This is a genomic window from Billgrantia pellis, from assembly GCF_008297955.1.
GTDB classification, from domain to species: Bacteria; Pseudomonadota; Gammaproteobacteria; order Pseudomonadales; family Halomonadaceae; genus Halomonas; species Halomonas pellis.
Map to the genome: position 1 here is coordinate 282,681 of NZ_VTPY01000006.1, position 56,461 is coordinate 339,141.

The following is a 56,461-nucleotide window of genomic DNA, read 5'->3' on the forward strand; positions in this document are numbered from 1 at the left end:
GAACAGGGGGCGAGTCAAGGACCGGAGTATCAGGAAAAGGGCGAAGGTGGCAACGATCACCAGGCCCAGGTTGATGGCCGCCGTGACGATGGCGCCGAAGTCGATGGCGCTGGTGTCGGTATCCGCGGTGAATAACCCCACCACGACATCGAACAGGTTGCGCACCTCACCGCCGATATCGCTGACGATGCCGCTGGTCAGTTCGGCCAGCTCCCTGGGCAGCGACATCTCGCCTGGACCCTCGGTGGCTTCGGTTCCCGCCAGGGTCGGATCGGCGGCCTGACGGCGTAGGTGTTCGATCAGTTGTTCGCGGGCCTGATCGTTCTCGAGCAGGTCGGCCAGCGCCTCGGGCGGAGGCACGTCAGGGCTATCGGGGTTCTGGGCGAAGGCGGGGACAGCGGCTAGCAAGGTCAGCATGAGCCAGGCAAGCAGCCGCAGGAACGATCGATGTGGTATCACGCATGACCTCCATCTCGGCGTATCGTCATGAGGGGAGCTACTCCTGCGCTTATGATACGGACTTTCGCAGCGGGGCACGAACGCGGCGAGGGGAGGGGGATAGCTTCTTTTCTCATTGCGTTGCCGGCTTGCTAGTATCGAGGATCGATCACTACGAGGGTTCGCGATGGGCGAGGGTTGGTGGCTGGTGGCGCTGGGGGGCGCGATGGGCGGCATGGCGCGTCTGGCAGTCTCCGATCTTTTTGCCCGGCGGATGGGAAGTGGCTTTCCCTGGGGCACGCTGACCGTCAACCTCAGCGGCGCTCTGCTGGCGGGTGTACTGCTTGGCTGGCTCGGCAGCGGCGCCACCACCGCCTGGCTGGGGCTCGTGGTCGGCGGGCTGGGGGGATACACCACGGTTTCCTCGCTCAGCCTGCAGACCCTGGCCTTATGGCAGAGCGGCCGCCATGAGGCCGCCCTCGTCAATCTGCTGGGCACCGTGATTGTCGGCATGGCGCTGGCAGCACTGGGCTGGTGGCTGATGGGGGGCGGGACATGAGCGGTTGGCGCGGCTATGCCGCGGTCGGAGCGGGCAGCGCCTTGGGCAGCGCGCTGCGCCACGGTGTCTCGCACGTGGCCCAGACCCTGCCCGCCGCCGGATTCCCATGGGGCACGCTGGCGGTCAATCTGCTGGGTTCGTGGCTGATCGCCGTGTTCGCCGCCAGCATCGCCTGTCGGCGCGGTGGCCCCCTACGGCGCTGGCAACCCTTCCTGATGGCCGGTTTCTGCGGCGGCTTCACGACTTTCTCCCTGTTCGGATTGGAGACTCTGCAACTGGCCGAGTCTGGCCGGACCGGGCTGGCACTTGGCTATGCCCTGGCTAACGTCCCGCTGTGGCTGTTGGCGGCCTGGCTGGGCAGCCGTCTGGGGCGACACCAGGGCGGAATACCGGCGGGCCGCCAAGGCTAGGCTTTGCTGCCGGTCCTGCCCGAGCGCGGCTTTCCTGTCTTGCCGGCTGGGTTCGTATCCGCCTTTTCATCCCCCGCCGCTTCGGGCGTGGCCCGGAACGCCTCGCGCACCAGCGCCAACAGCCCCTGGGTGGATATGTCGAAGTCCTGGCTGTGCTCATCGATGCGCTCGCTGATCTCGCCGGCGATGCGCTTGCCCAGCTGCACGCCCCACTGATCGAACGAGTTGATGTTCCAGATCACGCCCTGCACGAAGACCTTGTGCTCATAGAGCGCGATCAGCGCGCCGAGGTTCTTCGGCGTCAGCTCATCGAGCAGCAGCACGCTGGAGGGGCGATTGCCCGGGCAGCTGTAAGGGTCGAGCTGACTGCCTTTCTGGCTGCCTTCCATGAAGGCGTTGGCCTGGGCCAGCATGTTGGTGAGCAGGGCGAAGTGATGTTCCTCGACGCCGGGCTCGGGCTTGAGCGAGGCGATGAAATCGATCGGCACGTAGCGGGTGCCCTGGTGCAGCAGCTGGAAGAAAGCGTGCTGGCCATTGGAACCGGTTTGGCCCCAGACGATGGGGCCGGTCTTGTAATCGACCGGACGACCGAAGATATCCACCGACTTGCCGTTGGATTCCATGTCGAGCTGCTGCAGGAACGCCGGCAACTGATGCAGCGCCTGATCATAGGGCACGATGGCATGGGTCTCGGCGCCCTGGAAGTTGATGTACCAGATGCCGATCAGTGCCATCAGCACCGGCATGTTGCGGGCGTTGGGTGCCTGGATGAAATGCTGGTCCATCGCGTAGGCGCCCTCGAGCATCTCCATAAAGCCATCGAAGCCGATGGAGAGCGCGATGGGCAGGCCGATGGAAGACCACATCGAATAGCGACCGCCGACCCAGGCCCAGAACTCGAACACGTTCTCCTCGCGGATGCCGAACTCCATGGCCGCCTTCCGGTTGGTCGAGGCGGCGATGAAGTGGGCGCCCACGTCGGCGTCTTCGCCGGCGTTGTCGAGGAACCAGCGACGCGCGGTCTTGGCGTTGAGCAGCGTCTCCTGGGTGGAGAACGTCTTGGTCGAGACGATGAACAGCGTCGTCGCCGGATCGAGGCGCTTGAGCACCTTCTGGATATGGGCGCCGTCGACGTTGGAGACGAAGTGGAAGTTGACGTCGGCGTGGCGATACTTGAGCAGCGCCCGGCAGGCCATGTTGGGGCCGAGGTCGGAGCCGCCGATGCCGATGTTGACCACGTCCCGGATGCGCTCGCCGCTATAGCCTCGCCATTCGCCGCTGCGCACCGCCTCGGAGAAAGCGCGAATCTGTTCGCGCGTGCGCTGGATCTCGGGCATCACGTCCTGGCCGTCGACCATCAGCGGTTCCTTGCCGAGGTTGCGCAAGGCGGTGTGCAACACCGGGCGGTTCTCGGTGACATTGATGATGTCGCCGGAAAACATCTGTGCGCGGCGCTGCACCAGCGCCGAGTGATCGGCAAGCTCGAGCAGTTTGGCCAGCACCGCTTCGGAGACGTGATGCTTGGAGTAGTCGAGGAATAGCCCGCCGACGCGCAGGCTCATCTTGTCGAAGCGCTGCGGATCGGCGGCAAAGTAATCGCTGATGCGGTCATGGGCGGTTTGTTCACGCAGCCGCGTGAGAGCCTGCCAGGTGACGCTGCGGGTGAGTTGGAACATGGTGTCCTCGGGCATGGTCGAGCGGGTGCTGGCCCGCAGATACGTCTCTTTGATTATGAGTGACGCGAGGCCGCCCAGGCCTCGGCATCGGGAATGGCCATCTCGTAGGGCTGACCCAGCCATGGCGAGCTGACGATGAAGTCGGCACTGGCGGCATTGCAGGCCACGGGGACGTTCCACAGTGCGGCGAGACGCAAGAGTGCCTTGACGTCGGGGTCGTGGGGCTGGGGCGCAAAGGGGTCCCAGAAGAAGATCAGCAGGTCGAGGCGCTGTTCGGTAATGCGCGCTCCGATCTGCTGATCGCCGCCCAGGGGGCCGCTCATGACACCTTCCACCTCGAGCCCGAGGCTTGCCGAGAGACGTCCGGCGGTAGTGCCGGTGCCGACCAGTTCATGCTCGGCGAGGGTATCGCGCCAACGCGTGGCCCATTCGAGGAGCTCGGCTTTCTTGCCGTCGTGGGCGATCAGGGCGATGCGCTTGCGTGCCGGCAAGGTGCGTTTGACGCTGCGCCGGGGGCGGTTATCGGTCATCTTGGCCTACCTCGAAATCTTCATCGTAGTGGTGCCGCCGTGAGGTTCATGCGGTCGCCTCCGGTCAGGATGCCACGATCCCCCGGTTCGGCAACGCCCTTCTCCACCAGCAGCGAAAGCGTACGGCCACTGGCCGGGCCCAGGGTAGGGCGATGGTCCTGGTGCGGCGGATGGAAAGGGTGACGGATCGGCATGCGGGATTCCTCCTGCGAGGTAGAGGGTGTCGCGAATAGGCGCATTCAATGTAATATTACTACGAAATGCCGCCTGGCGCAGCCTCCCTGTCGCACGAGACTTGGGAATGGCGAGACGCCTTTCTTGCGTCAAAGAAACGAAAACGAGGCGGTTTATGGATGATGTGGCCATAATAAGATGTACGTTTATGTTGTAAAGTTACTAAAAGGGCCTTGTGTCTGTCTCCCATGTGCGTCACATTTTCGTTATCGCCAATGAGCCGTGGGCCTGGGCGCATCCGACATGACCGACCTCCGCCAACCGGCTCAGCCCAATACCCTAGCTTCCACGGAGGAGACTCATCATGACGCTCAAGATCGCCATCAACGGGTTCGGTCGCATCGGCCGTAACGTGCTCCGCGCGCTCTACGAGAATGGCTATCGCAACCGCGTACAGGTCGTGGCCATCAACGACCTGGGCGATCCCGCACTCAACGCGCACTTGCTGCGCCACGACACCGTGCACGGCCACTTTCCCTTCCGCGTGGAGCATGACGAGGAAAGCCTCAGTGTGGGTGGCGACCGCATCGCCATCCTCTCCCAACGTGATCCTGCGGCGCTGCCGTGGGCATCGCTGGGCGTCGACCTGGTCATGGAGTGCACCGGGCTCTTCACCAAGCGGGATGCCGCGGCCAGGCACCTCGAGGCCGGCGCCAGGGGCGTGCTGATCTCCGCGCCCAGCCCGGATGCCGACGCCACCGTGGTCTATGGCGTCAACGAGCATGTGCTGGGGCCTGAGCACAAGGTGGTTTCCAACGCCTCCTGTACCACCAACTGTCTGGCACCGGTGGCCAAGGCGCTCAACGACACGGTGGGCATCGAGAACGGCCTGATGACCACGGTACACGCCTACACCAACGACCAGAACCTGTCGGACGTCTACCACTCGGACCCCTACCGGGCACGCAGTGCCACCCACTCGATGATCCCGACCAAGACCGGCGCCGCCGCCGCAGTGGGCCTGGTATTGCCGGAGCTGGCCGGCAAGTTCGACGGACTGGCGGTGCGTGTGCCGGTCATCAACGTCTCGCTGGTGGATCTCGTCTTTACGGCCGGCCGCGACACCACCAGGGAAGAGATCAACGCGATTCTGGCCAAGGCCGCCGACGCCTCCCCGGTGCTGGCGGTCAACGCCCAGCCGCTGGTGTCGATCGACTTCAACCACGACCCCAACTCCTCGACCTTCGACAGCAACCATACCCGGGTCAACGGTCGCCTGGTCAAGGTAATGGCCTGGTACGATAACGAGTGGGGTTTCTCCAACCGCATGCTCGACACCGCGCTGGTCATGCAGACGGCCAGCGACGCCAAGCGGGACGCTGCCTGAGGCTTGAGGCGTTCCAAGCGCCTTTGCCTCCCACCGCTTCCTTTGTCTAGGGTAAGCGGTACATCCATGGAGCCGGAGGTAAGTCATGACACACGAGGGACCAGGAAGGAAGCGTGTCCTGGCGGTCATTGCCGCATCGCTGTCGCTGGCGCTGGCCGGATGTGGCACCAGCACGGGTGAGCGCGCCGCCAGCGGTGCCGGCGTCGGGGCTGCTACCGGGGCGGCGGCAGGCGCGGTTACGGGCGGTGATCCGGTGACCGGCGCTGTCATCGGCGCCGGTGCTGGCGCCGCCACCGGGGCCGCCACCGACGAGGACGATATCGACCTCGACGATTGATCTTGCCCAGCACGACAGTACCGAATGGACCGCACCTGCCCGCGGCAGGCGCGGTTCTTTCCGTCTAACGAGTGTCCGGGATATGCCAGGTCTCGGGGCAGTCGTTGCTGTGGAACAGTCGCTGGGCAGTGGTGGCGTTGCGCCGCTCGGCCAGCGCTTCGCGACCCTCGCTGAGGGTATCCATCATCCCCGGTTGGGGGTGACGCACGGTCAGCAGGGTCAGCGCATCCTCGCGATGGACGTCATAATCGCGCTCGAGCGATTCGATCATCGGGCCCAGCCGCTCTGGCTTGTCGTCGAGGCAGAGGGCGAAGCGCATGGCACCGCTGTCGACCAGGTTGGCATGCAGGCCGGCTTCCACCAGGCGGCCGAGAATATCGTGCTGGCGCGGTTCGTCCATGAACGAGACATCGCGCGGTCGCACTTCGAGCCAGACTTGGTTTTCACGCAGAATGCAGGAGGGCACATCGCCATCGAAGCGGCGTTCGGCGTCGATGACGGTGGGCGCGGCATCGGGTGTCTCGAAGGAGCGCACCGTTAGCGGAATCGACTTCTCCTGCAGCGGCCCCAATGTCTTGGGGTGGATCACCTTGGCGCCATGCCAGGCCAGCTCGGTCGCCTCGCCATAGGAGATTCGTTCGAGCTGCACGGCGTTGTCGAAGCGCCTGGGGTCGGCATTGAAAAGCCCCGGCACGTCTTTCCAGATCACTACCTCGCGGGCATCAAGGCAATGGGCGAAGATCGCCGCGCTGAAGTCGGAGCCTTCGCGACCAAGCGTGGTCGAGGCACCATCCGCCGTGCCGCCGATGAACCCCTGGGTCAGAATCACGCGCTCGTTGTCCGCCAGGCGCTCGCGGACGGTCTCGGCGGTGGTCGCCCAATCGAGGTTGGCGGCCTGGTGGCGGGCGTCGGTGCGTACCAGTTCGCGAGCATCGTGCCAATTGGTGGCAATATCGCAGTGGTTGAGCCATGCCGCGACGATGGTCGTGGAAATCAGCTCGCCATAGCAGACGGTCTGGTCGTAGTGCTCGGCATAGCCGGCGCTGCGATGGCTGTGATGGCGCTCGTCGAGTTCATCGAACAGGGCGTCGACCCGTTCGGTGGGTGCATCCCGCGCGTCGCCGAAAAGTGCCTTGATCGTCTCGCGATGCTCGGCCTGAAGCGCCTCGAAGCGCTTGCGGTAATCTTCTTTCCCGCCCTCGTCGCGGGCGGCAGCGAGCAGCGCTTCGAGCTTGTTGGTGGTCTTGCCCATGGCCGAGACCACCACGACCAGCGGTTGATCCGTGTGGTTCTCGATCAGCGGGGTCAGGTGGCGAATGGCATCGGCATCCTTGATCGAGGCGCCGCCGAACTTGAAGACGGTGGGCATGTGGCTCTCCCTGGCGAAGACGGTTCACCCGTCACCATGGGCCAAAACAGTGGACAGGAAAAGGGCGCCCGACAGGAACGTGCCAGTGCGGGTGCCGATACGAAAAAAGCCTCCGTAGAGGCTTTTCCCGCGTGGGTTCGCCTCAGCTGAGGCGCTGCTTGTAGGCTTCGTAGCCGAAGCGTTTCACCGTGCGCACCTCGCGGCTGACTTCGTCCACACGGCAGATCGACGGCAGGCGAATGCCATTGAAGGTGGTGGTCTTGACCATGGTGTAATGAGCCATGTCCGTGAACACCAGGCGGTCGCCGATGGATAACGGCTCGTCGAACGAGTAGCGGCCGATCACGTCGCCGGCGAGACACGTCGTGCCGCCCAGGCGATAGGTATGGGCCTTCTCGTCCGGCTCGCCGGCGCCGACGATCTGCGGCCGGTAGGGCATCTCCAGCACGTCGGGCATGTGCGCGGTGGCCGAGGTGTCGAGAATGGCATTGGGGCCGCCGTTCTCCACGATATCCAGCACCGTGCACACCAGATAGCCGGTATTCAGCGCAATCGCCTCACCCGGCTCCAGGTAGACGGTGAGGTGGGGATAACGTTCGCGAAAGTCGCGAACCAACCGCACCAGCCGTTCGACGTCGTAGTCGGGGCGGGTAATGTGGTGTCCGCCGCCGAAGTTGACCCAGCGCATGCCAGCCAGGTAGCGACCGAACTTGTCCTCGAAGGCTTCCAGGGTAATCTCGAGAGCGTCGCTGTTCTGCTCGCACAAGGTATGGAAATGCAACCCTTCCAGACCTTCGAGATTCATGCCTTCCATGTCTACCGCGCGCGTACCCAGGCGTGAACCGGGGGAGCAGGGATCATAGAGTGCCACCTGGCCCGTCGAGCGCTCGGGATTGACCCGCAACCCGCATGAGACCCGGCGCGGCGCCTGCGCGACGATGTCGCGGAAGTGTCGCCACTGTCCCGGGGAGTTGAAGCTGATGTGATGCGCGTACTGCAGCACCACGTTCATTTCCTCCTCGGTGAAGGCCGGCGAGTAAACGTGCACCTCGCCGCCGAAGGTCTCTGCGCCCAGGCGCGCTTCGTCCTGGCCGCTGGCGGTGGTGCCCACCAGGTACTGGCTCACCAGCGGAAAGGTATCCCACATGGCGAAGCCCTTCAGTGCCAGCAGTATGCGCGCGCCGCTCTCCTCCTGAACCTGCCGCAACAACTCCAGGTTGCGGCGCAGCAACGCGTCGTCGACCACGTAGGCCGGCGACGGGCAGGCATAAATGTCGAACGGGTACACCGCCTTGTCCATCTTGTCAGCCATTGCGGTTCAGGCCAGCGGGTCGTGATCGGGGTCGAGTTCGACGACCTGCCACGGCAGGCCCATGTCGCCGATGCGCTCCATGAAGGGATCGGGGTCGAGTTGCTCGACGTTGAACACGCCCGCGCCCTTCCAGATGCCTTCCAGCATCAGCATGGCACCGGTCACCGCCGGCACGCCGGTGGTGTAGGAGATCGCCTGGGACTGCACCTCGCGGTAGCAGGCCTCATGGTCGCAGATGTTGTAGATGTACACCTTGCGCCGCTTGCCGTCCTTGATCCCGTCGGCAATGATGCCGATGTTGGTCTTGCCCTTGGTGCGCGGGCCGAGCGAGGCCGGGTCGGGCAGCACCGCCTTGAGGAACTGCAGCGGTGAGATCTCGCAGCCGTTCACTTCGATCGGCTCGATGCGGGTCATGCCGACATTCTCGAGCACCTTCAGGTGGGTGATGTACTTCTCGGAGAAAGTCATCCAGAAGCGGATGCGCTCCAGACCCTTGATGTTGCGTGAGAGCGACTCGAGCTCTTCGTGATAGAGCAGATAGATATCCTTCTCGCCAATGCCGTCGAAGTCGAACTTGCGCTTCTCGGCCAGTGGCGGCGTCTCCTTCCACTCGCCCTTCTCCCAGTAGCGGCCATTCGCGGTGATCTCGCGAATGTTGATTTCCGGGTTGAAGTTGGTGGCGAACGGGTAGCCGTGATCGCCACCGTTGGCATCGAGGATGTCGATACGGTGGATCTCGTCGAACAAATTCTTTTGGGCGTAGGCGCAATAGATATTGGTCATGCCCGGGTCGAAGCCGCAGCCCAGGGTAGCCATGTTGCCCGCCTCGACGTAGCGATCATGGAACGCCCACTGCTCCTTGTACTCGAACTTGGCTTCGTCCGGGTGTTCGTAGTTGGCGGTATCGAGGTAGGGCACGCCGGTTTTCAGGCACGCCTCCATGATGGTCAGGTCCTGATAGGGCAACGCCACGTGGATCAGCACGTCCGGCTTGAACGACTCGATCAGCGCGACCAGGGCGTCGACGCTATCGGCGTCAACCTGCGCGGTCTGGATCGGACGGTTCAGCTGGGATGCGATGGCCTTGCATTTCTCTTCGTTGCGGCTGGCCAGGCAGATCTCGCTGAACACGTCGGGATGCTGTGCACATTTATGGGTGACGACGCCTCCGACGCCACCGGCGCCGATAATCAGGACTTTGCTCATGGGCCTCTCGAATCCAGATCGGGAAATGTCAATGAAAGGGTAGGGTCTTATCGGTCATTCGGCCATCTCGTCATGCCCTTGCCCGATGCCACCCGGTCTCGCTCAATGCTTGCGCGCAGATGATGGCTTCCCGTGAAGCCGGGAGCAAGAGATTTTCGCGTCCTGGATTAGACGAAAGTCGGGGGAGGCGATGCGGATGGCCGGCGAACAGAGGTAGCGCTTTCTAGGCCATCCGATGATGTTACAAAACGAGACAATTCGGTATGGCCTAAGAATTGTTAGTAAGTATATGTTTTTAAATGTTTATCTGGCGACGAGCTGTGCTTGGCTTGTTGCCCCCGTCTGCTGAGAAAACTTCCATAACTTATGATATGACGTGTTATATAAGCAAATGTTGTAAGATGCTGGTATCTTCTTCCTCTGGAGAGTGCCGATGTGACCCTTCTAAAAAATCCTGTTTTTCAACAGTTTAGGAAGAACGGTGCGTTGACTGCCGAAGAGGAAAAGCGGCTCCTCGGCCTTGAACAGAAGCCCAGGCGGGTGGATGCCAGCGACCCTCTATGGCATGAGAACGACACGGTCGACGCCTTCTGCATCCTAAAGCAGGGGTGGGCCTACTCCTTTCGAAATCTGGACAGCGGAGCCAAGCAGATACTGAAGCTCTACCTGCCTGGTGACATTATTGGCATGCGGGATTTCGGATTTTCCCACCGGCTGGCTGGGGTTGAGATGATTGATGAAGGCGTGGTTTGCCCCTTCTCTCATCAACAGTTGTTCGAGGTGATGGATTATTCGGCGACGCTGGCTTCGGGCATCGTTGCCATTGCTGTGCGACAGCAGGCGATGCTGACCGAGAGGTTGGTTTATGTGGGGCGCCACACAGCGCAGCAACGTTTGGCACATTTCCTTTACGAGCTGTACCTGCGCCTTAGCAGGATAGAGGCCGTGAAAGACAACACCTTCTCGCTGCCGCTGTCGCAGGAGCAGGTGGGGGATGCGCTGGGGCTCAGCTCCGTACACGTGAGTCGAACCTTCTCGATGCTACGCGACGAGGGATTGGTGCTACGCGATCGGCAGCGCATACAATTGCCTGACCCCATGGCTCTGGCGAGCATGGCAGAGTTCAGCGACGCCTACCTCGACGAATCGATGCCGTCTCCGTTCTTGGACCTTCACGGCATCAGCTCACGCGCGCTGAGGGATGCGCAGAAAGCGTAGATATCGGCGCAGCGGCATTTAGGCGCCGACAGAAACGAAAAAAGCACCCTCAGGGTGCTTTTTTCGTATGCTTGATTGGTGGAGGCGGCGGGGATCGAACCCGCGTCCGCCGGCACTCGCTCTTCGGCTCTACATGCTTAGGTCCGTTTTTTGGTTTAACGCGACTGGCTCCAACGGGCAGGATCCAGCAACGCGATTCCTCTAAGGTTTAACGATTGACGAGAGGACGTCGCCAACCGCGATCCCATCAGTTTTAGCTCATATCCCTTCCGCGATGAATGGGCACATCACTTCGGGGCCGGGCTAGAAGCTAACAGCTATTTAAGCTGCCAGCGCGCCCTGAGCGTAGGTGTCGTCGTTTGCGACTATTTAGTCGTGATGTTGGATTTACGAGATACATCACGCTCTCGGCATGCACCTAGGAGGTTGTCACCGGCGTCGAAGCCATGTCGCCCCCGTAGCAGACCCATCTTACCAGCATGGGTACTTCTATGACACCTGTTGGGTGGGCGGGTTCCACGGCTTCCCCGATTCTTGCCGATTTCGGGGAGCCACCCGCAGCGGTGTCGATACTGTGACACCTCAAGCCTTGGTGTGTTCCCGCATGATGCGGCCTTTCTGCCGCTGCCAGTCGCGGTCCTTCTCGGTGGCGCGCTTGTCGTGCAGTTTCTTTCCCGTCACCAGCGCCAGCTCGCACTTCACCTTGTTGCCCTTCCAATAAAGCTTGAGCGGCACGCAGGTATGTCCCTTCTCCTGTGAGCGGGAGAAGATCCTGGCGATTTCCTTGCGATGCAACAACAGCTTGCGCGTGCGCGAAGGATCGGCAATCTCGTGGGTGCTGGCGGTGTTGAGCGGTGTGATATGGCTGCCCAGCAGCCACGCCTCGCCCTCCTTCACCAGGATGTAGGTATCGGTGAGCTGGGCCTTGCCGGCGCGCAGGCTCTTCACCTCCCAGCCGGCCAGCACCAGGCCGGCCTCGAAGGACTCGTCGATATGATACTCGAAGCGAGCCTTCTTGTTCTGGGCGATGACATTGCTGCCGGGGCCCTTGCCCTTGCCTTTCTTGTTGGCCATGGAACCTCATGTCATGTTCTGCCGATGGCAACGTTCCCTTCGATATGGGGGGAAGCGTGATACCATTCAAGGCGTGAAATAACCGCTCATGATACGCCCTGGGCACTGTGAAGTCAGCGGAGAGCTCAATGCCAATGGTCAATCGGTCCGCCCTGGTGCGGCACACCCCTCGGGAGATGTTCGAACTGGTCAACGACTTCGAGCGCTACCCGGAGTTCTTGCCGGGCTGCCGCCGGGCCAGGCTGCTCGAGCGTGACGACTCGCACCTGATCGGTGAGATGACCCTGGGCCGGGCGGGGATCGAGCAGAGCTTCACCACGCGCAACGACTTGATCGAACCCGAGCGCATCGAGATGTCGCTGGTCAGCGGTCCCTTCAAGCGGTTGCGCGGGCGCTGGTTGTTCCTGCCGATGGGAGAAGATGCCTGCAAGGTCTGCCTGGAGCTGGAATTCGAGTTCGCTAACCGCCTGCTGGGGATGGCCTTCGGCAAATTGTTCCAACAGGTGGCCGGCCAGTTGGTCGACGCCTTCACCCAGCGTGCCGACGAACTCTATGGCCGCTGATGGGACGATCCGGGTGGAGGTGGCCTACGCGCTGCCCGACAGGCAGCGCATCGTGACGCTCGAGGTGCGCGAAGGCATCACGGCGAGCGAGGCCGTGGCACTGGCCGGAATGGAGCGCCTCTTCCCCGAGCTGCCGGCGAGTGCGTTCACCGAAGCCGAACTGGGCGTTTTCGGACGGCGACTGCGCGAGCCTGCTACCCACCGGTTGCGCGATGGGGATCGAGTCGAGATCTACCGCCCGCTGCAGGTCGATCCCAAGAGGGCGCGCCTGCAGCGGGCCGGGCGAAGCCCGCGCTAGAGGTTGAGCGGCTCATCCGAGGCCGGCTCGCCGCCACGCGGCAGCGTGCCACCGGCATCCGGAGCGGACTCGGGAGCCGCTTCCGGTTGACTGCCCGGCAGGACGCCAATCGGGCTGGCGCCTTCCGAAGCGGGGCCCATGCCTTCTTCCGGTGTAAGGTCCGGATCCTCGGAAAAATCGCCCTGCTGGGTGATATCGACCAGACGATCACCGGTGAAGGTCAGCGTCACGCGGCGTTGCTTCACCCCGCCATAGGCTTCGTCGAGCCGGAACACGTAATCCCACTGGTTGGCATCGAAGGGGGCCTCCAGCAGCGGGCGGCCCATCACGCCGGCGACCTGGGCTCGGCTCATGCCGGGCTGGAGCTGCTGTACCATGGCCTCGGTGATGAGGTTGCCCTGGGGCAGGTCGCGCTTGTAGACGCAGCCGCTGAGTACAGTCAGCGCAACGAGCAGGGGGACGGTTTTGATCAGCTTTTGCATTTGTGTCCGTTCTTCACTATCGTGGATTCGGTCGATCATACCCGACCCTACCTGATACTGCGAAGAGCTAACATGGCCGACCAGAACCATGAATTGCGCAAGGCGGGCCTGAAGGTCACCTTGCCCCGTGTGAAAATCCTGCAGATTCTCGAGAATGCCACGGGACAGCACCACCTGAGTGCAGAAGACGTCTACAAGACGCTGCTGGAGGCTGGTGAGGACGTCGGACTGGCCACCGTCTATCGCGTGCTGACCCAATTCGAATCTGCCGGACTGGTGATTCGCCACAACTTCGATGGCGGCCATGCCGTGTTCGAGATATCCCAGGAGGAACACCACGACCACATGGTGTGCCTCGACAGTGGCGAGATCATCGAGTTCTTCGACGAGACCATCGAGCGCCGTCAGAAGGAGATTGCCGAGGAACACGGCTTCGAACTCGTCGACCACGCTCTGGTGCTCTATGTGCGTCCGCGCGGCTCCAATACCACGCGCCAGGAAAGTCCGCCGCGCAAGTAGGTCACTTTCCGACGTCGACATCGCGCGGCCCCGATCATGGATCGGGGCCGTTCTCGTATGGGTGACTCGCTCGATGGTGGGGAAATGCCGCGTATGGCCTAGTGCGAGGCGCCCTGTTGGCTGGCATCGAGCATCTCGCGGGCATGGGCCAGGGTGCGGTCGGAAAGGCTCACGCCGCCGAGCATGCGGGCGAGTTCGCTGACCCGGCCGGCCTCGTCGAGCAGCGCCATGCGGGTCAGGGTGGTATTGCGCTTGGCCAGTTTCTCGATATGCAGATGGTGGTGCGCCTGGGCCGCCACCTGGGGTAGGTGAGTCACGGTCATGACCTGGCCGTTCTCGCCCAGCCGGCGCAACAGTTGACCGACGATCTCCGCAGTGGCGCCGGAGATACCGACATCCACCTCGTCGAACACCAGGCTGGGAATGGTCGAGTGGCGCGCAGCCACCACCTGGATCGCCAGGCTGATGCGCGATAGCTCCCCGCCCGAGGCGACCTTGGTCAGCGGGCGCGGCGGCTGACCGGGGTTGGCGCTGATCAGGAAGCGCACCGCTTCCATGCCGTCCGGCTGTGGCGTCTGACGTGGCTCCACCTCCACCTCGAAGCGCGCCTTGCCCATGGCCAGAAAAGAGAGTTGTTCCTGGACGGCCTTGCCGAAGCGACCCGCCGCCTGGCGGCGGGCCTCGCCGACCGTGCGAGCCTGTTCGCGCCAGGCGTCGCGCAGGGCTTCCACCTCGCCACGCAGCGCTTCCAGGTCCTGCTCGCCGCCTTCCAGCCCCTCCAGCTCGGCCTGTAGTTGACAATGAAGCGCCGTCAGTTCCTCCGGCATCACGTGATGCTTGCGCGCGATGCGATGGACCTCGCCCAGGCGCGACTCGACCCAGGTCAGCCGCTCCGGATCCAGCTCGGTGGCGTCGGCGAAGCGGTGCAGCTCCCGGGCGGCCTCTTCGATCTGAATGCGGGCGTCGCCGAGCATGGCGAGCACCTCGGCCAGGGTGCCGCGGTCGCTCCCTGGCAGCGGATCGAGCCGATGCATTGCCTGGTTGAGCAGCGCCAGGGCGCCGCCCTCGTCGCTATCGCAGCATTCGACAGCGAACTGCGCCTCGCGCAGCGTCTCTTCGGCGTGGGCGAGCTGCTCTTGCTCATGCTCCAGCGTGGCGAGTTCGCCCTCTCCCAGCGCCAGGGCATCGAGCTCCTCCACCTGGTAACGCAGCAGTTGGCGGCGCGCCTGTACCTCGTCGCCGGTTTCGGTCAGCCGCTTGAGGCGACGCCTCGCCGATTGCCAGCGACGGTAGGTGTCGGTGAGTTCGGTCACCGCCGTGCGCTGGCCGGCGAAGTCGTCGAGCAGGCGCAGGTGAGTCTCCTCGCGCAGCAGCGCCTGATGGGCGTGTTGACCGTGGATTTCGACCAGATGCTCGCCCAGTGCCTTGAGGTCGGCCACGGTGGCCGGCTGGCCATTGATCCATGCCTTGGAGCGGCCGTTGGCCATCACCACGCGGCGCAGCAGGCAATCGTCGACGGGCAGCTCGCGCTCCGCGAGCCAGTGATGCGCGGCGGGAAGCGTCGCGATATCGAAGCGCGCCGAGAGATCGGCACGCTCGCAGCCGTGGCGTACGCTGCCGGCATCGGCGCGCTCGCCCAGGCATAGCCCCAGGGCGCCGAGCAGAATCGACTTCCCGGCACCGGTCTCGCCGGTGATGGCGGTCATGCCACCGGCAAGTTCCAGATCGAGGCTGTCGACGATGGCGTAATCGCGAACGGCAAGCTGAGTCAGCATGAGTCCTCCCGGCAACCGGCACACAAGGCTGGATATCCATACAAGCTATTGCGTTTTTATACAGTAGTCGAGGGCGCCGCTCAACGCACGCATTGTCGCATGAGTTTTCGGGTCTCTTGAGATTGCGGGCAGGGCCCCCATATAGGCGGGCAGACTCGAGGCTTTCGTCCAATCGAAACCGTTGCGGCCGCAAGGCCGAACCACGCTTCAGGAGATGCGCATGGCTAAAGAACCCCAGACCCCGCTTGATGACGAGCTGGAGCGGCGCGAGGAAGAGGCTCGGCCGGAACCGGTGGAAGGCGAACTGGACGACGCGGTCGGCGTCGGGGATGACGAGGCCGTGGCGTCCGAGGAGCCGACGGCGGTGAGCGACAACCCCGAGGCCGACATGCTGGCCGCTCAGGTCGAGGAACTGGAGCAGAGCCTGGCCGAAGCCAAGGACCAGGCGCTGCGCGCTGCCGCCGAGGCGCAGAACGTACGCCGTCGCGCCGAACAGGAAGCCGAGAAGGCGCGCAAGTTCGCTCTGGAGCGCTTCGTCAAGGAGCTGCTGCCGGTGGTCGACAGCCTGGAGAAGGCGCTTGAAGCCATGGGTGAGGATGCCAGCGAGGCCCATCGCGAGGGAGTGGCCATGACGCTGAAGATGCAGCAGGACGTGCTGGCAAAATTCGGCGTCGAGATGCTGGATCCCTCCGGCGAACCGTTCGACCCGCAATATCACGAAGCCATGGCCATGGTGCCCAACCCTGAACTCGAGCCCAACAGCGTCATGGAAGTGGTGCAGAAGGGCTACACGCTCAACGGACGCCTGGTGCGCCCGGCCATGGTCGTGGTCAGTCAGGCGGCCGGCTGAGCCGATCGGATGAAAGCGGGGGCTTGAAAAGCGAGTTTGCGCCCCCCAGATAGACGACAACCGCGGCGGATGCCGCCGAGATGGATTCAAGGCAAACGAATTTTCGAGGATTTCCTATGGGACGCATCATCGGTATTGACCTGGGGACCACCAACTCCTGTGTGGCCGTGCTCGACGGCGACAGTGCGAAGGTGATCGAGAACGCCGAAGGCGCCCGCACCACGCCCTCCATCATCGCCTACACCGATGATGGCGAGATCCTGGTGGGGCAGGCGGCCAAGCGCCAGGCGGTCACCAATCCGCAAAACACGCTATACGCCATCAAGCGCCTGATCGGCCGTCGCTTCAAGGACGATGTCGTGCAGAAGGACATCAAGATGGTGCCTTACGGCATCGTCGAGGCCGACAACGGCGATGCCTGGGTCGAGGTGAAGGGCAAGAAGCTCGCGCCGCCGCAGGTCAGCGCCGAAGTGCTGAAAAAGATGAAGAAGACCGCCGAGGATTACCTGGGCGAGACCGTCACCGAAGCGGTCATTACCGTGCCGGCTTACTTCAATGATTCCCAGCGTCAGGCCACCAAGGACGCCGGGCGCATCGCCGGCCTCGAGGTCAAGCGCATCATCAACGAGCCGACTGCGGCGGCGCTGGCCTATGGCATGGACAAATCCCGCGGCGACAAGACCATCGCCGTGTACGACCTGGGCGGCGGTACCTTCGATATCTCGATCATCGAAGTGGCCGATGTCGACGGCGAAACCCAGTTCGAGGTGTTGGCCACCAACGGCGACACCTTCCTGGGCGGCGAAGACTTCGACATGAAGCTAATCAACTATCTGGTCGACCAGTTCAAGGCCGACAGCGGCATCGACCTCTCCGGCGACAACCTGGCCATGCAGCGCCTCAAGGAAGCCGCCGAGAAGGCCAAGATCGAGCTGTCCAGCGCCCAGCAGACCGACGTCAACCTGCCCTACATCACCGCCGACAACACCGGCCCGAAGCACCTCAACGTGAAGGTGACCCGGGCCAAGCTGGAGTCGCTGGTGGAGGAGCTGGTCGAGCGCTCTATGGGGCCGTGCAAGACTGCGCTGGCCGACGCCGGCCTGTCCGCCTCCGAGATCGACGACGTGATCCTGGTCGGCGGCCAGACCCGCATGCCGCTGGTGCAGAAGAAGGTCGCCGACTTCTTCGGCAAGGAGGCGCGCAAGGACGTCAACCCCGACGAGGCCGTGGCCGTGGGCGCGGCGATCCAGGGCGGTGTGCTGGGCGGTGACGTCAAGGACGTGCTGCTGCTCGACGTCACGCCGCTGACCCTGGGCATCGAGACCCTGGGTGGCGTCATGACGCCGCTGATCGAGAAGAACACGACCATCCCGACCAAGAAGACCCAGACCTTCTCGACCGCGGATGACAACCAGACGGCCGTGACCATTCATGTGCTGCAAGGCGAGCGCAAGCAGGCAACGCAGAACAAGTCGCTGGGCCGCTTCGACCTGGCCGACATCCCGCCGGCGCCGCGTGGCGTTCCGCAGATCGAGGTGGCCTTCGATCTGGACGCCAACGGTATCCTCAACGTGTCCGCCAAGGACAAGGCCACCGGCAAGGAGCAATCGATCGTCATCAAGGCCTCCAGCGGTCTCTCCGAGGAGGAGATCGAACAGATGGTACGCGATGCCGAGGCCCACGCCGACGAGGACAAGAAGTTCGAGGAGCTAGTTGCCCTGCGCAACCAGGCCGACGGCATGATCCACGCGTCGCGCAAGACTCTCGAGGAAGCCAGTGACAAGGCGACCGACGAGGAGAAGCAGGCCATCGAGACTGCCATCTCCGAACTGGAGGAGGCACTCAAGGGTGACGACAAGGACGCCATCCAGGCCAAGCTGGACGCGCTGACCGAAGCCTCCGGCAACCTGGCCCAGAAGCTCTATGCCGAGCAGGCCGAAGCGGCCCAGCAGGCAGGTGGCGAGCAGGCCGAGGCCGGTGGCAAGCCGGACGAGGACGTGGTCGACGCGGAATACGAAGAAGTCAACGACGACCAGAAGAAGCAGTAATCGCCAAGGCGATGCCACGGACGACGGTAGCGCGGGGGGACGACTCCCGCGTTGCCGTTTCCGCGGATCGGGCAGAACTGCCTAGACCAGGAGGCGCATGGACCCATGTCCAAACGCGATTTTTACGAGGTGCTCGGCGTCGAGCGGGATGCCGACACGAAGGACATCAAGAAGGCCTACCGCCGGCTGGCGCAGAAGTATCACCCGGACCGCAACCCGGGCGATGACACCGCGGCCGCGAAATTCCGCGAGGTTTCGGAGGCCTACGAGGTGCTCGCTGACGGCGAGAAGCGCGCCGCCTACGACCAGTTCGGCCACGCCGGTGTCGACGGTCAGGCCGGCGGCTTCGGCGGTGGCGGTTTCGGCGGCGCGGGGGCAGGCGGCTTCAGCGACATCTTCGGCGATGTATTCGGCGATATCTTCGGCGGTGGTGGCGGCCGGCGCAGCCCCCATGCGCCGCAGCGCGGCAGCGACCTGCGCTACAACCTGGAACTCGACCTCGAGAGTGCCGTTGCCGGCACCACCGTCGATATCCGCGTGCCGCGGCACATCGAATGTGACCGCTGCGACGGACAGGGCGCCGAGCCGGGTTCCACCAAGGAGACCTGCCCCACGTGTAACGGGCATGGCCAGGTGCGCATGCAGCAGGGCTTCTTCGCCGTGCAGCAGACCTGCCCGACCTGTCACGGCAACGGTGTGCACATCAAGGTGCCGTGCCACAAGTGCCACGGCGAGGGCCGGGTGCGCGAAACCCGTACCCTGTCGGTGAAGATTCCCGCCGGGGTGGATACCGGCGATCGCATTCGCCTCAACGGCGAGGGCGAGTCCGGCATCAACGGCGGCCCGCCGGGCGATCTCTACGTGCAGGTGGCGATCAAGCCGCACCACATCTTCCAGCGCGACGGCAAGCACCTTCAGTGCGAGGTGCCGATCAATTTCGTCGACGCCGCGCTGGGCGGCGAGCTCGAGGTGCCGACGCTGGACGGTCGGGTCAAGCTCAAGATCCCGCCCGAGACCCAGACCGGCAAGCTATTCCGCCTGCGCGGCAAGGGCGTCAAGCCGGTACGCGGCGGTCCGCCGGGCGACCTGCTGTGCAAGGTGGTGGTGGAAACCCCGGTCAACCTCAACGAGGAGCAGAAGGAGCTGCTGCGCCTGCTCCAGGAGAGTCTCGACGGCAGCAACAGCCGCAGCCACTCGCCGAAGAAGACCAGCTTCTTCGACGGCGTGAAGAAGTTCTTCGAGGACATGAAGCCGTAAGGCAAGGCTTCATCATCCTCCACCCCGATGCCCTAGCGAGCAGCGCCCCGAAGTTGGATGCCCCATCCAGCCTTCGGGGTGTGTCTATGCTGGCCCTCTTATCGTGATGCCCCGGATCGAACATGCCGTTCGGCACAGCGGGCGTTGCAGGACTGGCGCCAGCCCCGCCACGCGTCTTAGTCTGTTAACTCCGCTACGAATGGAGATCGTGTTATGCCGATGTCGCGTGCCGAGATCGCCACCGAGTCCGGGGCGAGGGTGATGAATCGCCTGTGCAAGCACTGGGCGCACAAGCTGGAGGTGGAGCAGGGCGAGGAGGAGAGCCGCGTGGTGTTCGAGGACGGTTCCTGTGTGATGCGCGTCGAGCCGGGCAAGCTGCTGGTGGCCATCGAGGCCCTGGATGAGGAAACCCTCGATCGCCTGGAGGGCGTCGTCGATTCTCACCTGCAGCGCATGGCAGGCGACGAGGAACTGGCCATCGTCTGGGAAAATTGAGCGCGCCGATACCGCTCAGCCGCGCCCACCTCGGCATGCTGCTGTGGGCGCTGCTGGTGGGGCTGTCGTTTCCCGCCGTGGAGCTGATGGGCAAGCTGCCGCCGCTGTCGCTCACCGCCCTGCGCTTCGCCATCGCCTGCGCCGGGCTGTGGTGGCTGGCGCGGCGCTCGGCGGATTTCCTGCCCCCCTGGCGGGTGCTGCCGCTCTATGCGCTGATGGGGCTGTGCCTGGCGGGGTTTTTTGGCGCCATGTTCTGGGCCGCCCATCATGCCACTGCGCTCTCCATGGCCACGCTCTACGTCACCGTACCGCTGTTGGCCTACCTGCTGGGGCTGGGGTTCCGCGTCGAGCGGCTGAGTTGGCAGCTGCCGGCGATCCTGGCCTTGGGTGCCTGCGGCGCGCTGGGACTCGCCTTCGCCGAGTCGCTCAGCCACGGTGAGGGCCTGCAGCTGGGCATCGGTGAGGCGGTATTCTTCCTCGGCTGCGTGTCCTCGGCGCTTTACCCGGTGCTCAGCAAGTGGGGGCTGGCTCGCGGCTGGCTACCCGAGTCGGCGGCGGTGCGCACCTTCTGGAGCCTGGGGCTGGGCGGGCTCGCCATCGGCCTGCTGGGGTTTGCCATCGAGCCCGTTGCCCAGCTTGTTTCCATGCGCTGGCAGGATCTGGCCCTGGTGATCTACCTCGGGCTCTTCTCCAGTGCGCTCACCTTCTGGCTGATGCAGCGCGCCACCTCGGTACTCACGCCGGGGGCCGTTACCGCCTACGGCTACATGGTGCCCTTCGTCTCCATGCTGCTGCTGTTCGCCACCGCACCCGAGCAGATCGGCTGGCACTGGCTGCCGGGCAGTGCGCTGGTGCTCGTCGCCATCGGGCTGCTGCTGCGCCAGAATGGCAGGGGCGAGCCCGATTAGGCATCCTCGTCCTCGTCCCAAGGCCCGGGCGCGTTACCGAGCGTGGCAGCCAGGCGCGGAAAATAGGCGCGGATCTCGGCATAGAGTGCGTGCGCATCCTCCGCGTGACGACGCGAGAAGTGGAACGGCACCAGCCGGCCGACGTCGGCGGCGGCGGCGATCTCGCCGCAGGCGCGGGCCGTCAGATGTCCGGTGCGCCGGGCCTGCTCGATCTGATCCTCGCGAAACGACGCCTCGCACAACAGCACTTCGGCGCCCTGGGCAAGCGCCAGCAAGCGTTCGCGGTTCGCAGGGGTGTCGCCGAAGTCGGTGGCGTAGACCAGGCGTTGGCCGGGTTGGGAGAACAGCAGCCGCTCCGCCAGTTCGGCGGCGGGGCGCCGGCTGCCGCCGGGCAGTGCGACCTCGGCCTCGTCGTCGCCGGCCAGTACGCGCTGCTTGAGTTCGCCGAGCCACGGCCCGGGAGGCCAGCCGTTTGCTTCCAGGCGCTCCTTGCGCACCTTGACCTGTATGTCGGGCTCAAAGGCAAAGGCCAGTACGGGGGTGCCATGATCCAGCGTGACGGCGCGCACGCAAAAGCCGAGCTCCTGATGCAGTACACCGTCATCGACGTCCCGGGGAGAGAGCGCCTTCATCGGTTGGCCTGCCATCAGGCGATAGGGCGCCAGACGCTCGCCGTGCAGCTCGAAGACCTCGAAGCGGGGGGCCTTCTCCCCGACGCGATCCCACAGGATGCCACGCATCAGCCCGTCCAGATGGCCGGCCAGGCCGGGTGGGCCGTAGATCCGGCACGGCGTGTAGTCGCCGATACGCGAGCGCAGTAGCCACAGGAAGCCGCCGATATGGTCGAAGTGGGCATGACTGATGAACACGTCGCTGACCTGATGAGCCAACCGTGCCGATAGGCGCCCGGGGTCGCCCAGATCGAACAGCAGGCTGCGCTTGAGATGGCGCAGGCGAAGGTGCAGCAGCGGGTCGCCGAAGATGCCGTTGACCAGCGTCGCGCGCAGACCGCCGAGGCGTAGCGTGGGTTGGGGTCCCTCTTGCGTACCATGGAGCGCCAGGCTGAGTGCGGGGTCGTCGTCGGGTGCGATGGGGGGCGCTGCACGAAAGGGGCGCGCGGTGCCAAGCTGGCCGTCAGGGCGGCGCACGGCGTCGCGTACCACCAGGGCGCGGGGGGGCGATATCGACAAGGGGGCCCGCAGTCGCAGCCGCTCGCCTTCCAGGGCGAACACTTCGCCCATGGCCAGCGTACGGCCGTCGGCGTCAAGCAATCCCACCTGCCGCCCCTGCCAGGCGGTCATGGCATTTCGCGGTGGCGGCGTGCCGACGATGGGCAGCATCGTCAGGTCGAGCTCCCGCTCCGTCGCCGTGACGAGATAGCAATCCCATGCCGCGGTTCGCCGTTGGGTGCGCTGCTGCCTGCCCGGATGTCGGGCAGCGGCGGCGGCCGGCAGGTTCAGTCGCTCCAGTTGCAGCAGTGCGCGTTCGTCGGGGTAAGGGTCTTGCTCGCCCTCTGGCGCCAGGCGCACTACGGCGTCGGCGCGACCGGCGCCAGCCAGTGCCAGCAGCAGTTCGGCGCCACCGACGCCGCGCTCCACGCCCGGCGCGTCGATGAGTAGCGGCCCGGCCTCGATCCGTTTGGCCAGGCGGCGTACCGCTTCGACCAGCGGCAGACGAAAGCGTGAGCCGTCCAGCGAGGCCAGCGCCTCGATGGCCTCGAGGCGCCAGTCGCCGCTTTCACCAAGCTGCGGGTCCCAGCGCCCCAGGCAAACGGCGCCGGGCGGGCCGAAGCCGGGCAGGCCGGGGTCTGCAGCCAGGCAATGACACACCTCGCCGCGCTCGGCCAGGCGAGCGGCCACGCTCCGCGCAAGGGTGGTCTTGCCGCTGCCGGGCGGGCCGGTCAGCAGTACGCGAGAATGGCGCCCCAGCAGTTCGAGCAGTGGTGGGTCACGGGACAGCTCCGGTGACATGGACATGGCGTTCCTTGCTTGGCATATCGCTATGCCCAGTGTGGGCGAAAGCGCCCGTCTTGCCCAAGCGCGCGGCCGGGCAGGCCGTTGCTCTGGTATACTGCCTCTCGATCCCAGTCCCAGACGTTGAGGAGTCCGCATGACCCGTATCGCCATCGTCGGTGTCGCCGGCCGCATGGGCCGCACCTTGGTCAACGCCGTGCAGCAGGATGCCGGGGTCACCCTGGCCGGCGGCATCGTCGAGCCGGGCAGTTCGCTGGCCGGGGCCGATATCGGCGAGCTGGCGGGACTCGGTAAGCTGGGCGTCGCTGCGGTGGATTCGCTCGACGCCATCGTCGACGACTTCGACGTGCTGATCGATTTCACCGCGCCCCAGGTGACGCTGGCCAACCTGGCCTTCTGCGCCACCCACGGCAAGCGCATGGTGATCGGCACCACCGGGCTCTCCGACGATGAGCTGGCCGAGCTCGACGGCTACCGCGACAGGCTGCCCTTCGTCTTCGCCCCCAACATGAGCGTAGGGGTGAACCTGACCCTGACGCTGCTGCAGACCGCGGCCAGGGCGCTGGGCGACGAGGGCTACGATATCGAGGTGATCGAGGCCCACCACCGCCACAAGGTCGACTCCCCCTCCGGCACCGCGCTGAAGATGGGCGAAGTGGTGGCCGAGGCGCTGGGCCGCACGCTCAAGGAGCACGGCGTGTTCGAGCGCGCCGGCCAGTGCGGCCCGCGGGACCCCAAGGAAATCGGCTTCGCCACGGTGCGTGCCGGCGATATCGTCGGCGAGCATACGGTGATGTTCGCCACCGAGGGCGAGCGCATCGAGATCACCCACAAGGCCTCCAGTCGCATGACCTTCGCCAAGGGCGCGGTGCGGGCGGCGCGCTGGGTCGCTGACCAGAGCAATGGGCGCTATGGCATGCAGGATGTGCTGGGTCTGTAAGCGCAGGGCAAGCCGCGTTACGCGTCGTGAGGGGCGCCGGGGACAGGTTGAAGAGGAGGTCATTTGCCATGGATGGCAAATGTAGCGCCCAGGGACGGGTTTACAGCGCCTCCTCGCAAACCTGTCGACGGGGTAGCCCCGAGGACATCGCTAACTGCTCTGGACTGTCCGATGGGGGTAGCCGCTGAGCGCCATTTCCTGTAACATCTCCAAAATTTTGGCCGGGCGCCTGAATACAGCAGTTCGACACTGCGCGCTTGTTGCGTGGCCAGCCCCCGAGCAAAGACAACAAGCGGGATGAAACCGGTTCCTTAAATCGGCTTCGTCCCGCTTTTTTACGAGCCGAATCTGTCGCAATGACGATAGCCGCCGAGCCTGCGCCCCTCAGGCTCGCATCAGCATGGGAGGACCTTGTCTTGAACAGCCCCGCATTGAACAGACCCGCGATATTGGCCTTGGAAGATGGCAGTATCTTTCACGGCACGGCCATCGGCGCCGATGGACGAACCAGCGGTGAGGTGGTGTTCAATACGGCCATGACCGGCTATCAGGAGATCCTGACCGATCTCTCCTATACCCGACAGATCGTGACCCTGACCTACCCGCACATCGGCAATACTGGCGTGAACGCCGAGGACGTCGAGTCCGACGGCATCGCCGCCGCCGGGCTGGTGATCCGCGATTTGCCGCTCGTCGCCAGCAATTTCCGCTCCGAGCAGTCGCTCTCCGACTACCTCAAGAGCCAGAACGTGCTTGGCATCGCCGATATCGACACCCGCCGCCTGACTCGCATCCTGCGTGACAAGGGTGCCCAGAACGGGGCGATCCTGGCCGGCAGCGAGGCCGAAGGCGACGATGCCGTCGAGCGCGCGCTTGCCGCGGCGCGAGAGTTCCCGGGGCTCAAGGGCATGGACCTGGCCAAGGAGGTCTCGTGCAAGCAGGCCTACGAGTGGAGCGAGGCCGAGTGGGAGCTGGGCCAGGGCAACGTCGATGCCACGGGCAGCGAGCGTCCCTTCCACGTGGTGGTCTACGACTACGGCGTGAAGTACAACATTCTGCGCATGCTCGCCTCGCGCGGCTGCCGTCTCACCGTGGTGCCGGCCCAGACCCCCGCCGCCGAGGTCTTGGCGCGCAACCCGGACGGCATCCTGCTGGCCAATGGTCCCGGCGACCCCGAGCCTTGCGACTACGCTATCGCGGCGATCCGCGAAATTCTCGAGACGAATATCCCGGTGTTCGGCATTTGCCTCGGGCATCAGCTGTTGGCCCTGGCCGCCGGGGCCAAGACCGTGAAGATGAACCACGGCCATCATGGCGCCAACCACCCGGTGCAGGACCTCGACACCGGCCATGTGATGATCACCAGCCAGAACCACGGCTTTGCCGTCGACGAGGCGAGCCTGCCGGGCAACGTGCGCGCCATTCACCGCTCGCTGTTCGACGACACGCTGCAGGGCATCGAGCTGACCGACCGTCCGGCCTTCAGCTTCCAGGGGCATCCCGAAGCGAGCCCGGGGCCGCGCGACGTGTCGCCGCTGTTCGATCGCTTCGTGACGATGATGCGCCAGGGCCGCTGATCATCGACTTATCGCCTGATTTCAACGAATCCAGCCGCGGGAACCGACATGCCCAAGCGTACCGACATTAAAAGCATTCTGATCATTGGCGCCGGCCCCATCGTCATCGGCCAGGCGTGCGAATTCGACTACTCCGGCGCCCAGGCCTGCAAGGCGCTGCGCGAGGAGGGCTTTCGGGTCATCCTGGTCAACTCCAACCCGGCCACCATCATGACCGACCCGGCCATGGCCGATGCCACCTACATCGAGCCGATCACCTGGCAGGCGGTGGAGAAGATCATCGAGGCCGAGCGCCCCGACGCCATCCTGCCGACCATGGGCGGCCAGACCGCGCTCAATTGCGCGCTCGACCTCGACAAGCATGGCGTGCTCGAGACGTACGGCGTGGAGATGATCGGCGCCAACGCCGATGCCATCAACAAGGCCGAGGACCGCGACCTGTTCGACCAGGCCATGAAGCGCATCGGCCTGGAGTGCCCCAAGGCCGAGGTGGCGCACTCCATGGAGGAGGCCTGGCGCATCCAGGCGTCGCTGGGCTTCCCGGTGATCATTCGTCCCTCCTACACCATGGGTGGCTCCGGTGGCGGCGTGGCCTACAACAAGGAGGAGTTCGAGGAGATCTGTACTCGCGGCTTCGAACTCTCCAACAACCACGAACTCCTGATCGACGAGTCGTTGCTGGGCTGGAAGGAGTACGAGATGGAGGTCGTTCGCGACAAGAACGACAACTGCATCATTGTCTGTGCGATCGAGAACTTCGACCCCATGGGCGTGCACACCGGCGACTCCATTACCGTGGCTCCCGCGCAGACGCTGACCGACAAGGAGTACCAGATCATGCGCGACGCCTCGCTGGCGGTGCTGCGCGAGATCGGCGTCGAGACCGGCGGCTCCAACGTGCAGTTCGGCGTCGACCCCGACACGGGGCGCATGGTCGTGATCGAGATGAACCCGCGGGTGTCGCGCAGCTCGGCGCTGGCGTCAAAGGCCACCGGCTTCCCGATCGCCAAGATCGCCGCCAAGCTGGCGGTGGGCTATACCCTGGACGAACTCGCCAACGACATCACCGGCGGGCGTACCCCGGCGTCGTTCGAGCCGTCGATCGACTATGTGGTCACCAAGATTCCGCGCTTCACCTTCGAGAAGTTCCCCCAGGCCAATGACCGCCTGACCACCCAGATGAAGTCGGTGGGCGAGGTGATGGCCATCGGGCGCACCTTCCAGGAGTCGCTGCAGAAGGCGCTGCGCGGGCTGGAGACCGGCAACGACGGCCTCGACCCCAAGGTGGCGGAGTTCAGCGACGACGCCATGGCCCACATCAAGGGCGAGCTGCAGGCCGCCGGTGCCGAGCGCATCTTCTTCATTGCCGACGCCATGCGCGCCGGCATGAGCGTGGAGGAGGTCTTCGCCCTGACCAAGATCGACCCCTGGTTCCTGGTCCAGCTCGAGGACTTGGTGCGCACCGAGCAGGACGTGGCCAAGCGCTCGCTCTCCGAACTCTCGCCGCGCGACCTGTTCGGCCTCAAGCGCAAGGGTTTCAGTGATGCGCGCCTGGCCAAGCTCCTCGGCGTCTCCGAAAAGGAATTCCGTCGCACGCGGCAGAAGGCCGGTATCCGCCCGGTCTACAAGCGCGTCGACACCTGCGCCGCCGAGTTCGCCTCCGACACCGCTTACATGTACTCCACCTACGAGGAAGAGTGCGAGGCCGAGGTCTCCGATCGTCGGAAAATCATGGTACTGGGCGGTGGGCCCAACCGCATCGGCCAGGGCATCGAGTTCGACTATTGCTGCGTCCACGCCGCCTTCGCCATGCGCGACGACGGCTTTGAAACCATCATGGTCAACTGCAACCCGGAAACCGTCTCCACCGATTACGACACCTCCGATCGCCTCTACTTCGAGCCGGTGACCTTGGAGGACGTGCTGGAGATCGCCGACAAGGAGCAGCCGGTCGGCGTGATCGTGCAATTCGGCGGCCAGACGCCGCTGAAGCTGGCCCGCGAGCTGGAGGCCGCCGGCGTGCCGATCATCGGCACCACGCCGGACGCTATCGACCGCGCCGAGGACCGCGAGCGCTTCCAGCAGATGATCGACAAGCTGGGCCTCAAGCAGCCGCCCAACGCCACCGCGCGCAGCTTCGACGAAGCCTTCGTCAAGGCCGAGGCGATCGGCTACCCGCTGGTGGTGCGCCCGAGTTACGTGCTCGGCGGTCGCGCCATGGAGATCGTCTATTCCGCCGACGAACTGGAGAACTACATGACCCACGCGGTCAAGGTCTCCAACGATTCGCCGGTGCTGCTCGATCACTTCCTCAACGCCGCCATCGAGATCGACATCGACGCGGTTTCCGACGGCCACGAAGTGGTGATCGGCGGCATCATGCAGCATATCGAGCAGGCCGGCGTGCACTCCGGCGACTCCGCCTGTGCGTTGCCGCCCTACTCGCTGCCTGCCGAGGTGCAGGACGCGATGCGCGAGCAGGTCAAGCGCATGGCTATCGAGCTCGGCGTGGTAGGTCTGATGAACGTGCAATTGGCCTGGCAGGACGGCGAGATCTACGTCATCGAGGTCAATCCGCGCGCCTCGCGCACCGCCCCCTTCGTCTCCAAGTGCATCGGCACCTCGCTGGCCCAGGTCGCCGCCCGCTGCATGGCGGGCAAGACCCTGGCCGAGCAGGGCTTCACCCGCGAGATCGTGCCGCATTTTTACAGCGTCAAGGAAGCGGTGTTCCCGTTCAACAAGTTCCCGGGGGTCGATCCCATCCTGTCGCCGGAGATGAAATCCACCGGCGAGGTGATGGGCAGCGGCGATACCTTCGCCGAGGCCTTCTACAAGGCGCAGTTGGGGGCCGGCGAGGCGATTCCCAGGCTCGAGGGCGAGCGCAAGGCGTTCCTCTCGGTGCGCGATCCGGACAAGGCGGGAGTTATCGAGGTGGCGCGTTCTCTGCTAGGATTGGGATTCACGCTGTGTGCGACCCGCGGTACCGCTGCCGCGCTCGATGCCGCTGGCCTCGAGGTGGAGGTCGTCAACAAGGTTTACGAAGGCCGTCCGCATATCGTCGATCTGCTCAAGAACGACGACATCGCCTATATCGTCAACACCACCGAGGGTCGCCAAGCGATCAACGACTCCTCGGTGATTCGTCGTACCGCGCTGGCCCGCAAGGTACCCTATGCCACCACCCTGGCAGGGGCGAGTGCCGTTTGCATGGCGCTGGAGTATGGCAATGCGATCACGGTGCGGCGGTTACAGGAACTGCATGCAGGAGCGACACAATGAACAAGGTCCCGATGACCGTCGCAGGCGAAGCGCGCCTGCGTGAGGAGCTGGAGCAGCTCAAGGGTGTCGAGCGTCCTCGGGTGATCAATGCCATCGCCGAGGCGCGCGAGCACGGCGATCTGAAGGAAAATGCCGAATACCATGCGGCGCGCGAGCAACAGGGCTTCATCGAGGGGCGAATCAAGGAGATCGAGAGCAAGCTCTCCAGCGCCCAGGTGATCGACGTGCAGAAGCTGCCGCAGACCGGCAAGGTGATCTTCGGTGTCACCGTCGAGCTGATCAACCTCGGCAACGACGAGGAAGTCCGCTACCAGATCGTCGGCGAGGACGAGGCCGACATCAAGGCGGGCAAGATTTCCGTTACCTCACCTATCGCGCGGGCCCTGATCGGCAAGGAGGAGGGTGACGTGGTGGTAGTCAACACGCCGGGCGGCGAGGTCGAGTACGAGATCGCGAGCGTTCAGCATCTCTGACCCAACCTTGAAGCTGGAAGGAAAACACCCCGCGACCATGGTCGCGGGGTGTTGGTTAGCTGCTCGCGCAAAGCGCATCAGTGCCGGCCGTGATGGTTTTCGAAGCGCTTGACGTTGGAGAGCTTTGGATTGGCTTGGGGGTTCCTGCGGTAGAGCAATGCCATCTTGCCGATGGTCTGCACGCGTTCGGCGCCGCTCGCTTTCACCAGCTCATCGAGCATCGCGGCGCGGTCGTCGCGCTCCGGCAGGGCCAGTTTCACCTTGATAAGCTCATGATCCGACAGCGCCCGCTCGAGCTCGGCCAGCACACCCTCGGAAACGCCGTTCTCAGAGACCGTGACCACGGGGTTCAGGTGGTGGCCGATGCTGCGGAATGCTTTCTTTTGTGCCTGTGACAAGCTCATGGTATCGTGCGTCTTCCCGGTTGCGCGTAACCTGCCATGGTACGGTGAAATGCGCGCCAGCGAAAGCATGGCAGGCTCCATGTCGGCCTGCTTCGCTTCGCGTCTCATCGATCCAGGCCGACTGGCCTGCTCGCGGTCCGGAAATATCAATCAAGGTGATCGTGTGGCTCGATCCACTTCCTCGTCCCGCGGTGGCGGGCCCGAAACCCCGCGCCAGCAGCGCGATGGCAAGCGCGCCGCCAGCAAGACCTCGGCCTCCTGGCTCAAGGAGCACTTCGACGACCGTTTCGTGCAGCAGAGCTGGCAGGACGGTTATCGCAGCCGTGCCAGCTACAAGCTGCTCGCGCTCGACGAAAAGGATCGACTGTTCAGACCGGGCATGGCGGTGATCGACCTGGGGGCGGCACCCGGCGGCTGGAGTCAGGTAGCGGCGGACAAGGTGGGCGATCGAGGCATGGTGATCGCTTCCGATGTTCTCGAGATGGATGCGCTGGCCGGGGTCGAATTCATCCAGGGCGACTTCACCGAAGAGGCCGTACTCGAGGCGATCCTTGCCGTGTTGGGCGATCGCCCCGTCGATCTCGTAATGTCCGATATGGCACCCAACATGAGCGGCATGAGCGCCATTGACCAGCCGCAGGCCATGTACCTGGTGGAGCTGGCCCTGGATCTGGCGCGCCAGACGCTCGCGCCGGGCGGGCGCTTTCTGGCCAAGGTGTTCCAGGGCGAAGGCTTCGACGCCTACCTCAAGGAACTGCGTGCCAGTTTCGATCGGGTGGTGACCCGCAAGCCGGAGGCCTCCCGCGCCCGTTCGAGAGAAGTCTATCTGCTGGCGGAGGGATTTCGTGGCTGAGCCGTTCCGGCCCGGGTCGGTCGCGCTGCGATATTGACAGGCTGCTGGCTATTGCGATAGCGGCAGACGAATGATGCGATGGCCGGACAGCAACGCCCAACTGTGTCACAGTGTGGGGTAGAATGGCTGTCTGGCCGGGTGGAACATGCCCTGCCGCCCGTGGTCATAGAGCCAGGCGTTACGGCCAAGAGATGCTTGCAATGAGGGTAGTCCCTTGAACGATATGGCGAAGAACTTGATTCTGTGGTTGGTCATCGCGGCAGTGCTGCTGACGGTGTTCAACAACTTCAGCGTCGATAGCACACCGCAGACGATGAACTACTCGCAGTTCGTCCAGCAGGTGCAGAATCAGCAGGTCCGTAGCGTGACCATCGACGGCTACACCATCAGCGGTGAGCGCGTCGACGGCTCCCAGTTCCAGACCATCCGGCCGGCGGCGGAAGATCCCAAGCTGATGGACGATCTGCTCTCCAACAACGTCACCGTGGTGGGCAAGGAACCGCAACAGCAAAGTCTGTGGACCCGCTTGCTGATTGCCAGCTTCCCGATCCTGCTGATACTCGCCATCTTCATGTTCTTCATGCGACAGATGCAGGGAGGCGGTGCCGGCAAGGGCGGGCCGATGAGTTTTGGCAAGTCCAAGGCCAAACTGCTCTCCCAGGACCAGATCAAGACGACCTTCGCCGATGTCGCCGGCTGTGACGAGGCCAAGGAAGAGGTCGAGGAATTGGTCGATTTCCTGCGCGATCCCTCCAAGTTTCAGCGCCTGGGCGGCACCATTCCCCGCGGTGTACTGATGGTGGGGCCCCCGGGCACGGGCAAGACGTTGCTGGCGAAATCCATCGCCGGCGAGGCCAAGGTGCCGTTCTTCTCGATCTCGGGCTCTGACTTCGTCGAGATGTTCGTCGGGGTGGGCGCCTCCCGTGTGCGCGACATGTTCGAGCAGGCCAAAAAGCAGGCGCCCTGCATCATCTTCATCGACGAGATCGATGCCGTGGGTCGTTCACGCGGCGCCGGCATGGGCGGCGGCAACGACGAGCGCGAGCAGACTCTCAACCAACTGCTGGTGGAGATGGACGGCTTCGAGGCCAATGAAGGCATTATCGTCATTGCCGCCACCAACCGCCCCGACGTGCTCGACCCGGCACTGCTGCGTCCGGGCCGCTTCGACCGCCAGGTGGTGGTGCCGCTGCCCGACATTCGCGGTCGCGAGCATATCCTCAACGTACACTTGCGCAAGGTGCCGCTGGCCGACGACGTCAAGCCGTCGTTGATCGCCCGCGGTACCCCGGGCTTTTCGGGCGCCGACTTGGCCAACCTGGTCAACGAGGCGGCGCTGTTCGCCGCACGGCGCAACAAGCGCCTGGTGGGCATGGAGGAGTTGGAACTGGCCAAGGACAAGATCATGATGGGCGCCGAGCGACGCTCCATGGTCATGACCGACAAGGAGAAGCTCAATACCGCCTATCACGAGTCGGGCCACGCCATCATCGGCCTGGTGATGCCGGAGCATGACCCGGTCTACAAAGTGACGATCATTCCCCGCGGACGCGCGTTGGGCGTGACCATGTTCCTGCCCGAGCAGGATCGCTACAGCCTGTCGCGCCAGCAGATCATCAGCCAGATTTGCTCGCTGTTCGGCGGACGCATCGCCGAGGAGATGACCTTGGGGCCGAACGGCGTTACCACCGGGGCTTCCAACGACATCAAGCGCGCCACCGAGCTGGCCCACAACATGGTCGCCAAATGGGGGCTGTCCGAGGAGATGGGGCCGATCATGTACGACGAGGACGAGTCGCACCAGTTCCTCGGCGGCCCGGGCCAGGGCGGCGGCAAGCTCAAGTCGGGCGAGACCACCACCCGGCTCGACAAGGAAGTGCGCAAGATCATCGACCAGTGCTACGCCGAGGCGAAGCGGATTCTCGAGGAGAACCGCGACAAGCTCGATGCCATGGCCGAGGCGCTGATGCAGTACGAGACCATCGACGCCGACCAGCTCCGCGACATCATGGAAGGCCGCAAGCCGCGTCCGCCCAAGGATTGGGAAGATGGGGACTCTGGCAGCGGCTCGCCGATCACCGGGGAGGCCGATCGGCAGCGCGACGAGACGCCGGCAGCCGAGCCGACCGATAGCGGCAACAGCGGCGATGGGGGGAATCAAGGAGACGGGGAGGAAGAGGAAGAGCCTCGCCGCCGCCCTTCCGACCCGTTGGGCGGTCCCGCCGGGTCGTGACCTGACCTCTGCACCCAGGCGCCCCTTCGGGGGCGCCTTTGCCGTGGGTGTGTGCTCTTTTCTTCAGGCCTGTGTCACGGGATCCATGACATGACCGAAACCGCTTCGTCGACCTGGCTCCCATGTGGTCGGCATCGTCTCGATCTTTCCTATCCCCGTATCATGGGGATTCTCAACGTCACGCCCGACTCCTTCTCCGACGGCGGTCGCCATATACTTCTCGACGATGCCATGCGCCACGCCGAGCGCATGCTGGCCGAAGGCGCGGCGATCATCGACGTGGGCGGCGAATCGACCCGACCCGGGGCGCAGCCGGTCTCCTCCCAGCAAGAGCTCGACCGGGTGGCGCCGGTGGTCGAACGCCTCGTCCATGAATTCGATGCGTTGGTTTCGGTGGATACCAGCAATCCGGCGATCATGCGCGAGACCGCAGCGCTGGGCGCCGGTATGATCAATGATGTACGCGCCCTGCAGCGCGAGGGGGCCATCGAGGCGGCGCTGAGCGTCGGCCTGCCGGTGTGCCTGATGCACATTCAGGGCGAACCGCAGGACATGCAGCAGGCGCCACGCTATGCGGATCCCATCGAGGAGGCGGTGATCGATTTTCTCGAGGCGCGCGTGGCGGAGTGTGAGGCTGCCGGGCTGCGCCGCGAACGCCTGCTGCTCGACCCCGGTTTCGGCTTCGGCAAGACCGTCGAGCACAACCTGCGCCTGCTCAATCGCATGGATCGCCTGGCCCGGCTTAAGCTGCCGCTGCTCGTGGGCATGTCGCGCAAGAGCATGATCGGCAAGGTGTTGGGGCGGCCGGTGGAGGAGCGTCTTCCGGGTGGCCTGGCATTGGCATCGCTGGCGGTCGAGCGTGGCGCCCGAATCCTTCGCGTCCACGACGTCGGCCCTGTCCTGGATGCGGTGAACATGACCTGGGCCGTGCTAAGGGAAGGCTGCGAGCATGACTAGAAAATACTTCGGTACGGATGGCATTCGCGGAACGGTCGGGGATTACCCCATTACGCCCGATTTCATGCTCAAGCTGGGGTGGGCCGTGGGCCGGGTGTTGGCTCGCGAGACCGGCCGTGCGAGGGTGTTGATCGGCAAGGATACGCGCATCTCGGGCTACATGTTCGAGTCGGCGCTGGAAGCGGGGCTCTCCGCCGCCGGCGTCGATGTGGCGCTGCTCGGTCCCATGCCGACACCGGGAATTGCCTATCTGACGCGCACCTTCCGGGCCGACGCCGGCATCGTCATTTCGGCTTCGCACAACCCTTTCGCCGACAATGGCATCAAGTTCTTCTCCACGGCGGGTACCAAACTCGCCGATGCGATAGAGGAACGCATCGAGGCCGTGCTAGACGAGCCGCTGACTACGGTGGCGGCGGGCAAGCTGGGCAAGGCGATGCGCATCGATGACGCTGCCGGTCGCTATATCGAATTCTGCAAGTCGACCATTCCCAATCGCGTCAGCTTGCACGGGCTGCGCATGGTGCTCGACTGCGCCCACGGGGCCACCTATCACATCGCTCCCAGCGTGTTTCGCGAGCTGGGTGCCGAGATCAGCCTGGTCGGTGCCAGCCCCGACGGCCTCAACATCAACCGCGAGGTGGGCTCCACCTCTCCGGCCAGCCTGCGCGCCGCGGTGATACAGCAGGGGGCCGATCTCGGCATCGCCTTCGATGGCGACGGCGACCGCGTGCTGATGGTCGATGCCGATGGCCGTGAGATCGACGGCGACGATATTCTCTACCTGATCGCCCGCGATCGGCATGAACGCGGCCAGTTGCAGGGGGGCGTCGTGGGTACGCTGATGACCAACTTCGGGCTGGCCATGGCGCTGGAGCGCATGGACATTCCCTTCGAGCGGGTCAAGGTCGGCGATCGTTACGTGGTCGAACGCTTGCTGGAAAACGGCTGGCAGCTCGGCGGCGAGTCATCGGGTCATATCGTCTGTGCCGACGTGCAGAGCACCGGCGACGGTATCGTCTCGGCGCTCCAGGTACTGGCGATCATGGTCAACGAGGGCAAGCCGCTGCATGCGCTGCTCGCCGGGTTGGAGAAGGTGCCCCAGGCGCTGGTCAACGTGCGCCTGACACCGGGCAGTGACGCTAAAGCGCTGATCGATGCACCCGCGGTGAAGGAGGCCGTGGCCGGGGTAGAGGCGCAGCTGGGAGACGACGGTCGCGTGTTGCTGCGCCCGTCGGGCACCGAGCCGCTGATACGGGTCATGGTCGAAGGGCGGGCGCATCTCGACGTCGAGGCGCTGGCTCGGCAGTTGGCCAACGAGGTGGAGGGGGTGTTGGCCTGACGGCCGCGAAGGTTGTCTTGACCTGGCGCCTCCTATACCATTTCGCTCCACTTTGAAAGAGGACGTCGCATGCGAACGCCGCTGATCGCCGGGAACTGGAAGATGAACGGCTCGGCCTCGCTGGTCGAGGATTTCGGTCGTGCTTTCGCCGAAAAGTCGTTTCCGGCGTCGCTGGACGTGGTCATCCTGCCGCCTTTTCCCTACCTGGATGCGGCGCGACGTGCCTTCGACGGCACGCGGTTGCGCCTTGGTGCGCAAACGCTGAATCCGCTGCACTCCGGCGCGCGCACCGGAGAGGTGAGCGGGCGCATGCTCAAGGAGTTCGGCGTCGAGTTCGCATTGGTGGGGCACTCCGAGCGCCGTCAGCTTTACCGCGAGGACGATGCGGCCGTATACGATCGGCTGCTGGCAGCGCTGAATACCGACATCACGCCGATCCTGTGCGTCGGCGAGACGTTGGAAGAGCGCGATGCCGGCAAGACCATGGACGTGGTCCTGCGACAGGTGGGTTACGTGATGGCACGCCTGGAGCCGGAGCAGCGCACACGGATTGCCATCGCCTACGAGCCGGTGTGGGCCATCGGCACGGGGCGTACGGCGACTCCCGACCAGGCTCAGGAGGTCATGGCCGGGATTCGCGAGTACCAGGCCAGCTTCGACCGCGACCTGGCGGCGGGCATGCGCCTGCTCTATGGCGGCAGCATGAATGCCGACAACGCGGCCGAGCTGCTGGCTCAGCCCGATATCGACGGCGGCCTGGTGGGCGGCGCTTCGCTCAAGGTCGACGATTTCCTAGCCATTTGTCAGTCAGCAGGTTGATTCCATGCAAGTTGCCATTCTCATGATCCATGTGGCGATCGCCATTGCTCTGGTCGTTCTGATCCTGCTGCAGCAGGGCAAGGGCGCCGAGGCCGGTGCCGCCTTCGGCGGCGGCGCCTCGCAAACCGTGTTCGGCTCGCGCGGCAGCGGCAGCTTTCTGTCGCGTACCACTGCGGTGCTGGCGGCGGCCTTTTTCGCCACGTCGCTGACCCTGGCCTATTTCGCCAGCCAGGCCGGGGAGGCTCCCGAAGCGGGAATTCCTGACGCGCGCCTGATCGAGCAGCAGAGCGGGCTGCCCACGCTTGACGACGAGGCCCGCGACGTGGATAATACCGCGCCAGTGCTGGAGGAAAGCGGCGGCTAGTCGCGCCCCGGCAATCAAGCAGGCCGAAGTGGTGGAATTGGTAGACACGCTATCTTGAGGGGGTAGTGACCTTACGGTCGTGCGGGTTCAAGTCCCGCCTTCGGCACCATCTGAAACGCTGCGCTCTTGCCGAGAGCGTGAGTCGTCAGAAGCAGGATTGGCACCAGGAAATTGTAAACGTGGCCATGCCTTTAGGTCTTGACCGGAGGGAGGCTGGCGTCTACAATCGCCGACCTGGAATGTTGCGGGGTGGAGCAGTCTGGTAGCTCGTCGGGCTCATAACCCGAAGGTCATCGGTTCAAATCCGGTCCCCGCTACCATCTCCGGCCGAGCGTCCCGAAGGGGCGACAGTGGGCCGAAGAGGTAACACAGGTTTCTTGTGAAAGGCCCCTTCCTGCGAAGGGGCTTTTTGTTAGCAGCATACTGCCGGCCTTGCCGGTAGCGCTTATCCGGGCAACGCCAATCAGCCACCTAGCTTTCCTGTTCACTCCCGGCCAGGTGCCTGATGCAACGGCTGTAGGAGCTTTTTCTGTGGCACTCAAGGACGCTGCGCTGTATGCGCTGATCGAGCCGGTGGTCGCCGCCATGGGGTTCGAACTCTGGGGCATCGACTACCGCCCCCAGGGCAAGCACTCCCGGCTGGTGATCTACATTGATCATGCCGACGGTGTGAGCGTGGATCATTGCGCTGACGTCAGTCGCCAGGTCAGCGCCGTGCTCGACGTGGAAGATCCCATTCCGGGCGAATATCGCCTGGAGGTGTCGTCGCCGGGCATGGACCGTCCGCTCTTCACCCTCGACCAGTTCGCTCGCTTTGCGGGGCATGAGGTGGCGTTGAAGCTGCGCGTTCCCTTTGATGGTCGGCGCAAGTTCCAGGGGCTGCTGGCGGGTATCGAAGAAGACGAGGTGCTGCTGCGGCTCGATGACGAAGAGTACTGCTTTCCTATCGAGAGCATCGATCAGGCACGGGTGGTTCCCCGGTTCGAGGACTGAGGTCACCCTGGACGGTGCATAAGAACAGGTTTTCTGGCGAGGCAAAGGCATGAGTAAAGAAATTCTGACGGTCGTCGATGCGATCTCCAACGAGAAAGGCGTGCCCCGTGACGTGATCTTCGAGGCCGTCGAAGCCGCTTTGGCCAGCGCGTCTCGCAAGCGCTTTGAAGGCCGCGAGGTCAGCGTGAGGGTGCACATCGACCGCAGCACCGGTGACTACGAAACCTTCCGCCGCTGGGAAGTGGTGGAGGACGATGAGTTCGAGAATCCTGACGCCGAGATCAAGCAGTCGTTCGCTGAACGTCGCGATCCGCCGCTCACGCTCGGTGACGTGGTCGAGGAACAGATCGAGAACGCCGCCTTTGGCCGCATCGCCGCCCAGACCGCCAAGCAGGTCATCGTGCAGAAGGTACGCGAAGCCGAGCGCGCCGAGGTGGTCCGGCAATACGCCGAACGCGAGGGGGAGTTGGTCGCCGGCATCGTCAAGAAGACCACCCGAGACGGCCTGATCATCGATCTGGGGGAGAATGCCGAGGCGTTCCTGCCGCGCAGCGAGATGATCCCGGGCGAGCGCTACCGCATGAACGACCGGGTGCGCGCACTGCTGGTCAAGGTCGACGCCGAGGCGCGCGGTGCCCAGCTCATCTTGTCGCGTACCTGCCCGGAACTGATCATCGAGCTGTTCAAGATCGAAGTGCCGGAAATTGCCGAACAGCTCATCGAAATCAAGGGTGCGGCGCGCGACCCCGGCTCCCGGGCCAAGATCGCGGTCAAGACCAACGACAGACGCATCGATCCGGTCGGCGCCTGTGTCGGCATGCGCGGTTCCCGCGTGCAGGCGGTGTCGAGTGAGCTGCAGAACGAGCGGGTCGACATCATTCTGTGGGACGACAACCCCGCCCAGTTGGTGATCAATGCCATGGCGCCGGCGGATGTCGCCTCGATCCTGGTCGACGAGGACGCCCATGCCATGGACGTCGCCGTGGCCGAGGACAACCTGGCCCAGGCCATCGGCCGCAGCGGTCAGAACGTTCGCCTGGCTTCCGAACTCACCGGTTGGCGAATCAACGTCATGACGGAGGGCGAAGCCGAAGACAAGCGCGAACAGGAGATCGATAGTTTGGTCGAGCACTTCATCCAGCATCTGGAAATCGAGGACGACCTCGCCCGGCTGCTGGTGGAGGAGGGCTTCACCACGCTGGAAGAGATCGCCTACGTGCCCCTCGAGGAGATGCTCGAAATCGAGGAGCTGGACGAGGATCTGGTGGAAGAGCTGCGTGCCCGTGCCAAGGACGAGCTGCTGACCTTGGCCATCGCCTCCGAGGAGGAGCTGGACGGTGCGCAACCCGCCGATGACCTGCTGGAGATGGACGGCATGGAGCGGCACTTGGCCTTCATCCTGGCGAGCCGGGGCATCGCAACCATGGAGGACCTCGCCGAGCAGTCCGTCGACGATCTGATGGACATCGAGGGCATGGACGAGGAGCGCGCTGCAGCACTGATCATGACTGCCCGTGCGCCCTGGTTCGAGAACGAACAGTAAACGGGTCACGGGGCTGAGGAGGGTCGAGATGTCGGAAATGACCGTTAAAGATTTCGCAGCGAAGGTGGGGCGCGACGTGCCCCGCCTGCTGGAACAGATGAAGGAAGCCGGACTTGAGCACAAGTCCGAGAGCGATGCCGTGTCCGAGGAGGACAAGCGCAAGCTGCTCGATTACCTGACCAAGAGCCACGGCGGTTCAGGTGCCGGGGCGCGCAATCGCATCACTCTGACGCGCAAGACTCGCAGCCGGATCAAGACCGGTGAGCGTGGTAAGACCATCGAGGTGCAGGTGCGCAAGAAGCGCACCTACGTCAAGCGCGCCGAGGAGGAGGAAGCCACTCAGCCCGAGCCGGCGGAAGAGACCGGTCCGCGTCAGCTGGTCGGCGACATGGCCCAGGCCGAGGCAGCGCGCGAGGCGGCACAGGCCCAGGCTCGCATCGACGAGCAGGCCGCTCAGGAGGCCGCTCGCGAAGAGGCTGCCCAGGCTGAAGCGCCGAAGGCCGTCGAGCCCGAGCTTCCGGTGCCTGAGCTGCAGGCCGAGCCCGAAGAGACAACCGGTGAACCCGAGCCGCCGGCCCCGCCGAAAGAGGGGCGGACCGATCGTCGCACCGCGCCGCCGAAGAAGGCGTCGGCCAAGAAGGGACGCCACGACCGCGATGAGGACGATCGCGGCGATCGCGAGGAGCGTCGTCGTGGGGGGGGCAAGAAGGCCAAGCGCGCCGAGCGTCGCGGCGGCCGTCGCGGCACGACCCAGGGTGGCGGCAAGCACGGTTTCCAGAAACCCACCCAGCCGATCGTGCGTGAGGTCTCGATCCCCGAGTCGATCAGCGTTGCCGACCTGGCCGACAAGATGTCGATCAAGGCGAACGAAGTCATCAAGACCATGTTCACCATGGGCGCGGCGGTAACCATCAACCAGACCATCGACCAGGACACCGCGGCCATCGTGGTCGAGGAGATGGGCCACAAGCCCAAGCTGGTCAAGGACGATGCGCTGGAGACCGAAGTGCTCGAGGGCATCTCCTACGAGGGTGAGGAGATCACTCGCTCGCCGGTGGTCACGGTCATGGGTCACGTCGACCACGGCAAGACCTCGCTGCTCGATTACATTCGCCAGGCCAAGGTCGCCACCGGCGAGGCCGGCGGCATCACCCAGCACATCGGCGCCTACCACGTGGAAGGCGAGCATGGCGGCGTGACCTTCCTCGATACCCCGGGCCACGCGGCATTCACCGCCATGCGTGCCCGCGGTGCCAAGGCCACCGACGTCGTCATCCTGGTGGTGGCGGCCGATGACGGCGTCATGCCGCAGACCATCGAGGCGGTCGAGCACTCCAAGGCGGCCGGCGTGCCGATGGTCGTGGCGGTCAACAAGATCGACAAGCCTTCGGCGGACCCTGACCGGGTCAAGAACGAGCTGTCGCAGCATGGCGTCATCTCCGAGGAGTGGGGCGGCGACACCCAGTTCGTGCACGTCTCGGCCAAGACCGGAGAAGGCATCGATGCGCTGCTCGAGGCCGTTCTGCTGGTTTCCGAGGTGCTCGAACTCAAGGCCGTACCGGAAGCGCCGGGCAAGGGTGTGGTGGTCGAGTCGCGTCTGGACAAGGGGCGTGGCCCGGTAGCCACCGTGCTGGTTCAGAACGGCACCTTGAAGAAAGGCGATATCGTGCTCGCCGGCCTGCACTACGGCCGCGTGCGCGCGCTGGTCAACGAGTTGGGCCAGCAGGTCGACGAGGCCGGCCCGGCCATGCCGGTGGAGATCCAGGGCCTCGACGGGACGCCCGAGGCGGGTGATGACTTCATGGTCGTGGCCGACGAGAAGAAGGCCCGCGAGGTCGCCAACTTCCGTCAGGGCAAGTACCGCGAGGTGCGCCTGGCGCGCCAGCAGAAGGCCAAACTGGAGAACATGTTCAGCCAGATGGGCCAGGACGAGGTGGCCAAGGTCAACATCGTGCTCAAGGCCGACGTGCAGGGCTCGCTGGAAGCCATTCGCGGCGCCTTGGAAGAACTCTCCACCGACGAGGTGCAGGTGGCGGTGGTCTCCTCGGGCGTGGGCGGCATCACCGGCACCGACGCCAACCTGGCGCTGGCCTCCGAGGCTATCGTGGTCGGCTTCAACGTGCGCGCCGACGCCGCTGCCCGCGAGATCATCGAGCGTGAAGGGCTGGATCTGCGCTATTACAGCGTCATCTATCAGCTCATCGACGAGGTCAAGCAGGCCATGAGCGGCATGCTGGCGCCGGAGTGGAAGGAAGAGATCGTCGGCGTGGCCGAGGTTCGCGACGTCTTCCGCGCACCCAAGATCGGCGCCGTGGCCGGCTGCATGGTGGTCGAGGGCACCGTCTTCCGCAACAAGAAGATCCGCGTGCTGCGCGACAACGTGGTCATCTACGAGGGCGAACTCGAGTCGCTGCGCCGCTTCAAGGACGACGTGCAGGAAGTGCGCAACGGCATGGAGTGCGGCATCGGCGTCAAGAACTACAACGATGTCCAGGTCGGCGACAAGATCGAGGTCTTCGATCAGGTTCGGGTCGAGCGGACGCTGTAATCGCAGCGGGAGTGGAGCATGCGCGAATTCAAGCGTACCGATCGGGTCGGCGACCAGTTGCAGAAGGAGCTGGCCGTGTTGATCCAGCGCGAGGTCAAGGATCCGCGCCTGGGCATGGTCACCGTCAGCGGGGTCACGGTCAGCCGTGACCTTGGCTACGCCGACGTCTACGTGACCCTGCTGGGCGAGGATGATCCCGAGCGCATTGCAGAGAATCTCAAGGTGCTCCGTCAGGCCTCCGGCTTCCTGCGCAGCCAGATCGCGCGACGTATCAAGCTGCGTCACGTACCGGAACTGCGCTTCCACTACGACGAGAGCGTAGTGCGTGGGCAGCGGCTCTCCTCGCTGATCGACGAGGCGGTCGAGAGCGACCGTGCTCGTCACGAGGACGAGGAGGACGATGGCAGCGAAGGAGAGCGCAGCTGATGGCACGCCGACGCCGCGGCCTGCCGGTCAACGGGGTGCTGCTGCTCGACAAGCCCAAGGGAGAGTCGAGCAACCGTGCTCTGCAACGCGCCCGGCGCTTGCTGCAGGCGCAGAAGGCGGGGCATACCGGGACGCTGGATCCCATGGCGACCGGGTTATTGCCGGTCTGCCTGGGCGAGGCAACCAAGTTCTCGGCGCACCTGCTCGAGGCCGACAAGGTCTACCGCACCCGGGTGCAGCTCGGCACGGTGACCGATACCGGCGACGCTGAGGGCGAGGTGGTGGAACGCTACTCGGTCCGGCCGCTGACGGCCGCTGACATCGAAGATGTGCTGGAGCGCTTTCGTGGCGAGATCGAGCAGGTACCCCCGATGCATTCTGCGCTCAAGCATCGGGGGCGCAAGCTCTATGAACTGGCCCGCGAGGGCAGGACAATTGAGCGTGCAGCGCGTCGTGTGACGGTGTATGATGCCCGGCTGCTTGCCTTCGAGGGCGAAGCGTTCGAACTCGAGGTTCGGGTGAGCAAGGGGACCTATATTCGTACCCTGGCCGAGGACATCGGGCTCGCGCTGGGCTGCGGGGCACATATCACCGCCCTGCGACGGCTTGCCACCGGCCCCTTCGACAGCGAGGGGATGCTGGCGCTGGAGACCCTCGAGTCTCTGCCGGGTCAGAGCGAGCGCGAGGCGGCGTTGCTGCCCATCGATGTGTTGGTGGCGCATCTGCCGCGTCTCAACCTGAGCGAAGCGGCAAGACAGCGACTCGCGTACGGCCAGACGGCTGGCATCGAGTCGACCGCCATCGCCTCTGGGGCGACGGCGAGACTCTACTGCGGCGAGGCCTTCCTCGGTCTCGGTGTGGTGAAGGGACCACAGGAAGTGGCTCCCAAGCGGCTGCTCAACACGGCGGCCGACTGAGGCGCGGGTAGACCGGCCTCGCAAGGAGAGACGCCCGAGACTGCAAATATGCGTGGTCTCACACATTCACGTTTCAGGCATATTGCTTACTGGAGAGACAGATGGCACTGACCGCTGAACAGAAGGCCGAGATCGTCAAGGAATTCGGCCGTGGCGACAACGACACCGGTTCCCCCGAAGTTCAGGTGGCCCTGCTGAGCGCCAACATCGACGGCCTGCAGGATCACTTCAAGACCAACAAGCAGGATCATCACTCGCGTCGTGGCCTGATCCGCATGGTCAATCAACGCCGCAAGCTGCTGGATTATCTGAAGCGCAAGGACCTGGCGCGTTATCAGGCTTTGATCCAACGCCTCGGCCTGCGTCGCTGATCGACGCGCTGAGTGGGTAATGGACGGGCAGCCTTCGGGCTGCCCGTTTTGCGTATCCGAGTGGCGAAAACGGTGGTATAGGTGGCTCTCACGCGCGTCAACCCCTAAAATGGTCGCCGAGTCAAAAACGACCCATACATGAGTAGAGACAAGTTGAAGGAAGTCGCCGTGAATCCGGTCAAGAAAACGTTTCAGTACGGTCGCAGCACCGTCACCCTGGAGACCGGGCGCATCGCCCGCCAGGCCACCGGTGCCGTTCTGGTCACCATGGACGAAACCGTCGTCCTGTGTACCGTCGTCGCCCGCAAGGACACCAAGCCGGGGCAGGATTTCTTCCCGCTCTCCGTTCATTACCAAGAAAGAACCTACGCGGTCGGCAAGATACCCGGCGGCTTCTTCAAGCGCGAGGGGCGTCCCACCGAGAAGGAAACCCTTACCTCGCGGCTGATCGACCGCCCGATCCGCCCGCTGTTTCCCAAGGGCTTCATGAACGAGGTGCAGGTCATCTGTACGGTGCTCTCCACCGACCGCAACCATGACCCCGACATCGCCGCGATGCTCGGTACTTCCGCGGCGCTGGCCATTTCCGGCGTGCCGTTCAATGGCCCCATCGGTGCCGCCCGCGTCGGTTTTAACGAGGAGAAGGGCTACTTCCTCAACCCCACCGTGGAAGAGCTCACCGGCTCCGAGCTGGACATGGTGGTCGCCGGTACCGAGAAGGCCGTGCTGATGGTCGAGTCCGAGGCCGACGAGCTGCTCGAGGATGAAATGCTCGGTGCCGTGCTCTTCGGCCACCAGGAGATGCAGACGGCCATCCGTGCGATCAACGAGCTGGTCGCCGAAGGCGGCAAGCCGAAGTGGGATTGGCAGCCCGTTGCCGAGAACACCGCGCTCAAGCAGGCCGTCGCCACGGCCTTCGAGGCCAAGGTCGGCGAAGCCTATCGCATCACCGACAAGATGGCCCGCCAGGATGCCCTCGCTGCGCTCAAGGAGCAGGCGGTGGAGCAGCTTGCCGGCGAGGCAGAGGGCCAGTTCGACGCCGATGACGTCAAGAGCGCCTTCGCCAGCCTCGAGAAGCGCGTGGTGCGCTCGCGTGTGATCAAGGGCGAGCCGCGCATCGACGGTCGCGACCAGAAGACCGTGCGGCCGCTGGCTATCGAGGTCGGTAGCCTGCCCAAGACCCACGGTTCGGCGATCTTCACCCGCGGCGAGACCCAGGCGATCGTCATTGCCACCTTGGGAACCTTGCGTGACGCCCAACTGATCGAGTCGCTGGAGGGCGAGCGCAAGGACCGTTTCCTGCTGCACTACAATTTCCCGCCCTACAGCGTGGGCGAGGCCGGCTTCATGGGCGGCCCCAAGCGCCGCGAGATCGGCCATGGGCGCCTGGCACGTCGCGGTGTGCAGGCGATGCTGCCTGACGAGGCGGATTTCCCCTACACCATTCGCGTGGTCTCCGAGATCACCGAATCCAACGGCTCCAGCTCCATGGCATCGGTGTGCGGTGCGTCGCTGGCCCTGATGGACGCCGGTGTGCCGATGAAGGCGCCGGTGGCAGGCATCGCCATGGGACTGGTGAAGGACGACGACGGCTTCGCCGTGCTCACCGATATCCTCGGCGACGAGGATCACCTGGGCGACATGGACTTCAAGGTGGCCGGTTCGGCTGCCGGGGTCACCGCTCTGCAGATGGACATCAAGATCGAGGGCATCAACGAGGAGATCATGGAGGTCGCCCTGCAGCAGGCCCACGACGCTCGTCTGCACATCCTCGAGCAGATGAATGTGGTGATCAGCCAGAGCCGTGCCGAGGTCTCCGAGAATGCCCCTTCGATGGCCACCATCAAGATCGACCCCGAGAAGATCCGCGACGTCATCGGCAAGGGGGGGGCTACCATCCGCAAGATCTGCGAGGATACCGGCGCTTCCATCGATCTCGACGACGACGGCACCGTGCGTATCTATGCCGAGGACAAGGCGGCGGCCAAGAAAGCCATCGACACCGTGCTCGCCATCACCGCCGAGGCAGAGATCGGCAAGCTCTATCGTGGCAAGGTGGTGCGAATCGCCGACTTCGGCGCCTTCGTCAATATCATGCCGGGCACCGACGGCCTGGTGCACATCTCGCAGATCGTGCCCGAGCGGGTCAACGACGTGCGTGATTTCCTCAATGAGGGAGACGAGGTCGTGGTCAAGGTGCTCGACATCGACAACCGCAATCGCGTGAAGCTCACCATCAAGGAGATCATGCCGGAAGAGAAGGCTGCCTTCGAAGCCGAGCAGGCCGAGACCGCGCTGTAAGCGTACTTGACGACGCCGTAACGCGAACCGCCCCCATGGCCTGGCCATGGGGGCGGTTTTTTTTGAATGCTGCCACGCTAGCGCAGCGGCTTTACCTCTCAATAGCGAGGGCGACACCCTGCCCACCGCCAATACACAGCGTGGCCAGGCCCTTCTTGGCGTCGCGGGCGGTCATCTCGTGCAGCAGGGTCACCAGCACGCGGCAGCCAGAGGCGCCGATGGGATGGCCCAGCGCAATCGCGCCGCCGTTGACGTTGATCTTGCTGGTATCCCAGCCGAGCTCCTGGTTGACCGAGAGCGCCTGGGCGGCGAAGGCCTCGTTGGCCTCGATCAGGTCGAGATCGTCCAGTTGCCAGCCGGCCTTCTCCAGGCAGCGGCGGGTGGCCGGGGCGGGGCCGATACCCATGATTGCCGGATCGACGCCGGCATTGGAGTAGGCGGCAATGCGCGCCAGCGGTTCGAGGCCAAGCTCCTTGGCCTTGTCGGCGGAGCAGATCATCACCACGGCGGCGCCATCGTTGATCGAGGAGGCGTTGCCGGCGGTGACGGTACCATCCTTCTTGAAGGCGGGTTTCATCGCGCCGAGTTTGTCGGCGGTCACTTCGCGCGGGTTCTCGTCGGTATCGAAGATCACCGGATCCCCCTTGCGTTGGGGTATCTCCACGGGAACGATCTGACCCTTGAAGCGTCCTTCCTTGATAGCGGCAGCGGCCTTCTGCTGGGAGGCCGCGGCGAATTCGTCCATGGCCTCGCGAGTAATGCCGTATTTCTCGGCCAGGTTCTCCGCAGTGATACCCATGTGGAAATTGTTGAAAGCGTCCCATAGGCCGTCGTGAACCATGGTGTCGATGGCCTTCCAGTCGCCCATGCGCTGGCCGGTGCGCGAATTCGGCAGTACGTGGGGCGAGGCGGACATGTTCTCCTGGCCGCCGGCGAGGATCAGTTCGGCATCGCCGCAGCGAATCGCCTGGGTCGCCAAGTGGAGGGCCTTGAGGCCGGAGCCGCAGACTTTGTTGATGGTCATGGCGGGCACGGCGGCGGGCAGGCCGGCTTTGATGGAGGCTTGGCGAGCCGGGTTCTGGCCCACGCCAGCGGTGAGCACCTGGCCGAGCAGCACCTCGTCGATCTGGTCGGCAGCCACCCCGGTTGAAGCTAGAATATCCTTGATCACCAGAGCACCGAGATCACTGGCGGGAATGCCGGCAAGTGACCCCCCAAAGGCGCCGATGGCGGTGCGGCGGGCGGCAACGATCACCACGTCTTTCATTGGAATTCTCCTGAGTCGTTCGCTGACGTTAACGGAACCAGCATAGGCGACAATTGTGCACTGCGGCAATGCCTCTGGCGATAGCAGAGAATGGCGCCGCAAGCCGCTTCGACCGATCAGGCGAACTGGATGGGAATGGCGTTGCTGGTATGGCTGACGGCATTGCCCTCCTGCAGATAAACCAGGCTCGGCTGGTGCTTTTCCAGTTCGGCCTCGCTGTAGTGAGCATAGCTGCAAATGATCACGCGGTCGCCGGGGCCGGCCAGATGGGCGGCGGCGCCGTTGATGGAAATGACGCGCGAGCCCTCCTCGGCGCGAATGGCATAGGTGGTGAAGCGCTGGCCGTTCTCGACGTTGTAGATCTGGATTTGCTCGTTCTCACGAATGCCGGACATGTCGAGCAGCTCGCCGTCGATGGCGCAGGACCCCTCGTAGTTGAGCACGGCGTGGGTGACGCGGGCCATGTGCAGCTTGGCCTTGAGCATGACGGTATACATGCGGACTCGTTCCTCCGGAGTACGGTTGCCGCTCAGCGCGGCAGGGTCAGGGTAAGGTTGTCGATCAACCGGGTGGTGCCCAGGCGGGCGGCGGTCAGGAGGACCGCTTCCCGGGTGGAGGCCGTGACCGGGCCCAGGTCGGCGGCGCGCAGCTCAAGGTAATCGGGCACGAAACCGGCCTGGCGCAGCCGGGCCAGGCCGGCGTCGAGGGTCGCTTCCACGGGCTCGCCGGCCTGCAGGGCCTCGCGCAACGCGGCAAGGGTACGCTGCAGCTCCGGTGCCGTTGCGCGCTCGTTGTCGTCGAGGTAGCCGTTGCGTGAAGAGAGGGCCAGGCCGTCAGCGGCGCGCACGATGGGCACGCCGACGATCTCGATGGGGAAGTGGAGATCCGCCACCAGCTTGCGTATCACCGCCAGCTGTTGGTAATCCTTTTCGCCGAAGCAGGCCACATCCGGCTGGACCAAATGGAACAGGATACTGACCACCGTGGAAACGCCGTCGAAGTGACCGGGTCGCGAACCGCCGCATAGACCTTCGCTGACTTCCGGCACGCAGACCCGAGTCTGCTGCTCGAGGCCGCGCGGATAGAGTTCGCGCGTCGCCGGGGCGAAGAGCAGGTCGCAACCCGCCGCTTCGAGCTTGGCCTGATCCTCGGCCAGGGTGCGCGGGTAGGCGTCCAGGTCCTCGCCCGCGCCGAACTGCAAAGGATTGACGAAGACGGTCGCCACCACGACATCGGCGTGGCGGCGGGCGGCTTCCACCAGAGAAAGATGCCCTTCGTGCAGGTTGCCCATGGTCGGTACCAGGCCGATGCGCCGGCCTCGTCGACGGCACTCGCCTAGGGTATCGCGCAACACGGAAATCTCTCGCAGAGTACGCATCAGCGGCTCCAGAAGTCTACGACGGAACTAGAAGCTGTGCTCCTCGGCCGGGAATCGGCGCGCCTTGACGTCCTCGTGATAGCGACGAAAGGCGCCGGGAATGTCGTCGGCCTCGGCCATGAAGTTCTTGACGAAGCGCGGTGTACGGCCGTGGGTGACGCCGAGCACATCGTGCATGACGAGGATCTGTCCATCGGTGTCGGGGCCAGCGCCGATGCCGATCACCGGCACGTCGAGCGCCTCGGTGATTGCCTTGCCCAAGCTGGCCGGTACGCACTCCAGCAGGATCACGGACGCGCCTGCTTCCACCAGGGTACGGGCATCGGCGAAAATCTGCTCCGCGCGCTCGGCGTCACGGCCCTGCACTTTGTAACCGCCGAGCTGATAGACGGTCTGGGGCGTCAGGCCCAGGTGGGCGCAGACCGGCACGCCGCGACGTGTCAGTTCGCGAATGCCGTCAGCCATCCACGCCTCGCCCTCTACCTTGACCAGTTCGGCGCCGGCCCGCATCAGCTCGCCGGCATCTTGTAGCATGCGTTCGGTGCTGGCGTTGCTCATGAAGGGCAGGTCGACCATCAGCAGGCTCGAACCCTTGGCGCGCGCCACGCAGCGGGCATGGTAACGGATGTCGTCGAGGGTCACCGGCAGTGTGCTGGCATGCCCCTGCAGAACCATGCCCAGCGAGTCGCCGACCAGCAGCACTTCGATACCGGCTTCGGTGGCAGTGCGAGCGAAAGAGGCGTCGTAGGCAGTCAGGCAACTGAACGTTTCCCCTGCGCGCTTGAAAGACTGAAGCGTGCTCAGCGTGACGGTTTTCATGGCGTGCTCTCGTTGTGTCTGGGCGGCAGGCCTGGCCCGTTGTCGCCTGCGCTGCATGATTGTTACCAGAATGCGGCAATGGTGTCGACCGGTAACATATTGCCCATCAATATGAGGTATCGGGTAACACCTCGATCATGCCGGTCGCTGCCATGCCGGCCGCCAGGTCCGCCACGGACCTGCCATCGGGTAGCCGCCATCTGGGGGCCAGCTCCGCCAACGGCAGCAGGACGAAGGCGCGTTTTGCCATCTCGGGGTGCGGTACGCGCAGCCGCGGCCGCTCGACCGTCTCATCTCCGTACAGTAGCAGGTCGAGATCGAGCGTGCGGGGACCCCAGTGGCGCTGGCGGATGCGACGATGGCGCTGCTCCAGCGCTTGCAGCTGGTCGAGCAGGGCCAACGGCGAGAGCCACGTGCGCAGATGCGCCACGGCGTTGATGAAGTCCGGCTGATCTTGCGGGCCCACCGGGCGGCTGATATAGAGGCGCGAGGTGCCGATGCGAGTGGTCAGGGGCAGGCCGGCAAGCGCCTCGAGGGCCCGACGAACCTGGTCGAGCGGATCGTCGAGGTTGCTGCCGAGCCCGATGAAAGCGTCGACGGGCCGGGTCATGCGGGGCCGGAGGAACTTCTTCGCCGGCGCTTGCGTGGGCGCCGGCGGCGTGAGTTGCCACCGGGGCCAGCATCGCCGCCCGCCTTCTCCAGCAGGCGCCGCTGATCATGTTCATCGCCTTCCTGGTAGGCGGTCCACCACTCACCGAGCCCCGGCTCGATCTCGCCGGCCGCTTCGCGCAGCAGCAGGAAATCGTAGGCGGCGCGGAAGCGCGGATGTTCACGCGTCTGCAGGGCGCGCTTGCCGCGGCGCTGGGGCAGGCGCAGCTGAAGATCCCAAATGTCGCGCATCGGTAGGCTGAATCGCTTGGGAATCGAGATATGCTTGAGCTGACGCGACAGTGCCTGCTGCGAGGCGAGCTGCAACGCCGGTATCGGCGGCATGCCCTCGGCTTCCAGCTCGGCTTGGCGACGCTGCACCGGTCCCCATAGCAGAGCGGCGAAAAGGAAGGCCGGTGTCACCGGGCGCTCCTCGTGGATGCGCTGATCGGTACTGGCGAGCGCCTGCTCGACCAAAGCCTCGACCCAAGGCTGCTCGGCCATCGCTTCTTCGGCCTCGGGGAAGAGCATGGCGAACAGGCCATACTGGCGAAGCATGCGGAAGGTCTCGACGCCATGGCCGGCCATGAACAGCTTGAGAATTTCGTCGAACAGGCGGGCCGGAGGAATCTGCAGCAACAGCGGAGCGAGCTCGACGATCGGTGCCTCCGACTCCGGGGAGATATGGAAGTCCAGTTTCACCGCGAAGCGCACTGCGCGCAGCATGCGCACCGGATCCTCGCGGTAACGAGTCGCCGGATCGCCGATCAGGCGCAGGGTGCGTGACTCGATATCCCGCACACCGTCGGCGAAGTCGTGGATCGAAAAGTCGGCGATGCTGTAGTACAGGGCATTGACGGTGAAGTCGCGGCGGATGGCGTCCTCGTGAATATCTCCCCAGACGTTGTCGCGCAGCAGCAGGCCATGCTCGGACTGCTGTGCGATATGGTCGCCGTGATCGTTGTTGTGCTTGCCGCGGAAGGTGGTGACCTCGATCACCTCGCGCCCGAAGCGAACGTGAACGATACGAAAGCGGCGGCCGATGATGCGCGAGTTGCGAAACAGTTCGCGTATCTGCTCCGGCGTGGCCTCGGTGGCGACGTCGAAATCCTTGGGTCGCTGGCCGAGCAGGGAGTCGCGGATGCAGCCGCCGACCAGGTAGGCCTCGAAACCCGCATTGTGCAGACGATAGAGCACTTTGAGTGCCGGCTCGCTGAATTGCTGGCGCGAGACGGGATGCTGGTCACGGGGGATCACGCGCGGACCGGTCTGGCCCCCGGAGGTTTCCTGTGGGCCGAACAGCGTCTTGAGATGGGCACCAGGGCTTTGCAGAAAGCGGGTAAATCCTTTGAACATGCGGCGATATCGACTCGCAGTGTGCGAAAGTGTCAAGTGTAGCCGACCGCCGACACCTTGCAAAGCAGCGAGCGGATTCGGTGCACGGACATCGCAGGAAAGGCATCGCAAAAGAGGAGGCCGTTAGGCCTCCTCTGACAAGCGAAAACGTTGCTGCGTCCTTGCGGCTGTTTCTTCTTCGTGATGGCGCATCGCCTTGAATACGCACCACAGTCACCAAGCGTCACAGGCAACAATGTTGTTGTGTTTGTCGACGTTCCTGGTTGCGACCGCCTCGTATTCAAAACAATAATCCAACCACGACGGCATGAGGATATGCCTGCCTTCGGCTTGTTGATGTTGTTGCCGAAGGTGCGCTCTTGCGACCGTTATTCTTGTTCTGGGCCGGGGTTGGCGCGTCGCGTCCTGATGGATCCGGTGCTTCGCTCGGTCTTGTTGTTGTTGCATCGAGTCGAAGGGCAGCTCTCTCTGGGCCTCTTGTTGTTATTGGCCCGAGCCACATCCGCTTCACAACCCGCTTGTTGTTGTTGGTGCGGGTCCTGTCTCGCCGAACCGCCTTGCTGTTGTTGTTGGCGTGGGTGACAGCCGGATTGTTTTTCTTGCACTGTGTATTGCATGGCATGTGCCAATGTCGATTTTTTATCTAAAAAAACAGTTGCTTAAAAATTGGCGCTCAGGACGCGTCGGCTCAAGGGATATCAGGTGTTACCCCCATTGCGCCATGTCGGGGCGGTTTCTGGGTGGGAAGGTAACACTTGGTGCATGGAAGGGCGTTCGGGAAGGAAAAAAGCGCCGACAGTGGGTGACCGTGGGCGCTTGAACCTTAGTTGTAGGCCAAAAAGGCGAGAGAAGTCAGACGCTGCTGCGACGTGCCTGCTTCTTGCGCGGGATACCCAGGCGCTGGCGGCGTTCCCACAGGCACTTGCGGCTGATGCCGAGCTTCTGCGCAAGCTCGGTCTCGCTCATGTGATCCTGATGCTCGAGTACGAAGTGCTGAAAATAGTCCTCCAGCGAAAGATCTTCGCCCTCACCGCCGGGACCGGCCTCAAAGTGCTCCTCGACGGCTGGCGGGGCTTCGGGCAGCGGGTGGGGTGGGCTCGGCTGGTTTGGCCTGAGCCCCAGGTCGTCGGGATGAATCAAATGGCCTTCGGCGAGGATGACGCCGCGTTCCAGGGCGTTTTCCAACTCCCGCACATTGCCTGGCCAGGGATAGTCGCGGATCTCGCGGCGCGCGGCGCGCGACAGGCGCAGTCCATCGCGCTGGTGGCGCTGACAGGCCTTATCGAGCAACACGTCGGCAATCATCAGTATGTCGTCCTCCCGCTCGCGCAGCGGGGGCAAGTCGATCTGCATCACGTTGAGCCGGTAGTAGAGATCGAGGCGGAACTCACCTGTCTTCGACAGCGCGCGCAGGTCACGGTGCGTTGCGGCGATCAAGCGTACGTTGACATGGCGGGTCTCCACTGAGCCGATACGGCGAATCTCGCCCTCCTGCAGTACCCGCAGCAGGCGAGCCTGGGCATCCAGCGGCAGCTCGCCGATCTCGTCGAGAAACAGGGTTCCTCCGTCGGCGGCTTCCACCAGGCCGGTCCGGGCGGCGCTGGCACCGGTGAAGGCGCCTTTTTCGTGACCGAAGAGCTCCGACTCGATCAGCGTTTCGGGAATGGCCGCGCAGTTGACACAGATTAGCGGTGCCCCGGCGCGCTGGCTCTGTTGATGGATGGCGCGGGCCACCAGCTCCTTACCGGTGCCCGACTCGCCCTGTATCAGCACGGTGACATCGGCCGGCGCCGTCTTGCGGATACGGGTGTAGACCGTCTGCATAGCGGCGCAGTCGCCGATCATCGGCTGGCGCGAACCGCCGGCATCGGTGACGTCGGGCGGCGTCGAGCGATGCGAGGCCTGCTGATGCAACACGCGGGACACGGTCTCGAGCAGTTCGTCATGGTCGAAGGGCTTGGCCACGTAGTCCACGGCGCCCAACTTGAGGGACTCCACCGCCGAGCGCATGCTGGCATAGCTGGTCATGATCAGCACCGGGACCGGGGCGGCATGCTCGATCAGGTCGGTTCCCGGCTCGCCGGGCAGCCGCAGGTCGCTGATGATCAGGTCGAAGCCGCGCGGCTCCAGGGCCAGCGCCTCGTCTACCGAACCGGCCTCGCTGACCTGGAAGGCGTGACGCTCCAGTAGCCGCCGCAGGGCGGTGCGAATGATGGCTTCGTCTTCAACGATCAGAATCCGGCTCATCGGTGTCTTCACCATCCTCTCGTTGGGTGGGCAGCCACAGGCAGATGCGGGTGCCACGCTCCTCCCCCGGGGGCGGAGACTCGATCTCGATCCTGCCATGATGCTCGGCAACGATGCTGTAGACCAGCGGTAGACCGAGGCCGGTGCCTTCGCCGGGCGGCTTGGTCGTGGTGAAGGGCTCGAAGAGATGATCGCGCACTCGCGCATCGAGTCCATGCCCTTCATCGGTGACGGTGATCTTCAGCATCCCGCCTTCCGGCGTGGCGTCAACCACGATCTGACCGCCGGGCTCGCTGGCGTCGCGGGCGTTGTTCAGCAGATTGATCATGACCTGCTGCAGGCGCTGGGCATCGCCGAGCACTGTCAGCTCGACAGGGCAGCGGTTGTGGTAACGAACATCCTCGCCCGAGCGTGCCAGCCGGATCAAGTGGAGGGCCTCGTCAGTGATCGCGGCCATCGAGACCGGTGCCAGGGCGTTGCCCCTGACGTGGCGGCCGCCATGGGCGAAGCCGATCAGCGAATTGACGATGCGCGAGATTCGATCGGTCAACTGCTGGATCTGCTGCGCGGTCTTCAGCACTTCGGGATCGTCGGTGTCATAGCGCAGGTTTTGGGCGAGCGATGAGATGCCGGTGACAGGATTGCCGATCTCGTGGGCCACGCCGGCGGCCAGCTGACCGATGGAGGCGAGCCGTGCTGCATGGACCAATTCGTCCTCGAGCCACTTCATCTCGCTGTGGTCCTCGATCAGGATCACGCTGCCGCCGCGTACGTCGTCGTCAGCCTGCAGCTCGGCACGATGCAGCGACAGGAAACGGAGGGTGCCCTTGAGTTCGACTTCCTGCTTGTAGAGATGGTCTTGGGGGGCGGTCAGGGCTCGGCCGAGCAGTTCGCCCCAGGGCGCCGGCAGCCCATCGCGGCGTGCGCCCACCACGCTGGCACCGTCGATGCCGGAGAGCGCTGCCAGGGCGTCGTTCCACATCAGCAGTTCATCGTCGACGCCGAAGGCGCACAGCCCCACCGGCAGCCGGGTGAGGATACGGCGATGATAGCGGCGCAAGCCATCGAGCTCTCGGGCCAGGCCGGTGAGCCGCGAGCGATAGGCTTCGAGTCGGCTTTCGACGAAATGGATGTCATCGGTGGGCTCCAGGCCGCCGCGGCGATAGGGCAGATAGCGGTCGACGATGTCTTGAGCCACCGAGGGACCCATGAGCCCGGAGAGGTTGGCCTGGATACGATCCCGCAGGCGACGCAGCGCATAAGGACGGCCGTCGAGCGGGGACATGCCAAGGTCGGTGAGCGCTCGCTCGACCTCGCGCTGGGCGACATCCTCGCCCAGCGCCTGGGCGAGCGGCTGCTTGAATTCTTCGCCGGTGGTGGCATATAGCGGCAGCCGCTTGGGTCGGATCACCGCATCCACCGAGCAGGCCTCGGCGGCGGCGCGTTCGCCGTCCGAGGTGCGGGTGGCCAGCGAGACGACGATGAAGGTCAGGGCGTTGGCGGCCAACGAAACCAGCGTCACCGCATACCAGCTCGGCTCGCCGTCCAGCACTTCCAGACCCGGTGGAATCAGGACCAAGGATGGCAGGCCGGTGAGCAGCGGCAGCCACAGGCCGACGAGCCAGATCGAGACCCCCACGGTCAGGCCCGAGACCATGCCTTTGCGATTGGCGCCCGGCCAGTAGAGCAGCGCCAGCAGTCCCGGTAGGCATTGGGCCATGCCGACGAAGGCGGTCAGCCCCAGTGTCGTCAGGTCATGGTTGACCCCGACGGTGCGATAGAACAGCCAGCCGCCGAGAATCACCGTGGCCATCAGCGCGCGGCGCAGCCAGCGCAGCCAGCGGTAGAGGTTGGGTTGAGCCTCGGGGGGGTGGGCGACCAGAAGCACGTGATTGAGGATCATGCCCGAGAGCGACATGGCGATGATCACCAAGGTCCCGTTGGTGGCCGCTAAGCCGGCGAGAAAGGCCAGGGCCCGGACCCAGAACGACTCGGACAGGCCAAAAGCGAGGTAGGCCGCACCGATCGCCTCGCTACTGCCCAGGCGCTGGCCAGCCCAAAGGATCAGGGGGACCGGCAGGGCCATCAGCAGCAGGAACAGCGGCAGCGACCAGCTCGCCTGTAGCAGGGTGTGGCGCGACAGCGTCTCGGCGAAGGCGATGTGGAAGATATGCGGCATCAGCAGGGCGGCGGCGAAGAACAGCAGCAGTAGCGTGCGCCAGTGGGCGGGGTCCGGCTGCAAGACGCCGACCTGATGCAGTTGCCCGGGGCCGTCGAGCCAGGCCTGCAGGTCGGCGGGGCCGTCGAACACCATGAACAGGGCGATGCCACCCAACGCCAGCATGGCAACGAGCTTGATCACCGAGGTAAACGCGATGACCGCCAGGAGCGTGTCGTGGCGGGCATGCTCGCGGCCATGGCGAGTGCCGAAGATCATGGCGAACAGGGCGATCAGGGCGCTGAAAACCAGCGCCAGCAGGGCCGGCGAGGCGGCACCGGTCATCAGGAAGATGGCATCGCCCAGCGTCTGGACCTGAAGCGCCAGTAGCGGCAGCACCGCCAGCAGGCTGATCACGGTGATCAAGGTGCCGACCCAACGCGAGCGAAAGCGAAAGGCGAACAGGTCGGCCAGCGAGGCGAGCTGATGGGTTCGCGTCATGCGCTGGATGGGGACCAGCAGTACCGGGGCGAGCAGGAAGGCACCCGCTACGCCCAGATAGTAGGCGAGGTAGCCATAGCCGGCGTCGGCGGCGAGTTCCAGGCTGCCGTAGATGGCCCAGGCGCTGGCATAGACGCCCAGCGCCAGAGTGTAGATCGCCGGATGGCGTGTGACTCGACGGCTGAGCCAGCCCCGCTCCACCGCCCATGCGCAGAGGAACATGAGCAGCAGATAGCCCAAACCCAGGCTGAACACGCTGGCCAGACTAGCGTTCATCGAGCTTCCTCTTCTGCTCCAGCCACAGCGTCAGAGCGATCAATATGCCCCAGATGACGAAGGGCCGATACCAGGACACGCCGGGGCTCGACCAGCCGGTCATCAGCAACGGCGACAGCAAGTAGCCGCCGAAAACCAGGAAGAGCATGATGCGGTAGACGTACATGGCGCCTCCTCGTCACTCGGGGCGGTTGGCGGCAGGATGAATCCGGCTCGGATCCCAGCGGGGAATGGCCCAGGCCAACTGCTCGTGTACCGGAGCGCTGGCCAGTGCCTGGGGCGGTGCCTGGTCGAGCGCGACCAGGGCACGATGCAGCAGCGGTCTGACCTCGGCATCCTCGAGCGGCAGCGCCGGTGCCAGGTTCTGCTTGGACAGTTTCTGGCCCTCGCGATTGACGATCAAAGGCAGGTGCAGGTAGCGCGGCTCGGGCAGCCCCAGCGCATGCTGAAGCTGGCGCTGCCAGGGCGTATTGTCGAGCAGGTCATACCCGCGCACGATGTCGCTGATGCCCTGTTCGGCGTCATCGACCACCACGGCGAGCTGATAAGCCCACAGACCCTCCTTGCGCTTGAGCACCACATCCCCGAGTTCGGCAGGATCGAAGTGCTGCTC

52 protein-coding genes, 2 tRNA genes and 1 other RNA gene (2 of these 55 only partly in view) are annotated in these 56,461 nt (G+C 64.5%); 32 read left to right on the forward strand and 23 right to left on the reverse strand.

The window, feature by feature from the left end; all coding sequences use genetic code 11:
• Window positions 1-417, reverse strand: partial view of a mechanosensitive channel protein gene (gene ybiO / locus F0A17_RS16805; protein WP_149329574.1) — the 5' end (the start) only. Its footprint begins 1,863 nt before the window's first position; the window shows 417 of its 2,280 coding nt (coding positions 1-417); its start codon is at window positions 415-417; its stop codon lies off the left edge, out of view.
• A 208-nt stretch (window positions 418-625) separates the two neighbouring features.
• Between ybiO and F0A17_RS16810 the strand changes: the two genes are divergently transcribed.
• Together F0A17_RS16810 and F0A17_RS16815 are read left to right on the forward strand one after the other, a co-directional pair.
• The gene (locus F0A17_RS16810; RefSeq protein ID WP_149329502.1) at window positions 626-997 is read left to right on the forward strand and encodes a fluoride efflux transporter FluC; all 372 of its coding nucleotides are present in this window, start codon (window positions 626-628) and stop codon (window positions 995-997) included.
• Window positions 994-1,407 carry a fluoride efflux transporter FluC gene (locus F0A17_RS16815; RefSeq protein WP_149329503.1) on the forward strand — a complete coding sequence of 138 codons (414 nt, stop codon included), beginning with the start codon at window positions 994-996 and terminating at the stop codon, window positions 1,405-1,407. Before F0A17_RS16810 ends, F0A17_RS16815 begins: the two co-directional genes overlap by 4 nt.
• Here F0A17_RS16815 and pgi read toward each other — a convergent pair.
• From pgi to F0A17_RS20600, 3 genes are read right to left on the reverse strand one after another with little or no spacing between them, the layout of a single operon-like run.
• Window positions 1,404-3,083 carry a glucose-6-phosphate isomerase gene (gene pgi, locus F0A17_RS16820; protein ID WP_228716942.1) on the reverse strand — a complete coding sequence of 560 codons (1,680 nt, stop codon included), beginning with the start codon at window positions 3,081-3,083 and terminating at the stop codon, window positions 1,404-1,406. The genes F0A17_RS16815 and pgi overlap by 4 nt on opposite strands.
• A 53-nt stretch (window positions 3,084-3,136) precedes the next feature.
• Complete coding sequence (locus F0A17_RS16825; protein ID WP_149329504.1) at window positions 3,137-3,613, reverse strand: methylglyoxal synthase; 477 nt, start codon at window positions 3,611-3,613, stop codon at window positions 3,137-3,139.
• A gap of 20 nt (window positions 3,614-3,633) precedes the next feature.
• Window positions 3,634-3,807, reverse strand: a complete 174-nt coding sequence (locus tag F0A17_RS20600) for a hypothetical protein (protein WP_187774719.1) — start codon at window positions 3,805-3,807, stop codon at window positions 3,634-3,636.
• A 344-nt stretch (window positions 3,808-4,151) separates the two neighbouring features.
• Between F0A17_RS20600 and gap the strand changes: the two genes are divergently transcribed.
• A complete protein-coding gene (gap, locus tag F0A17_RS16830) occupies window positions 4,152-5,174 on the forward strand; it encodes a type I glyceraldehyde-3-phosphate dehydrogenase (RefSeq protein ID WP_149329505.1) in 1,023 nt (340 codons plus the stop codon).
• Window positions 5,175-5,259: 85 nt separating this feature from the next.
• Window positions 5,260-5,511, forward strand: a complete 252-nt coding sequence (locus F0A17_RS16835) for a YMGG-like glycine zipper-containing protein (protein WP_149329506.1) — start codon at window positions 5,260-5,262, stop codon at window positions 5,509-5,511.
• Between the two features lie 64 nt (window positions 5,512-5,575).
• Here the strand turns inward: F0A17_RS16835 and F0A17_RS16840 are convergent, their stop codons facing one another.
• The 3 genes from F0A17_RS16840 to F0A17_RS16850 all read right to left on the reverse strand — a co-directional run bounded on the left by F0A17_RS16840 (window position 5,576) and on the right by F0A17_RS16850 (window position 9,398).
• A complete protein-coding gene (locus F0A17_RS16840; RefSeq protein WP_149329507.1) occupies window positions 5,576-6,880 on the reverse strand; it encodes an aspartate kinase in 1,305 nt (434 codons plus the stop codon).
• A 142-nt stretch (window positions 6,881-7,022) separates the two neighbouring features.
• Window positions 7,023-8,192, reverse strand: a complete 1,170-nt coding sequence (gene nspC, locus F0A17_RS16845) for a carboxynorspermidine decarboxylase (RefSeq protein ID WP_228716943.1) — start codon at window positions 8,190-8,192, stop codon at window positions 7,023-7,025.
• Between the two features lie 6 nt (window positions 8,193-8,198).
• Window positions 8,199-9,398 (reverse strand): saccharopine dehydrogenase family protein, encoded by a 1,200-nt coding sequence (locus tag F0A17_RS16850; RefSeq protein WP_149329508.1) that lies wholly within the window; start codon window positions 9,396-9,398, stop codon window positions 8,199-8,201.
• A gap of 435 nt (window positions 9,399-9,833) precedes the next feature.
• On the opposite strand from F0A17_RS16850, the gene F0A17_RS16855 reads away from it, so the two are divergent.
• Window positions 9,834-10,616 (forward strand): Crp/Fnr family transcriptional regulator, encoded by a 783-nt coding sequence (locus F0A17_RS16855; RefSeq protein ID WP_149329509.1) that lies wholly within the window; start codon window positions 9,834-9,836, stop codon window positions 10,614-10,616.
• A gap of 76 nt (window positions 10,617-10,692) precedes the next feature.
• Here F0A17_RS16855 and ssrA read toward each other — a convergent pair.
• Both ssrA and smpB read right to left on the reverse strand, forming a co-directional pair.
• Window positions 10,693-11,073: a transfer-messenger RNA gene (gene ssrA, locus F0A17_RS16860) on the reverse strand.
• Window positions 11,074-11,198: 125 nt separating this feature from the next.
• Window positions 11,199-11,690 carry an SsrA-binding protein SmpB gene (gene smpB, locus F0A17_RS16865; RefSeq protein ID WP_149329510.1) on the reverse strand — a complete coding sequence of 164 codons (492 nt, stop codon included), beginning with the start codon at window positions 11,688-11,690 and terminating at the stop codon, window positions 11,199-11,201.
• Between the two features lie 128 nt (window positions 11,691-11,818).
• On the opposite strand from smpB, the gene F0A17_RS16870 reads away from it, so the two are divergent.
• Window positions 11,819-12,253: a type II toxin-antitoxin system RatA family toxin gene (locus tag F0A17_RS16870; RefSeq protein WP_149329511.1), complete on the forward strand. Its 435-nt coding sequence runs from the start codon at window positions 11,819-11,821 to the stop codon at window positions 12,251-12,253.
• Window positions 12,243-12,551 carry an RnfH family protein gene (locus F0A17_RS16875; RefSeq protein ID WP_149329512.1) on the forward strand — a complete coding sequence of 103 codons (309 nt, stop codon included), beginning with the start codon at window positions 12,243-12,245 and terminating at the stop codon, window positions 12,549-12,551. Before F0A17_RS16870 ends, F0A17_RS16875 begins: the two co-directional genes overlap by 11 nt.
• Here the strand turns inward: F0A17_RS16875 and F0A17_RS16880 are convergent.
• Window positions 12,548-13,033, reverse strand: coding sequence for an outer membrane protein assembly factor BamE (locus F0A17_RS16880; RefSeq protein ID WP_149329513.1), 486 nt, complete (start codon window positions 13,031-13,033; stop codon window positions 12,548-12,550). The two genes, F0A17_RS16875 and F0A17_RS16880, sit on opposite strands and share 4 nt — an antisense overlap.
• Window positions 13,034-13,105: 72 nt before the next feature.
• On the opposite strand from F0A17_RS16880, the gene fur reads away from it, so the two are divergent.
• Window positions 13,106-13,552 carry a ferric iron uptake transcriptional regulator gene (gene fur / locus F0A17_RS16885; RefSeq protein ID WP_149329514.1) on the forward strand — a complete coding sequence of 149 codons (447 nt, stop codon included), beginning with the start codon at window positions 13,106-13,108 and terminating at the stop codon, window positions 13,550-13,552.
• A 98-nt stretch (window positions 13,553-13,650) separates the two neighbouring features.
• Here fur and recN read toward each other — a convergent pair whose 3' ends face one another.
• Complete coding sequence (recN, locus tag F0A17_RS16890) at window positions 13,651-15,327, reverse strand: DNA repair protein RecN (protein ID WP_149329515.1); 1,677 nt, start codon at window positions 15,325-15,327, stop codon at window positions 13,651-13,653.
• A gap of 220 nt (window positions 15,328-15,547) precedes the next feature.
• Between recN and grpE the strand changes: the two genes are divergently transcribed.
• The 5 genes from grpE (at window position 15,548) to F0A17_RS16915 (ending at window position 20,885) form a co-directional block, all read left to right on the forward strand.
• Window positions 15,548-16,177, forward strand: coding sequence for a nucleotide exchange factor GrpE (grpE, locus tag F0A17_RS16895; RefSeq protein WP_149329516.1), 630 nt, complete (start codon window positions 15,548-15,550; stop codon window positions 16,175-16,177).
• A gap of 116 nt (window positions 16,178-16,293) precedes the next feature.
• The gene (dnaK, locus tag F0A17_RS16900; RefSeq protein ID WP_149329517.1) at window positions 16,294-18,225 is read left to right on the forward strand and encodes a molecular chaperone DnaK; all 1,932 of its coding nucleotides are present in this window, start codon (window positions 16,294-16,296) and stop codon (window positions 18,223-18,225) included.
• Window positions 18,226-18,330: 105 nt separating this feature from the next.
• Complete coding sequence (dnaJ, locus tag F0A17_RS16905) at window positions 18,331-19,482, forward strand: molecular chaperone DnaJ (RefSeq protein WP_149329518.1); 1,152 nt, start codon at window positions 18,331-18,333, stop codon at window positions 19,480-19,482.
• A 213-nt stretch (window positions 19,483-19,695) separates the two neighbouring features.
• Window positions 19,696-19,977 carry a DUF2218 domain-containing protein gene (locus tag F0A17_RS16910; protein WP_149329519.1) on the forward strand — a complete coding sequence of 94 codons (282 nt, stop codon included), beginning with the start codon at window positions 19,696-19,698 and terminating at the stop codon, window positions 19,975-19,977.
• Entirely contained in the window at window positions 19,974-20,885 is a 912-nt protein-coding gene (locus F0A17_RS16915) for a DMT family transporter (protein ID WP_228716944.1), read from the forward strand. Before F0A17_RS16910 ends, F0A17_RS16915 begins: the two co-directional genes overlap by 4 nt.
• Here F0A17_RS16915 and F0A17_RS16920 read toward each other — a convergent pair.
• The gene (locus F0A17_RS16920) at window positions 20,882-22,861 is read right to left on the reverse strand and encodes an MBL fold metallo-hydrolase (RefSeq protein WP_187774720.1); all 1,980 of its coding nucleotides are present in this window, start codon (window positions 22,859-22,861) and stop codon (window positions 20,882-20,884) included. The two genes, F0A17_RS16915 and F0A17_RS16920, sit on opposite strands and share 4 nt — an antisense overlap.
• A 133-nt stretch (window positions 22,862-22,994) precedes the next feature.
• Between F0A17_RS16920 and dapB the strand changes: the two genes are divergently transcribed.
• The 4 genes from dapB to greA all read left to right on the forward strand — a co-directional run bounded on the left by dapB (window position 22,995) and on the right by greA (window position 29,127).
• Window positions 22,995-23,798, forward strand: a complete 804-nt coding sequence (gene dapB / locus F0A17_RS16925) for a 4-hydroxy-tetrahydrodipicolinate reductase (protein WP_149329521.1) — start codon at window positions 22,995-22,997, stop codon at window positions 23,796-23,798.
• Window positions 23,799-24,229: 431 nt separating this feature from the next.
• Window positions 24,230-25,375, forward strand: a complete 1,146-nt coding sequence (carA, locus tag F0A17_RS16930) for a glutamine-hydrolyzing carbamoyl-phosphate synthase small subunit (protein WP_187774725.1) — start codon at window positions 24,230-24,232, stop codon at window positions 25,373-25,375.
• Window positions 25,376-25,423: 48 nt separating this feature from the next.
• Entirely contained in the window at window positions 25,424-28,654 is a 3,231-nt protein-coding gene (carB, locus tag F0A17_RS16935; RefSeq protein ID WP_149329523.1) for a carbamoyl-phosphate synthase large subunit, read from the forward strand.
• The gene (gene greA, locus F0A17_RS16940; protein ID WP_149329524.1) at window positions 28,651-29,127 is read left to right on the forward strand and encodes a transcription elongation factor GreA; all 477 of its coding nucleotides are present in this window, start codon (window positions 28,651-28,653) and stop codon (window positions 29,125-29,127) included. Before carB ends, greA begins: the two co-directional genes overlap by 4 nt.
• 77 nt (window positions 29,128-29,204) lie before the next feature.
• Here greA and yhbY read toward each other — a convergent pair whose 3' ends face one another.
• Window positions 29,205-29,531, reverse strand: coding sequence for a ribosome assembly RNA-binding protein YhbY (yhbY, locus tag F0A17_RS16945; protein ID WP_149329577.1), 327 nt, complete (start codon window positions 29,529-29,531; stop codon window positions 29,205-29,207).
• Window positions 29,532-29,694: 163 nt separating this feature from the next.
• Between yhbY and rlmE the strand changes: the two genes are divergently transcribed.
• The 15 genes from rlmE (at window position 29,695) to pnp (ending at window position 45,198) form a co-directional block, all read left to right on the forward strand.
• The gene (rlmE, locus tag F0A17_RS16950) at window positions 29,695-30,384 is read left to right on the forward strand and encodes a 23S rRNA (uridine(2552)-2'-O)-methyltransferase RlmE (protein WP_228716945.1); all 690 of its coding nucleotides are present in this window, start codon (window positions 29,695-29,697) and stop codon (window positions 30,382-30,384) included.
• A gap of 214 nt (window positions 30,385-30,598) precedes the next feature.
• Entirely contained in the window at window positions 30,599-32,617 is a 2,019-nt protein-coding gene (gene ftsH, locus F0A17_RS16955; RefSeq protein ID WP_149329525.1) for an ATP-dependent zinc metalloprotease FtsH, read from the forward strand.
• A 90-nt stretch (window positions 32,618-32,707) separates the two neighbouring features.
• Entirely contained in the window at window positions 32,708-33,574 is an 867-nt protein-coding gene (gene folP / locus F0A17_RS16960) for a dihydropteroate synthase (RefSeq protein ID WP_187774721.1), read from the forward strand.
• Entirely contained in the window at window positions 33,567-34,916 is a 1,350-nt protein-coding gene (glmM, locus tag F0A17_RS16965) for a phosphoglucosamine mutase (protein ID WP_149329526.1), read from the forward strand. The genes folP and glmM overlap by 8 nt, the downstream gene beginning before the upstream one ends.
• Window positions 34,917-34,985: 69 nt before the next feature.
• Window positions 34,986-35,735, forward strand: a complete 750-nt coding sequence (gene tpiA / locus F0A17_RS16970) for a triose-phosphate isomerase (RefSeq protein WP_149329527.1) — start codon at window positions 34,986-34,988, stop codon at window positions 35,733-35,735.
• A gap of 4 nt (window positions 35,736-35,739) precedes the next feature.
• Complete coding sequence (gene secG, locus F0A17_RS16975; protein WP_149329528.1) at window positions 35,740-36,099, forward strand: preprotein translocase subunit SecG; 360 nt, start codon at window positions 35,740-35,742, stop codon at window positions 36,097-36,099.
• Between the two features lie 22 nt (window positions 36,100-36,121).
• A tRNA-Leu gene (locus F0A17_RS16980) sits at window positions 36,122-36,208 on the forward strand.
• A 134-nt stretch (window positions 36,209-36,342) separates the two neighbouring features.
• Window positions 36,343-36,419 (forward strand) — tRNA-Met (locus F0A17_RS16985).
• Window positions 36,420-36,630: 211 nt separating this feature from the next.
• The gene (gene rimP / locus F0A17_RS16990) at window positions 36,631-37,092 is read left to right on the forward strand and encodes a ribosome maturation factor RimP (RefSeq protein ID WP_149329529.1); all 462 of its coding nucleotides are present in this window, start codon (window positions 36,631-36,633) and stop codon (window positions 37,090-37,092) included.
• A 49-nt stretch (window positions 37,093-37,141) separates the two neighbouring features.
• Window positions 37,142-38,635 (forward strand): transcription termination factor NusA, encoded by a 1,494-nt coding sequence (gene nusA / locus F0A17_RS16995; protein WP_149329530.1) that lies wholly within the window; start codon window positions 37,142-37,144, stop codon window positions 38,633-38,635.
• A gap of 28 nt (window positions 38,636-38,663) precedes the next feature.
• Entirely contained in the window at window positions 38,664-41,183 is a 2,520-nt protein-coding gene (gene infB, locus F0A17_RS17000) for a translation initiation factor IF-2 (protein ID WP_149329531.1), read from the forward strand.
• A gap of 18 nt (window positions 41,184-41,201) precedes the next feature.
• The gene (gene rbfA / locus F0A17_RS17005; protein ID WP_149329532.1) at window positions 41,202-41,609 is read left to right on the forward strand and encodes a 30S ribosome-binding factor RbfA; all 408 of its coding nucleotides are present in this window, start codon (window positions 41,202-41,204) and stop codon (window positions 41,607-41,609) included.
• On the forward strand, window positions 41,609-42,526 hold the full coding sequence (gene truB / locus F0A17_RS17010; protein ID WP_149329533.1) for a tRNA pseudouridine(55) synthase TruB: 918 nt from the start codon (window positions 41,609-41,611) through the stop codon (window positions 42,524-42,526). The genes rbfA and truB overlap by 1 nt, the downstream gene beginning before the upstream one ends.
• Before the next feature lie 101 nt (window positions 42,527-42,627).
• On the forward strand, window positions 42,628-42,897 hold the full coding sequence (rpsO, locus tag F0A17_RS17015; protein ID WP_086510454.1) for a 30S ribosomal protein S15: 270 nt from the start codon (window positions 42,628-42,630) through the stop codon (window positions 42,895-42,897).
• Between the two features lie 168 nt (window positions 42,898-43,065).
• Entirely contained in the window at window positions 43,066-45,198 is a 2,133-nt protein-coding gene (gene pnp / locus F0A17_RS17020) for a polyribonucleotide nucleotidyltransferase (protein ID WP_187774726.1), read from the forward strand.
• 91 nt (window positions 45,199-45,289) lie between these two features.
• Here the strand turns inward: pnp and F0A17_RS17025 are convergent, their stop codons facing one another.
• The 10 genes from F0A17_RS17025 to gluQRS form a co-directional block, all read right to left on the reverse strand.
• A complete protein-coding gene (locus tag F0A17_RS17025) occupies window positions 45,290-46,465 on the reverse strand; it encodes an acetyl-CoA C-acetyltransferase (RefSeq protein WP_149329535.1) in 1,176 nt (391 codons plus the stop codon).
• A gap of 116 nt (window positions 46,466-46,581) precedes the next feature.
• Window positions 46,582-46,962, reverse strand: a complete 381-nt coding sequence (gene panD / locus F0A17_RS17030; protein ID WP_149329536.1) for an aspartate 1-decarboxylase — start codon at window positions 46,960-46,962, stop codon at window positions 46,582-46,584.
• A 32-nt stretch (window positions 46,963-46,994) separates the two neighbouring features.
• Window positions 46,995-47,843, reverse strand: coding sequence for a pantoate--beta-alanine ligase (gene panC / locus F0A17_RS17035; RefSeq protein WP_149329537.1), 849 nt, complete (start codon window positions 47,841-47,843; stop codon window positions 46,995-46,997).
• Between the two features lie 27 nt (window positions 47,844-47,870).
• Entirely contained in the window at window positions 47,871-48,662 is a 792-nt protein-coding gene (gene panB / locus F0A17_RS17040) for a 3-methyl-2-oxobutanoate hydroxymethyltransferase (protein ID WP_149329538.1), read from the reverse strand.
• 106 nt (window positions 48,663-48,768) lie between these two features.
• Window positions 48,769-49,272, reverse strand: a complete 504-nt coding sequence (gene folK / locus F0A17_RS17045) for a 2-amino-4-hydroxy-6-hydroxymethyldihydropteridine diphosphokinase (protein ID WP_149329539.1) — start codon at window positions 49,270-49,272, stop codon at window positions 48,769-48,771.
• Entirely contained in the window at window positions 49,269-50,666 is a 1,398-nt protein-coding gene (gene pcnB, locus F0A17_RS17050; protein ID WP_149329540.1) for a polynucleotide adenylyltransferase PcnB, read from the reverse strand. Before pcnB ends, folK begins: the two co-directional genes overlap by 4 nt.
• 852 nt (window positions 50,667-51,518) lie before the next feature.
• On the reverse strand, window positions 51,519-52,913 hold the full coding sequence (locus tag F0A17_RS17055) for a sigma-54-dependent transcriptional regulator (RefSeq protein ID WP_149329541.1): 1,395 nt from the start codon (window positions 52,911-52,913) through the stop codon (window positions 51,519-51,521).
• Window positions 52,891-55,848 carry an ATP-binding protein gene (locus tag F0A17_RS17060; protein ID WP_149329542.1) on the reverse strand — a complete coding sequence of 986 codons (2,958 nt, stop codon included), beginning with the start codon at window positions 55,846-55,848 and terminating at the stop codon, window positions 52,891-52,893. The genes F0A17_RS17055 and F0A17_RS17060 overlap by 23 nt, the downstream gene beginning before the upstream one ends.
• On the reverse strand, window positions 55,838-56,014 hold the full coding sequence (locus tag F0A17_RS20605) for a hypothetical protein (RefSeq protein WP_187774722.1): 177 nt from the start codon (window positions 56,012-56,014) through the stop codon (window positions 55,838-55,840). Before F0A17_RS20605 ends, F0A17_RS17060 begins: the two co-directional genes overlap by 11 nt.
• 12 nt (window positions 56,015-56,026) lie before the next feature.
• Window positions 56,027-56,461, reverse strand: partial view of a tRNA glutamyl-Q(34) synthetase GluQRS gene (gene gluQRS / locus F0A17_RS17065; protein WP_149329543.1) — the final stretch only. It continues 444 nt past the right edge of the window; the window shows 435 of its 879 coding nt (coding positions 445-879); the start codon falls outside the window, past its right edge; it ends in the stop codon at window positions 56,027-56,029.

Coding starts and splice junctions, on each gene's coding strand:
- dapB (WP_149329521.1), top strand. CDS start 22,995: ATGACCCGTATCGCCATCGTCGGTGTCGCCGGCCGCATGGGCCGCACC.
- nusA (WP_149329530.1), top strand. CDS start 37,142: ATGAGTAAAGAAATTCTGACGGTCGTCGATGCGATCTCCAACGAGAAA.
- F0A17_RS16850 (WP_149329508.1), bottom strand. CDS start 9,398: ATGAGCAAAGTCCTGATTATCGGCGCCGGTGGCGTCGGAGGCGTCGTC.
- F0A17_RS16920 (WP_187774720.1), bottom strand. CDS start 22,861: ATGTCCATGTCACCGGAGCTGTCCCGTGACCCACCACTGCTCGAACTG.
- nspC (WP_228716943.1), bottom strand. CDS start 8,192: ATGGCTGACAAGATGGACAAGGCGGTGTACCCGTTCGACATTTATGCC.
- folP (WP_187774721.1), top strand. CDS start 32,708: ATGACCGAAACCGCTTCGTCGACCTGGCTCCCATGTGGTCGGCATCGT.
- rpsO (WP_086510454.1), top strand. CDS start 42,628: ATGGCACTGACCGCTGAACAGAAGGCCGAGATCGTCAAGGAATTCGGC.
- yhbY (WP_149329577.1), bottom strand. CDS start 29,531: ATGAGCTTGTCACAGGCACAAAAGAAAGCATTCCGCAGCATCGGCCAC.
- grpE (WP_149329516.1), top strand. CDS start 15,548: ATGGCTAAAGAACCCCAGACCCCGCTTGATGACGAGCTGGAGCGGCGC.
- F0A17_RS17055 (WP_149329541.1), bottom strand. CDS start 52,913: ATGAGCCGGATTCTGATCGTTGAAGACGAAGCCATCATTCGCACCGCC.
- F0A17_RS16840 (WP_149329507.1), bottom strand. CDS start 6,880: ATGCCCACCGTCTTCAAGTTCGGCGGCGCCTCGATCAAGGATGCCGAT.
- folK (WP_149329539.1), bottom strand. CDS start 49,272: ATGACCCGGCCCGTCGACGCTTTCATCGGGCTCGGCAGCAACCTCGAC.
- F0A17_RS16870 (WP_149329511.1), top strand. CDS start 11,819: ATGCCAATGGTCAATCGGTCCGCCCTGGTGCGGCACACCCCTCGGGAG.
- F0A17_RS16810 (WP_149329502.1), top strand. CDS start 626: ATGGGCGAGGGTTGGTGGCTGGTGGCGCTGGGGGGCGCGATGGGCGGC.
- panC (WP_149329537.1), bottom strand. CDS start 47,843: ATGCGTACTCTGCGAGAGATTTCCGTGTTGCGCGATACCCTAGGCGAG.
- secG (WP_149329528.1), top strand. CDS start 35,740: ATGCAAGTTGCCATTCTCATGATCCATGTGGCGATCGCCATTGCTCTG.
- F0A17_RS16875 (WP_149329512.1), top strand. CDS start 12,243: ATGGCCGCTGATGGGACGATCCGGGTGGAGGTGGCCTACGCGCTGCCC.
- F0A17_RS20600 (WP_187774719.1), bottom strand. CDS start 3,807: ATGCCGATCCGTCACCCTTTCCATCCGCCGCACCAGGACCATCGCCCT.
- F0A17_RS16880 (WP_149329513.1), bottom strand. CDS start 13,033: ATGCAAAAGCTGATCAAAACCGTCCCCCTGCTCGTTGCGCTGACTGTA.
- panD (WP_149329536.1), bottom strand. CDS start 46,962: ATGTATACCGTCATGCTCAAGGCCAAGCTGCACATGGCCCGCGTCACC.
- pcnB (WP_149329540.1), bottom strand. CDS start 50,666: ATGTTCAAAGGATTTACCCGCTTTCTGCAAAGCCCTGGTGCCCATCTC.
- dnaJ (WP_149329518.1), top strand. CDS start 18,331: ATGTCCAAACGCGATTTTTACGAGGTGCTCGGCGTCGAGCGGGATGCC.
- truB (WP_149329533.1), top strand. CDS start 41,609: ATGGCACGCCGACGCCGCGGCCTGCCGGTCAACGGGGTGCTGCTGCTC.
- F0A17_RS16815 (WP_149329503.1), top strand. CDS start 994: ATGAGCGGTTGGCGCGGCTATGCCGCGGTCGGAGCGGGCAGCGCCTTG.
- tpiA (WP_149329527.1), top strand. CDS start 34,986: ATGCGAACGCCGCTGATCGCCGGGAACTGGAAGATGAACGGCTCGGCC.
- recN (WP_149329515.1), bottom strand. CDS start 15,327: ATGCTGACTCAGCTTGCCGTTCGCGATTACGCCATCGTCGACAGCCTC.
- smpB (WP_149329510.1), bottom strand. CDS start 11,690: ATGGCCAACAAGAAAGGCAAGGGCAAGGGCCCCGGCAGCAATGTCATC.
- F0A17_RS16825 (WP_149329504.1), bottom strand. CDS start 3,613: ATGACCGATAACCGCCCCCGGCGCAGCGTCAAACGCACCTTGCCGGCA.
- F0A17_RS17025 (WP_149329535.1), bottom strand. CDS start 46,465: ATGAAAGACGTGGTGATCGTTGCCGCCCGCCGCACCGCCATCGGCGCC.
- F0A17_RS17060 (WP_149329542.1), bottom strand. CDS start 55,848: ATGAACGCTAGTCTGGCCAGCGTGTTCAGCCTGGGTTTGGGCTATCTG.
- glmM (WP_149329526.1), top strand. CDS start 33,567: ATGACTAGAAAATACTTCGGTACGGATGGCATTCGCGGAACGGTCGGG.
- carB (WP_149329523.1), top strand. CDS start 25,424: ATGCCCAAGCGTACCGACATTAAAAGCATTCTGATCATTGGCGCCGGC.
- greA (WP_149329524.1), top strand. CDS start 28,651: ATGAACAAGGTCCCGATGACCGTCGCAGGCGAAGCGCGCCTGCGTGAG.
- panB (WP_149329538.1), bottom strand. CDS start 48,662: ATGAAAACCGTCACGCTGAGCACGCTTCAGTCTTTCAAGCGCGCAGGG.
- infB (WP_149329531.1), top strand. CDS start 38,664: ATGTCGGAAATGACCGTTAAAGATTTCGCAGCGAAGGTGGGGCGCGAC.
- pgi (WP_228716942.1), bottom strand. CDS start 3,083: ATGTTCCAACTCACCCGCAGCGTCACCTGGCAGGCTCTCACGCGGCTG.
- dnaK (WP_149329517.1), top strand. CDS start 16,294: ATGGGACGCATCATCGGTATTGACCTGGGGACCACCAACTCCTGTGTG.
- gap (WP_149329505.1), top strand. CDS start 4,152: ATGACGCTCAAGATCGCCATCAACGGGTTCGGTCGCATCGGCCGTAAC.
- rbfA (WP_149329532.1), top strand. CDS start 41,202: ATGCGCGAATTCAAGCGTACCGATCGGGTCGGCGACCAGTTGCAGAAG.
- F0A17_RS20605 (WP_187774722.1), bottom strand. CDS start 56,014: ATGTACGTCTACCGCATCATGCTCTTCCTGGTTTTCGGCGGCTACTTG.
- fur (WP_149329514.1), top strand. CDS start 13,106: ATGGCCGACCAGAACCATGAATTGCGCAAGGCGGGCCTGAAGGTCACC.
- F0A17_RS16835 (WP_149329506.1), top strand. CDS start 5,260: ATGACACACGAGGGACCAGGAAGGAAGCGTGTCCTGGCGGTCATTGCC.
- F0A17_RS16910 (WP_149329519.1), top strand. CDS start 19,696: ATGCCGATGTCGCGTGCCGAGATCGCCACCGAGTCCGGGGCGAGGGTG.